The sequence below is a fragment of the Amycolatopsis granulosa genome (assembly GCF_011758745.1).
Taxonomy (GTDB): domain Bacteria; phylum Actinomycetota; class Actinomycetes; order Mycobacteriales; family Pseudonocardiaceae; genus Amycolatopsis_E; species Amycolatopsis_E granulosa.
The window spans coordinates 2,305,815-2,361,781 of sequence record NZ_JAANOV010000001.1; the positions used below are offsets into that span (position 1 = coordinate 2,305,815).

General features: G+C 73.5%; 52 protein-coding genes, 1 other RNA gene and 1 pseudogene (1 of these 54 only partly in view). 18 read left to right on the plus strand and 36 right to left on the minus strand.

Annotated features, from left to right (window positions below; all coding sequences use genetic code 11):
* Positions 1-457: 457 nt before the first annotated feature.
* An RNA gene (gene rnpB, locus FHX45_RS11105) (RNase P RNA component class A) lies at positions 458-843 on the minus strand.
* A 131-nt stretch (positions 844-974) separates the two neighbouring features.
* On the opposite strand from rnpB, the gene sfnG reads away from it, so the two are divergent.
* From sfnG to FHX45_RS11120, 3 genes are all read left to right on the plus strand, one after another.
* Positions 975-2,120, plus strand: a complete 1,146-nt coding sequence (gene sfnG, locus FHX45_RS11110; RefSeq protein WP_167099706.1) for a dimethylsulfone monooxygenase SfnG — start codon at positions 975-977, stop codon at positions 2,118-2,120.
* Positions 2,117-3,304: an acyl-CoA dehydrogenase family protein gene (locus tag FHX45_RS11115; protein WP_167099709.1), complete on the plus strand. Its 1,188-nt coding sequence runs from the start codon at positions 2,117-2,119 to the stop codon at positions 3,302-3,304. Before sfnG ends, FHX45_RS11115 begins: the two co-directional genes overlap by 4 nt.
* A gap of 141 nt (positions 3,305-3,445) precedes the next feature.
* Positions 3,446-4,669, plus strand: a complete 1,224-nt coding sequence (locus FHX45_RS11120) for an SLC13 family permease (protein WP_167099712.1) — start codon at positions 3,446-3,448, stop codon at positions 4,667-4,669.
* On the opposite strand, the gene FHX45_RS11125 is transcribed toward FHX45_RS11120, so the two are convergent.
* From FHX45_RS11125 to FHX45_RS11135, 3 genes are read right to left on the minus strand one after another with little or no spacing between them, the layout of a single operon-like run.
* Positions 4,666-5,745, minus strand: a complete 1,080-nt coding sequence (locus tag FHX45_RS11125) for a histidine phosphatase family protein (RefSeq protein ID WP_167099715.1) — start codon at positions 5,743-5,745, stop codon at positions 4,666-4,668. The two genes, FHX45_RS11120 and FHX45_RS11125, sit on opposite strands and share 4 nt — an antisense overlap.
* Entirely contained in the window at positions 5,742-6,479 is a 738-nt protein-coding gene (locus tag FHX45_RS11130; RefSeq protein ID WP_167099718.1) for a CT398-like coiled coil hairpin domain-containing protein, read from the minus strand. The genes FHX45_RS11125 and FHX45_RS11130 overlap by 4 nt, the downstream gene beginning before the upstream one ends.
* A 15-nt stretch (positions 6,480-6,494) precedes the next feature.
* Positions 6,495-7,301, minus strand: a complete 807-nt coding sequence (locus FHX45_RS11135; RefSeq protein ID WP_167099721.1) for a Nif3-like dinuclear metal center hexameric protein — start codon at positions 7,299-7,301, stop codon at positions 6,495-6,497.
* A gap of 40 nt (positions 7,302-7,341) precedes the next feature.
* On the opposite strand from FHX45_RS11135, the gene FHX45_RS11140 reads away from it, so the two are divergent.
* The 3 genes from FHX45_RS11140 (at position 7,342) to FHX45_RS27780 (ending at position 9,740) form a co-directional block, all read left to right on the plus strand.
* Positions 7,342-7,815 (plus strand): low molecular weight protein-tyrosine-phosphatase, encoded by a 474-nt coding sequence (locus FHX45_RS11140; protein ID WP_341771425.1) that lies wholly within the window; start codon positions 7,342-7,344, stop codon positions 7,813-7,815.
* Between the two features lie 70 nt (positions 7,816-7,885).
* A complete protein-coding gene (locus tag FHX45_RS11145) occupies positions 7,886-8,746 on the plus strand; it encodes a fructosamine kinase family protein (RefSeq protein WP_167099728.1) in 861 nt (286 codons plus the stop codon).
* Positions 8,747-8,867: 121 nt separating this feature from the next.
* Positions 8,868-9,740 (plus strand): SURF1 family cytochrome oxidase biogenesis protein, encoded by an 873-nt coding sequence (locus FHX45_RS27780; RefSeq protein ID WP_341771426.1) that lies wholly within the window; start codon positions 8,868-8,870, stop codon positions 9,738-9,740.
* Here the strand turns inward: FHX45_RS27780 and FHX45_RS11150 are convergent.
* Together FHX45_RS11150 and FHX45_RS11155 are read right to left on the minus strand one after the other, a co-directional pair.
* A pseudogene (locus tag FHX45_RS11150) lies at positions 9,703-10,623 on the minus strand (cobalamin biosynthesis protein CobD/CbiB); the annotation flags it as partial. The gene FHX45_RS27780 and the pseudogene FHX45_RS11150 sit on opposite strands and share 38 nt — an antisense overlap.
* Positions 10,624-10,659: 36 nt before the next feature.
* Positions 10,660-11,328 carry a FadR/GntR family transcriptional regulator gene (locus FHX45_RS11155; RefSeq protein WP_167108744.1) on the minus strand — a complete coding sequence of 223 codons (669 nt, stop codon included), beginning with the start codon at positions 11,326-11,328 and terminating at the stop codon, positions 10,660-10,662.
* Positions 11,329-11,451: 123 nt separating this feature from the next.
* Between FHX45_RS11155 and FHX45_RS11160 the strand changes: the two genes are divergently transcribed.
* Positions 11,452-11,949, plus strand: a complete 498-nt coding sequence (locus tag FHX45_RS11160) for a gluconokinase (protein ID WP_167099734.1) — start codon at positions 11,452-11,454, stop codon at positions 11,947-11,949.
* Positions 11,946-13,319, plus strand: a complete 1,374-nt coding sequence (locus tag FHX45_RS11165; protein ID WP_167099737.1) for a GntT/GntP/DsdX family permease — start codon at positions 11,946-11,948, stop codon at positions 13,317-13,319. The genes FHX45_RS11160 and FHX45_RS11165 overlap by 4 nt, the downstream gene beginning before the upstream one ends.
* A gap of 47 nt (positions 13,320-13,366) precedes the next feature.
* Here the strand turns inward: FHX45_RS11165 and nudC are convergent, their stop codons facing one another.
* From nudC to FHX45_RS11185, 4 genes are all read right to left on the minus strand, one after another.
* Positions 13,367-14,374 (minus strand): NAD(+) diphosphatase, encoded by a 1,008-nt coding sequence (gene nudC, locus FHX45_RS11170; RefSeq protein WP_167099740.1) that lies wholly within the window; start codon positions 14,372-14,374, stop codon positions 13,367-13,369.
* Entirely contained in the window at positions 14,371-15,753 is a 1,383-nt protein-coding gene (locus tag FHX45_RS11175; protein WP_167099743.1) for an insulinase family protein, read from the minus strand. The genes nudC and FHX45_RS11175 overlap by 4 nt, the downstream gene beginning before the upstream one ends.
* Positions 15,750-17,036 carry a M16 family metallopeptidase gene (locus tag FHX45_RS11180; RefSeq protein ID WP_167099746.1) on the minus strand — a complete coding sequence of 429 codons (1,287 nt, stop codon included), beginning with the start codon at positions 17,034-17,036 and terminating at the stop codon, positions 15,750-15,752. The genes FHX45_RS11175 and FHX45_RS11180 overlap by 4 nt, the downstream gene beginning before the upstream one ends.
* A 115-nt stretch (positions 17,037-17,151) precedes the next feature.
* Complete coding sequence (locus FHX45_RS11185; RefSeq protein WP_341771428.1) at positions 17,152-18,024, minus strand: RDD family protein; 873 nt, start codon at positions 18,022-18,024, stop codon at positions 17,152-17,154.
* A gap of 23 nt (positions 18,025-18,047) precedes the next feature.
* Here FHX45_RS11185 and FHX45_RS11190 point away from each other — a divergent pair, with 23 nt between their 5' ends.
* From FHX45_RS11190 to FHX45_RS11200, 3 genes are read left to right on the plus strand one after another with little or no spacing between them, the layout of a single operon-like run.
* Positions 18,048-19,052, plus strand: a complete 1,005-nt coding sequence (locus FHX45_RS11190) for a stage II sporulation protein M (protein WP_167099749.1) — start codon at positions 18,048-18,050, stop codon at positions 19,050-19,052.
* 47 nt (positions 19,053-19,099) lie between these two features.
* Entirely contained in the window at positions 19,100-19,312 is a 213-nt protein-coding gene (locus tag FHX45_RS11195) for a hypothetical protein (protein WP_167099752.1), read from the plus strand.
* On the plus strand, positions 19,287-19,586 hold the full coding sequence (locus FHX45_RS11200) for a hypothetical protein (protein ID WP_341771429.1): 300 nt from the start codon (positions 19,287-19,289) through the stop codon (positions 19,584-19,586). Before FHX45_RS11195 ends, FHX45_RS11200 begins: the two co-directional genes overlap by 26 nt.
* Positions 19,587-19,600: 14 nt before the next feature.
* Here FHX45_RS11200 and FHX45_RS11205 read toward each other — a convergent pair whose 3' ends face one another.
* From FHX45_RS11205 to FHX45_RS11225, 5 genes are read right to left on the minus strand one after another with little or no spacing between them, the layout of a single operon-like run.
* A complete protein-coding gene (locus tag FHX45_RS11205) occupies positions 19,601-20,896 on the minus strand; it encodes a DUF58 domain-containing protein (RefSeq protein WP_167099754.1) in 1,296 nt (431 codons plus the stop codon).
* Position 20,897: 1 nt separating this feature from the next.
* Positions 20,898-21,866 carry an AAA family ATPase gene (locus FHX45_RS11210; protein WP_167099757.1) on the minus strand — a complete coding sequence of 323 codons (969 nt, stop codon included), beginning with the start codon at positions 21,864-21,866 and terminating at the stop codon, positions 20,898-20,900.
* The gene (locus tag FHX45_RS11215; protein WP_167099760.1) at positions 21,863-22,981 is read right to left on the minus strand and encodes a DUF4350 domain-containing protein; all 1,119 of its coding nucleotides are present in this window, start codon (positions 22,979-22,981) and stop codon (positions 21,863-21,865) included. The genes FHX45_RS11210 and FHX45_RS11215 overlap by 4 nt, the downstream gene beginning before the upstream one ends.
* Positions 22,978-23,610 carry a DUF4129 domain-containing protein gene (locus tag FHX45_RS11220; RefSeq protein WP_167099763.1) on the minus strand — a complete coding sequence of 211 codons (633 nt, stop codon included), beginning with the start codon at positions 23,608-23,610 and terminating at the stop codon, positions 22,978-22,980. Before FHX45_RS11220 ends, FHX45_RS11215 begins: the two co-directional genes overlap by 4 nt.
* Positions 23,607-24,605: a hypothetical protein gene (locus FHX45_RS11225; protein ID WP_167099765.1), complete on the minus strand. Its 999-nt coding sequence runs from the start codon at positions 24,603-24,605 to the stop codon at positions 23,607-23,609. Before FHX45_RS11225 ends, FHX45_RS11220 begins: the two co-directional genes overlap by 4 nt.
* Positions 24,606-24,743: 138 nt before the next feature.
* Between FHX45_RS11225 and FHX45_RS11230 the strand changes: the two genes are divergently transcribed.
* Positions 24,744-25,721, plus strand: a complete 978-nt coding sequence (locus FHX45_RS11230; protein ID WP_167099768.1) for a neutral zinc metallopeptidase — start codon at positions 24,744-24,746, stop codon at positions 25,719-25,721.
* On the opposite strand, the gene FHX45_RS11235 is transcribed toward FHX45_RS11230, so the two are convergent.
* From FHX45_RS11235 to FHX45_RS11250, 4 genes are read right to left on the minus strand one after another with little or no spacing between them, the layout of a single operon-like run.
* Positions 25,714-26,172: a hypothetical protein gene (locus FHX45_RS11235; protein WP_167099770.1), complete on the minus strand. Its 459-nt coding sequence runs from the start codon at positions 26,170-26,172 to the stop codon at positions 25,714-25,716. The two genes, FHX45_RS11230 and FHX45_RS11235, sit on opposite strands and share 8 nt — an antisense overlap.
* Positions 26,173-26,224: 52 nt before the next feature.
* Entirely contained in the window at positions 26,225-27,295 is a 1,071-nt protein-coding gene (locus tag FHX45_RS11240; protein ID WP_167099773.1) for a potassium channel family protein, read from the minus strand.
* On the minus strand, positions 27,292-30,549 hold the full coding sequence (locus tag FHX45_RS11245) for an ATP-dependent helicase (RefSeq protein ID WP_167099776.1): 3,258 nt from the start codon (positions 30,547-30,549) through the stop codon (positions 27,292-27,294). Before FHX45_RS11245 ends, FHX45_RS11240 begins: the two co-directional genes overlap by 4 nt.
* Positions 30,550-30,607: 58 nt before the next feature.
* The gene (locus FHX45_RS11250; RefSeq protein ID WP_208405885.1) at positions 30,608-33,823 is read right to left on the minus strand and encodes an ATP-dependent helicase; all 3,216 of its coding nucleotides are present in this window, start codon (positions 33,821-33,823) and stop codon (positions 30,608-30,610) included.
* Between the two features lie 59 nt (positions 33,824-33,882).
* Here FHX45_RS11250 and FHX45_RS11255 point away from each other — a divergent pair, with 59 nt between their 5' ends.
* Complete coding sequence (locus tag FHX45_RS11255) at positions 33,883-34,170, plus strand: MGMT family protein (RefSeq protein ID WP_167099782.1); 288 nt, start codon at positions 33,883-33,885, stop codon at positions 34,168-34,170.
* On the opposite strand, the gene FHX45_RS11260 is transcribed toward FHX45_RS11255, so the two are convergent.
* Together FHX45_RS11260 and FHX45_RS11265 are read right to left on the minus strand one after the other, a co-directional pair.
* On the minus strand, positions 34,167-34,991 hold the full coding sequence (locus FHX45_RS11260; RefSeq protein ID WP_167099785.1) for a uroporphyrinogen-III synthase: 825 nt from the start codon (positions 34,989-34,991) through the stop codon (positions 34,167-34,169). The two genes, FHX45_RS11255 and FHX45_RS11260, sit on opposite strands and share 4 nt — an antisense overlap.
* A complete protein-coding gene (locus FHX45_RS11265) occupies positions 34,984-35,949 on the minus strand; it encodes a helix-turn-helix transcriptional regulator (RefSeq protein ID WP_167099788.1) in 966 nt (321 codons plus the stop codon). Before FHX45_RS11265 ends, FHX45_RS11260 begins: the two co-directional genes overlap by 8 nt.
* A gap of 61 nt (positions 35,950-36,010) precedes the next feature.
* Here FHX45_RS11265 and FHX45_RS11270 point away from each other — a divergent pair, with 61 nt between their 5' ends.
* Both FHX45_RS11270 and FHX45_RS11275 read left to right on the plus strand, forming a co-directional pair.
* Positions 36,011-36,403 (plus strand): DUF3224 domain-containing protein, encoded by a 393-nt coding sequence (locus FHX45_RS11270; RefSeq protein ID WP_167099791.1) that lies wholly within the window; start codon positions 36,011-36,013, stop codon positions 36,401-36,403.
* Entirely contained in the window at positions 36,403-37,524 is a 1,122-nt protein-coding gene (locus FHX45_RS11275; RefSeq protein WP_167099794.1) for a winged helix DNA-binding domain-containing protein, read from the plus strand. The genes FHX45_RS11270 and FHX45_RS11275 overlap by 1 nt, the downstream gene beginning before the upstream one ends.
* Positions 37,525-37,554: 30 nt before the next feature.
* Here the strand turns inward: FHX45_RS11275 and FHX45_RS11280 are convergent, their stop codons facing one another.
* The 13 genes from FHX45_RS11280 to FHX45_RS11340 form a co-directional block, all read right to left on the minus strand.
* Positions 37,555-37,941, minus strand: coding sequence for a VOC family protein (locus FHX45_RS11280; protein ID WP_167099797.1), 387 nt, complete (start codon positions 37,939-37,941; stop codon positions 37,555-37,557).
* Positions 37,938-38,222 (minus strand): ArsR/SmtB family transcription factor, encoded by a 285-nt coding sequence (locus tag FHX45_RS11285; RefSeq protein ID WP_341771651.1) that lies wholly within the window; start codon positions 38,220-38,222, stop codon positions 37,938-37,940. The genes FHX45_RS11280 and FHX45_RS11285 overlap by 4 nt, the downstream gene beginning before the upstream one ends.
* A gap of 29 nt (positions 38,223-38,251) precedes the next feature.
* Entirely contained in the window at positions 38,252-38,944 is a 693-nt protein-coding gene (locus FHX45_RS11290) for a sirohydrochlorin chelatase (RefSeq protein WP_167099803.1), read from the minus strand.
* Positions 38,941-40,053: a uroporphyrinogen-III synthase gene (locus FHX45_RS11295; protein WP_167099806.1), complete on the minus strand. Its 1,113-nt coding sequence runs from the start codon at positions 40,051-40,053 to the stop codon at positions 38,941-38,943. Before FHX45_RS11295 ends, FHX45_RS11290 begins: the two co-directional genes overlap by 4 nt.
* Entirely contained in the window at positions 40,050-40,400 is a 351-nt protein-coding gene (nirD, locus tag FHX45_RS11300) for a nitrite reductase small subunit NirD (RefSeq protein ID WP_167099809.1), read from the minus strand. Before nirD ends, FHX45_RS11295 begins: the two co-directional genes overlap by 4 nt.
* A complete protein-coding gene (gene nirB, locus FHX45_RS11305; protein ID WP_167099812.1) occupies positions 40,397-42,940 on the minus strand; it encodes a nitrite reductase large subunit NirB in 2,544 nt (847 codons plus the stop codon). The genes nirD and nirB overlap by 4 nt, the downstream gene beginning before the upstream one ends.
* A gap of 23 nt (positions 42,941-42,963) precedes the next feature.
* Positions 42,964-44,325 (minus strand): nitrate/nitrite transporter, encoded by a 1,362-nt coding sequence (locus FHX45_RS11310; RefSeq protein WP_167099814.1) that lies wholly within the window; start codon positions 44,323-44,325, stop codon positions 42,964-42,966.
* A gap of 11 nt (positions 44,326-44,336) precedes the next feature.
* On the minus strand, positions 44,337-45,779 hold the full coding sequence (locus FHX45_RS11315; protein ID WP_167099817.1) for an FAD-dependent oxidoreductase: 1,443 nt from the start codon (positions 45,777-45,779) through the stop codon (positions 44,337-44,339).
* Positions 45,776-47,788 carry a molybdopterin oxidoreductase family protein gene (locus FHX45_RS11320; protein ID WP_167108753.1) on the minus strand — a complete coding sequence of 671 codons (2,013 nt, stop codon included), beginning with the start codon at positions 47,786-47,788 and terminating at the stop codon, positions 45,776-45,778. The genes FHX45_RS11315 and FHX45_RS11320 overlap by 4 nt, the downstream gene beginning before the upstream one ends.
* A 189-nt stretch (positions 47,789-47,977) precedes the next feature.
* On the minus strand, positions 47,978-48,784 hold the full coding sequence (locus FHX45_RS11325; protein WP_341771430.1) for a TIGR02569 family protein: 807 nt from the start codon (positions 48,782-48,784) through the stop codon (positions 47,978-47,980).
* A 113-nt stretch (positions 48,785-48,897) separates the two neighbouring features.
* Positions 48,898-50,076, minus strand: coding sequence for an adenylyltransferase/sulfurtransferase MoeZ (moeZ, locus tag FHX45_RS11330; protein ID WP_167099820.1), 1,179 nt, complete (start codon positions 50,074-50,076; stop codon positions 48,898-48,900).
* A 99-nt stretch (positions 50,077-50,175) separates the two neighbouring features.
* Positions 50,176-51,279, minus strand: coding sequence for a DUF3152 domain-containing protein (locus FHX45_RS11335; RefSeq protein WP_167099823.1), 1,104 nt, complete (start codon positions 51,277-51,279; stop codon positions 50,176-50,178).
* Between the two features lie 82 nt (positions 51,280-51,361).
* Positions 51,362-52,372: an alpha/beta fold hydrolase gene (locus FHX45_RS11340; protein ID WP_167099826.1), complete on the minus strand. Its 1,011-nt coding sequence runs from the start codon at positions 52,370-52,372 to the stop codon at positions 51,362-51,364.
* Positions 52,373-52,456: 84 nt separating this feature from the next.
* Here FHX45_RS11340 and FHX45_RS11345 point away from each other — a divergent pair, with 84 nt between their 5' ends.
* Positions 52,457-53,095 carry a TetR/AcrR family transcriptional regulator gene (locus tag FHX45_RS11345; protein WP_167099829.1) on the plus strand — a complete coding sequence of 213 codons (639 nt, stop codon included), beginning with the start codon at positions 52,457-52,459 and terminating at the stop codon, positions 53,093-53,095.
* 1 nt (position 53,096) lies between these two features.
* Here the strand turns inward: FHX45_RS11345 and FHX45_RS11350 are convergent, their stop codons facing one another.
* Together FHX45_RS11350 and FHX45_RS11355 are read right to left on the minus strand one after the other, a co-directional pair.
* Positions 53,097-53,990, minus strand: coding sequence for an alpha/beta fold hydrolase (locus FHX45_RS11350; RefSeq protein WP_167099831.1), 894 nt, complete (start codon positions 53,988-53,990; stop codon positions 53,097-53,099).
* Complete coding sequence (locus FHX45_RS11355; protein WP_167099833.1) at positions 53,987-54,892, minus strand: AurF N-oxygenase family protein; 906 nt, start codon at positions 54,890-54,892, stop codon at positions 53,987-53,989. The genes FHX45_RS11350 and FHX45_RS11355 overlap by 4 nt, the downstream gene beginning before the upstream one ends.
* 52 nt (positions 54,893-54,944) lie before the next feature.
* Here FHX45_RS11355 and FHX45_RS11360 point away from each other — a divergent pair, with 52 nt between their 5' ends.
* Both FHX45_RS11360 and FHX45_RS11365 read left to right on the plus strand, forming a co-directional pair.
* Entirely contained in the window at positions 54,945-55,712 is a 768-nt protein-coding gene (locus FHX45_RS11360; RefSeq protein ID WP_167099835.1) for a TetR/AcrR family transcriptional regulator, read from the plus strand.
* Positions 55,702-55,967: the 5' portion of a DUF4873 domain-containing protein gene (locus tag FHX45_RS11365; protein WP_167099837.1), read on the plus strand. 91 nt of this gene lie beyond the right edge of the window; 266 of the gene's 357 nt are visible here — the first part of the coding sequence; it begins with the start codon at positions 55,702-55,704; its stop codon lies off the right edge, out of view. Before FHX45_RS11360 ends, FHX45_RS11365 begins: the two co-directional genes overlap by 11 nt.

Genomic DNA, 55,967 nt, shown 5'->3' on the forward strand with positions numbered 1-55,967 from the left:
CGATCACGGAGCGCCCCGGTGGCTCGGCCGGGTGATCACGAAGCGTGATCGGTAAGCACTTTCGGCTGAACTCTGGTGTAAGCGCTCGCCCGGTCGGCCCGAGGTGCGCAGCTCGCTCGCGGTGCGGCGCAAACGCTTTCGCGCCGGCGGGCGGGCGCGGTTGCCCCCTCGCCGCACCGCGTGGATCAGGTGCGCCAGGACGCGGACACGCCGCGGCCGGATCTCGGGGACGCGCGACGGCTCCTCGAGCCCACGCGCGGGGGTCGACGTCGCCGGCGGTGGACGAGACCACGTCCGCGCTCACCCGGCCCACGGCGGCGGACCGGCTCGCGAACCGGATTCGTGCGGGCAGCGGCGCCCGCACCCGGCGGCACCGGTCAGTGCAGCCGGGCGCCGGCGCGCACCTCGCCGTGGTCCACGAGCCGAACCGCGGAGCCGGGAACCCCGGGGATCGGGGCGGACGAGTTGGCCTGTAAGCCGGATCCTGTCCCGCGGCCGGAGCCGCGGTGGCGGCCATCCATCTAGGCCCGCCGTCGCCGACGGGCTCGAGCGGCCTACCCGCAGGCATCGGACGGGCCGCCCTCGATCGCCTGCGCAGGCACCTTCCGGCGCCCTCTTGGCCTTGCTCCGGGTGGGGTTTACCGAGCCACCCCGGTCACCCGGGGTGCTGGTGGTCTCTTACACCACCGTTTCACCCTTACCCCGATCCTGCCGGACCGGGGCGGTCTGTTTTCTGTGGCACTGTCCCGCGGGTCGCCCCGGGTTGCGGTTAGCAACCACCCTGCCCTGCGGAGTCCGGACTTTCCTCGAGGGAGTGACCCTCGCGGCCGCCCGGCCAACTCGTCCGCCCATCCAGGGTAACCGTTCCCACGGCGTGGACGTCGGTTGCCCCTCCTGCTGCCCACCGCTTTACTCGGAATCCGATCGCGCGACCGTCGACGCACAATTCCCGACACCATTTTCGTGGAGCATTCATGCCCTCATTTCCCCCGCCCGGTCCGCGTGAACCGCTGAAATTCGCCTATTGGGTACCGAACGTCAGCGGCGGGCTCGTCACGAGCCGGATCGAGCAACGCACCGACTGGAGTTACGACTACAACCGCGAGCTCGCCGTGCTCGCGGAGAACAACGGCTTCGACTACGCGCTCACCCAGGTCCGCTACACGGCCAGCTACGGCGCCGCCTACCAGCACGAGTCCACCGGGTTCAGCCTGGCGCTGCTGCTGGCGACCCAACGGCTGAAGGTGATCGCGGCCGTCCACCCCGGACTGTGGCACCCGGGTGTACTGGCGAAGTTCGTGGCGAGCGCCGACGTGCTGTCCGGCGGCCGCGCCGCGGTCAACGTGGTCAGCGGCTGGTTCAAGGACGAGTTCACCGGCCTCGGTGAACCCTGGCTCGAACACGACGAGCGGTACCGCCGGAGCGAGGAGTTCATCCGCGTCCTCAAGGAACTGTGGACGGCCGACTCGGCCGAGTTCCGCGGTGACTTCTACCGGATCCACGACTTCGACATCAAGCCGAAACCGGTGGCCGGAGCGGACCGCCCGCACCCGGAGGTGTTCCAGGGCGGCAACTCGACCGCGGCCCGCAAGCTGGCCGGGCGCGTGTCGGACTGGTACTTCAGCAACGGCAAGGACTTCGACGGGTTCAGCGAGCAGGTCGCGGAGGTCCGCGGGTACGCGGCGGAGAACGACCACCACGTCCGCTTCGGGCTCAACGGGTTCGTCATCGCCCGTGACACCGAGGCCGAGGCCCGCGAGGTACTGCGGGAGATCGTGGACAAGGCCGACGTGGCGGCCGTGAAGGGCTTCTCCTCGGCGGTCCAGCAGGCCGGAAGGTCCACATCGGACGGCAAGGGCATGTGGGCGGACTCGGAGTTCGCCGATCTGGTCCAGTACAACGACGGCTTCCGCACCGGGCTGATCGGCACGCCCGAGCAGATCGCCCGGCGGGCGATCGAGTACAAGCGGCGCGGGGCGAACCTGCTGCTGCTCGGTTTCCTGCACTACCACGAGGACGTGGAGTACTTCGGCCGTCACGTCCTGCCCATCGTCCGCGAGCTCGAGCAGGAGTTCGACACCACCGCCGCCACCGCCGAGCCCGTGGGGAGCCCCGCATGACCACCATCGGAACCGACTGGCTCGTGCGGGCGCGCGAGGTCGCCGCGCAGCTGGCGGTCGACGCCGTCCAGCGCGACCACGAGGGCCGCACCCCCACCGCCGAGGTCCAGCTGCTCAAGGACAACGGCCTGGTCACCCTGCTCGGCCCGGTCGAGCACGGCGGCGGCGGACAGACCTGGGAGACCGCCTACCGGGTGATCCGTGAGATCGCGAAGGCGGACGGCTCGATCGGCCAGCTGCTCGGCTACCACTACCTGTGGGCCTGGGCGGTGCGGCTGGTCGGCACCGACGCGCAGATCGCCGCCGTCGAGGAGCTGTACACGCGCGGCAACCTGTTCTTCGGCGGCGCGGTCAACCCGCGCGACTCCGACCTGCGGATCAGCGAGGACGGTGACGACCTGGTCTTTCGCGGGCACAAGTCGTTCTCCACCGGCAGCCGGGTGTCGGACCTGACCGTGCTGGAGGGGGTGCTCGACGGCACCGGCGAGCACATCTTCGCGATCGTGCCGTCGAACCAACCGGGAATCGTGTTCCACGACGACTGGGACAACATCGGGCAGCGGCTCACCGAATCGGGCAGCGTGACCATTTCCGGCGTGCGCGTGCCGTGGCCGGACGCCGCCGGATACGTGGACCGGAAATTCCGGCCGCTGGTCTACAACACGCTGAACGTGCCGGCCATCCAGCTGGTGTTCACCAATTTCTACCTCGGCATCGCGCAGGGCGCGCTGGAATCGACGCTGGCCTACACGCGGGAACGGACCCGCGCCTGGCCCTACGGTGGCGACGACAAGGAGTCCGCGACCGACGAGTGGTACGTGCTCGAGGGTTACGGCGACCTGCAGGCCAAGCTGTGGGCGGCGGAGGCCCTGGTGGAACGCGCGGGTGCGGCGATCTCGCCGATCCTGCACGCGCCGCGGGAGGAAGTCACGCCACAGGCGCGCGGCGAGGTCGCGGTGCTGATCGCCGCGGCCAAGCAGCGGATCGTCGAGACCGGCCTGGAGATCGGCACGCGGATCTTCGAGCTCACCGGAGCGCGGGCGAGCGCGTCGAAGTACGGGCTGGACCGGTTCTGGCGGAACCTGCGGACCCACTCCCTGCACGACCCGTTGCCCTACAAGAAACGGGAGGTCGGGGACTACGCCGTGAACGGCCGCCACCCGGAGCCGACCTGGTACACCTAGCCACCGGTTGCCCGCGGGCCACCCTCGCCGCCGGACAGGGCGCGGGGGTGGCCCGCACCGTCCCGCACCGTTCCTGGGCGTCACCGGCCGCCGGTTCGCCGTCCGGGGCGGGCACGCCGGGACGGTCGCTAACGTGGAGACATGGTCGCGGCGGTCGGGAGCCTGGGTGCGCTCGCGGCCGTTCTCGGGTTCGCCATGGCCCGGCCGCGCGGCTGGCCGGAAGCGGTGGCCGCGGTACCGGCCGCACTCGTCGTCCTCGCGCTCGGTCTGGTGCCGCTCCGGGAGGCGGGTGCCCGGATCGCGACCTTGGCGCCGACGCTCGGGTTCCTCGCGGCGATCCTGGTTCTCGCCGACCTGGCCGCCCGCGAGGGTGTCTTCCGCTGGCTCGGCGCCCGGCTGGCCGGCGCCTGCCGCGGCCGATCGCGCCTGCTGCTCGCCCTGACCTTCGCCGCGGCGGCCGGCACCACGGCGATCCTCAGCCTCGACGCCACGGTCGTGCTGCTGACTCCGGTGGTCCTCGCGACCGCGCAGACACTCGGCCTGCCGCCGAAACCGCACCTCTGCGCCTGCGCCCACCTCGCGAACTCGGCGTCCACGCTGCTGCCCGTCTCCAACCTGACGAACCTGCTGGCCTTCGCCGCCTCCGGGCTCACCTTCACCGGGTTCGCCGCGCTGATGGCGCTGCCGTGGCTGGTCACCCTCGCCGTGGAACTGGCGGTCTTCCTGTGGTTCTTCCGGCGCGACCTGACCGGGCACGCCCGCGCCCCGGAGCCCGGCCCGCCGGCGCCGGTGTTCACGCTCGTCGTCCTCGCGCTGACGCTCGCCGGGTTCGGCGCCGGGCCGCTGATCGGACTGGCACCCGGCTGGGTCGCCGCGATCGCCGCCGCCGTCCTGGCCGTGCGCGCGCTGCTGCGGCGCGAAACCGGCCCGCGGCAGCTGGTGGCCGCGGCGAACCCGCCACTCGTGCTGTTCGTGGCCGGGCTCGCGGTCGTGGTGCAGGCCGTGTCCGACCACGTGCTCGGCGGCCCGCTGCGGGCGCTGCTGCCGGCCACCACCGGGCTGCCCGAACTGCTGCTCACCGCGTTCGTCGCGGCAGCGCTGGCGAACCTCGTCAACAACCTGCCCGCCACGCTGATCCTGCTGTCCGCGATCGGGCCGCACCCGGCGCCCGGGGTGCTGCTCGCCGTCCTGCTCGGGGTGAACATCGGCCCGAACGCCACCTACATCGGTTCGCTGGCGACGCTGCTGTGGCGACGGGTCCTCGGCCGGGACGCACCCGGTCTCGGCGAGTTCACCCGGCTCGGCCTGGCGACGGTCCCGGCCGGTCTGACGGCCGCGACCGTCGCGCTGTGGCTCGTGCTCTAGCCCAGGTGGGAGATGTCGTTGACCAGCCGGACCGAGGCGTTGCCGTCCGGGTAGAACTCGACGATCGACAGCGACGCGAGGTCCAGGTGCAGCCGGAACAGCAGCGACGGCCCGGCGTCCAGCCCGAGGCGCAGCAGGGACTTGATCGGCGTGACGTGGCTGACCACCACGATCGTCCGCCCGCCGTGGGTCTCGACCAGCTCGTCCCGCGCGCGGCGCACCCTCCGGTGCACCTCGTCGAAGCTCTCCCCGCCGGGCGCCGGCACGGACGAGTCGCGCAGCCACCGGCCGTGCAGCACGGGGTCGCGCTCGGCGGCCTCGGCGAACGTCAGACCCTCCCACTCGCCGAAGTCGGTCTCCAGCAGACCGGGATCGGTCGCCACGCGCGCGCCGAGCGCGTCGGCGACGGCCTGGGCGGTCTGCCTGGTGCGGGTCAGCGGGGAGGCCACGACGGCGGTGTCCGCGCCGAGATCCGGCATCGCGGCGAGGCGTTTCGCGGCGGCCGCCGCCTGCTGCAGGCCCTGTTCGGTGAGCGGCACGTCGCCACGGCCGGAGTAGCGGCGGTCCACCGACATCGCGGTCTGCCCGTGCCGCAGCAACATCATCCGCGTGGGCGTGCCCTGCGCGCCGGTCCACTTCTGCGGGGTGGTGCGCTCGGTGGCGGTGCTGCTGCCGGCCTGGGTGTCCATGGCCTCGTTCGCGAGCCGGTCGGCGTGTGCGTTCTGGGCGCGCGGGATCCACTCGTAGGTCACGCCCGCGAACCCGGCGGCGAGCTCGCGCGCCTGCCCGGCGAGCTCGCGCAGCGCCTCGTGCTTGATCTTCCAGCGGCCGGACATCTGCTCGACCACCAGCTTGGAGTCCATCCGCACGGCCACCTCGGTGGCACCGAGCCCGGCCGCGGCCCGCAGCCCGGCGATCAGGCCGGAGTACTCGGCGACGTTGTTCGTCGCCACACCCAGGCCCTCCCGCCGCTCGGCCAGCACCTCGCCGGTGGCCGCGTCGCGGACCACTGCGCCGTACCCGGCCGGGCCGGGGTTGCCGCGCGAGCCGCCGTCGGCCTCGACGACGACCTTCACAGGCCCGACTCCACGGTGCGCACCAGGATCGCGCCGCAGTTCTCGCACTGCACGACCTCGTCCTCGGGCGCGGCCTTGATCTCGGCCACCGTGTTGCGGTCGAACTCCATGTTGCACGCCAGGCACCGGCGCTGCCGGACCAGCGCGGCGCCGATGCCCTTGTGCGCGCGGACCCGCTCGTACAGCTTCAGCAGGCCCTCTGGGAACCGCGGCACCAGCTTGGCGCGGTCCTCCTCGCGGCGGGCCTTCGTGGTGTCCAGGTCGGCGAGCGTCTCGTCGCGGCGGCCCCGCACGTCGGCCAGTGCCTGCTCGGTCTTGTCCACCTCGGCGCCGGTGCGCTGCACGTCCAGGGTCAGGGCCTCGCGGCGCTCCATCAGCTCCAGCAGGTCGTCCTCGAGCGCGCTCTGGCGGCGGGCCAGGGTCTCCAGTTCGTGCTGCAGGTCGGTGACCTGCTTGGCGTTGACGGTGCCGCCGTCGATCAGTTTGCGATCGCGGTCCTCGCGGGCGCGCACCGACTCGATCTCCTTCTCCTGGCGCGCGATCTCGCGGTCCAGGTCCGAGGCCGCGGTCTCGTGGCGGATCGCGGTGTCCCGCAGCTCGCGGAGGGTCTTCTCGATGCCCTCGATCTCGGCGGTCTCGGGCATGGTGCGGCGGCGGTGCTCGACCCGGGACAGCTCGGCATCCACTTTCGCGAGCTCGAGCAGCTGACGCTGGACGGCCGGCTCTGCCTTCACTGGTACTCCCTCGGTTCACCCACGGATGGTCCACGGATCGGTTCGGCGCGTGGACACGTGAACGTTGACGTTACCCGCAAACGCCGCGCGCAGGACGGCCGAGGCTTGGCCGCACCACGGCCACTCGCTCGCCCAGTGGGTCAGGCCGACCAGCGCGGGCGCGCCGGGGCCGGTCTCCAGGTGCTCACCGGCCGGGTGGTGACGCAGGTCGGCGGTGACGTAGGCGTCCACGCCGGCTTCGGCAGCGGCGGCGAGGAAACCGTCGCCGGCCCCGCCGGACACCGCCACCGTCCTAATCGGACGATCCGGGTCGCCGGCGCCGAGCACGCCCGGTTCGGTCCGTGGCAGGGCGGCGGCGACCCGGCGCACGAACGCCGCGAAGGGCTCCGCCCCGGGCAGCTCACCGATCCGGCCCAGGCCGGTGGTGCCGTCCGGGTGCGGGTCGAGCGGGCGGAGCACCCGCAGGCCGATCGCCTCGGCGAGCGCGTCGGAGACGCCGGGGTTCGCCGAGTCGGCGTTGGTGTGCGCGCAGTACAGGGCGACACCGGCGCGGATGAGGCGGTGCACCAAGCGGCCCTTCGGCGTGTCGGCGGGCACGCCGTGCACGCCGCGCAGCAGCAGCGGGTGGTGCGCGACGACCAGCTGGACGCCGGTCTCGATCGCCTCGTCGACGGTCGCGGCCACCGGGTCGACGCAGACCAGCACGTCCGTGACCGGCTCGGCCGGGTCTCCGCAGACCAGGCCGACGGCGTCCCAGCTCTCCGCGAGCGCGGGCGGGTAGGCGTCCTCCAGGGCGGCGATCACTTCGGCGAGCACGGGCATGGGGCGATCTTCGCACGCGCGGTGGGGCACACTGCGGGGTGTGACCGAGCCGAGCCTGCACATCTGCTTCGTCTGTTCCGGCAACATCTGCCGCTCCCCGATGGCGGCGATCGTCGTCCGGGAGCACCTCCGGCGGGCCGGGCTGGCCGACCGCGTGCGGGTCACCAGCGCGGGAACCGGGCCGTGGCACGTCGGCGAACCGGCCGACCCGCGCGCCCGGGACACGCTGCGCGCGAACGGCTACTCCGCCAAGCACGTCGCCGCGCAGGTGGACGGTGACCACCTCGCCGCCGACCTCCTGCTCGCCGCCGACCAGGGCCACCTGCGCACGCTGCGGCGGATGGTGGACGACCCGGACCGCGTGCGCCTGCTGCGCTCGTTCGACCCGTCCGCCCCGGACGGGGCGGAGGTCCCGGACCCGTACTACGGCGGCGACGACGGGTTCCCCGAGGTGCTGGTGATGATCGAGCGCACCGTGCCGGGGCTGCTCGACTGGGTGAAGGCCCGGTTGTGACCGTGTCCGTGCGCCGCCCGCCGCACCCGGATACCGTGTCGGACATGCCGACGCGGGTACAGCGACAGCCATGAGCGCGCGGGAAGCCGTGGAACGGCTGCTGGGAGTCGAGGTCACCGGGGTGCGCCGCAGCGGCGGGGCCGTGTGCCTGGTCACCGCCGCGGGACGTGGTGTGCTGGTCGCCAAGGAAGGCGCCGGACCGGGTGCGACCGACGCCGAGGCCGCGGGGCTGCGGTGGCTCGGCGAGTACGGCGACGTCCCGGTCCCCGAGGTCCACGCGCACGACGGCGAATGGATCGTGATGGCCTACGTCCCGCCGACCTACCCGGAGGCCGCGGCGGCGGAGGAGTTCGGGCGCGGCCTGGCGCGGCTGCACCTGCGGGGCGCAGACGCTTACGGGTCGCCGCCGCCGGGCGGGCCCGCCGACGCGTGGATGGGCCTGGCGCCGATGCGCAACGAGCCGGGCGAGGACTGGGCGTCGTTCTACGCCGCGCAGCGGGTGCTGCCCTACGTGCGGATGTGCGTGGACCAGGGCCTGTACGACACCGAGCAGGCCGCGGTGTTCGAGCGGTTGTGCGCGCGGTTGCCGGAGCTGGGCGGGCCGCCGGAGCCGCCGTCCCGCATCCACGGCGACGCGTGGAGCGGAAACGTGCACTGGGCGCAGGGCGCGGTGTGGCTGATCGACCCGGCGGCGCACGGCGGGCACCGCGAGGCGGACCTGGCCATGCTGCAGCTGTTCGGGACGCCCCTGCTGAGTCACATCCTCGGCGCGTACGAGGAGGCGGCGAAGGACCTGGACGCCCCGCTCGCCGAGGGGTGGCGGGAGCGGGTGGAGCTGCACCAGCTGTTCCCGCTGCTGATGCACGCCGCCGTGTTCGGCGCCGGTTACGCCCGGCAGGCCCTGCGCGCGGCGCGGGCGGCCCTCGGCTGACGCGGCACGGCCGTGACCTGCGGCACGCGCGGGAGTCCGGGTCGGGCCGCACCCCCCGGTGCACTCACGCACTGGGCGTACCTCCCACACCCACCCCACCCGCCACGGCTACCGTAGGGGTGTGCGGCTGAAGTTCCTCCTCAGGCCGAGCTGGCTCGCCCTCGTGGTGGGTGTGCTCGCGTTCGCGTTCGCCTGCTTCACGCTGCTCTCGCCGTGGCAGTTCTCCCGCAACGACCAGCGCGAGGCGCAGAACAAGGCCATCGAAGCCTCGCTCACCGCCGAGCCGCGCCCGCTGGACGACGTCCTGCCGCCCGGCGCCACCCCGGACAGCCGCACCGAGTGGACCCGCGTGTCGATCACCGGCACGTACCTGCCCGAGCACGAGGTCGTGGCGCGGTTGCGGACCGTGCAGGGCCAGCCCGCCTTCGAGGTGCTCACCCCCTTCCGCACCGCGGACGGGCAGGTCGTGCTCGTCGACCGGGGCTACCTGCCGCCCGACTCGCGCACCGAGGTGCCGCCGTACGCGGCGCCGCCGGCCGGTCCGGTGACGGTCGTGGCACGGATCCGGCAGGACGAGACCGACCCGAAGAACCGGGACGCCTTCGCCGACGCGTCCACCCGCGGCAAGCTCCAGAGCTACGTCGTGGACAGCCGCGTGGTGGCCCGGGCGAGCGGTCTGGACATTCGCGCGGGCTACTTCCAGCTCGACTCGGACCAGCCCGGCGTGCTCAACCCGCTGCCGCTGCCGCAGACCGACGCCGGGCCGTTCTTCTCCTACGCGCTGCAGTGGATCGCGTTCGGGATCATGGCCATCGCCGGGCTGGTGTACTTCACCGTCCGCGAGATGAAGCCCGGTGGCGTGCTCAACGAGATGGCCGGGAAACGCAAGCGCAAGTCGGTCGCGGAGATCCTGGCCGAGGACGAGGCCGAGCACGCAGCCGCCGCAGACCGGGAAGACGCAGACCGGGAAGAGCAGCCAGCACAGCGGAACTGACCCCGGCCAGCCACCCGGCCACCCGGGACAGCTCGACCGCGCGGGTCACGTGGCCGGCATCGGGGTTCCGGCCGTCGCCCAGCACCGGGAGTTCCTCGACGCCGTGCGGGTAGACCGTGCGGCCGCCGAGGCGGATCTCCAGCGCACCGGCGAACGCGGCCGCCATGCGGCCCGTGGTGGGGCTCGGGTGAGCCGCGGTGTCGCGCCGCCACGCACGCCACGCCCCGGCCGCCGAACCACCCACCACCGGTGCGCCGGCCACCGTCAACGCGGCCGCGAACCGGGCCGGCAGCAGGTTGACCAGGTCGTCCAGACGCCGGGCCGACCGCCCGGCCGGCCGGGTCGGGTCGTTCACCGTGCGCAGCACCGAGGCGGTGCGCGCGGCGAGCAGGCCGGGCATCCCGGCCACCGCACCCCAGAACAGCGGCCCGACGACCGCGTCCGCGGTGTGCTGGGCGACCGACTCCACCGCCGCCCGGGACAGGCCCACGACGTTCAGCCCGTCGGTCTGCCTGCTGTCCAGTTCGGCGAGTTTCTCCCGGGCCGCGTCCAGCCGGCCTTCTTCGAGGTCGCGGGCCAGTTCGGTGCCGTCCGCGGCGAGCCCGGCGCCACCGAGGACCGCCCAGGTCACGACCGCGGTGCCCAGTGCCTGCAGGACCGGGCGGCCCCGCACCGACCGTTCGGCGAGCAGCCCGGCCAGCACGGCCGAACCGGCCAGCCCGCCGGTCAAGGCGATCCCGGCGGAGCGGTGCGGGGGCAGCCGGGTGCCGAGGTCGCGGACGGCGCGGGTGAAGGCGGTGACCGGCCGTCCGCGCTTCGGCTCGCCGATCACCCCGTCCGCCGCCGCCCCCAGCAGCAGGCCGATCGCCCGTGCGGCACTCACGTCGTCGCTCCCCGGAGGTCGAAGTCCGCGGGCAGACTACTGGAACTGCTGGGCGACCTCATCCCGCGCCTGGACCATGATGCCGCGCATCGCCTGTTCGGCCAGCTCCGCGTCGCCCGTGTCGATCGCGTGCGCGACCTCCAGGTGCAGGGCGACGGCCGCGGGCTGCGGTTCCGGCGGCATCAGGCCGTGCTCGGTCCGCCCGGTGAGCACCTCCGCGACCACCGCGGACAGCTGCCCGAACATCGGGTTCCCGGACGCCGCGAGCACCAGGTGGTGGAAGGCGATGTCGTGCCGGAGGAAGGTGGTCAGGTCCCGCGCGTGCGCGGTGGCCTCCAGCCGGGCGCCCAGGGCGCGCAGCCGTCCGCGGTCCTCGGGGCTCGCCCGGAGCGCGGCGAACCGCGCGGCGCTCGGCTCGACCGCCCAGCGCAGCTCCATGAGGTTGCGCAGCGCCACCGCCCGGTGATCGCCGTCCAGTTGCCAGCGGATCAACCGGGGGTCGTAGTGGTTCCAGTCGGCGCAGTCCCGCACGGTGATGCCGACGCGGCGCTTGCTGGTGGTCAGGCGCATCGCCTCCAGCGCGCGCACCACCTCCCGGGCGACGGTGCGGGAAGCTCCGTAGCGCTGCTGCAGCTCCTCCAGCCGCAGTACCGAGCCCGGCGGCAGCTGCCCGCAGGCGATCGCGGTCCCCACCGCGTCGAGCATGCGCTCGTGCATTCCCTCGGCCACGACGGTGACGTTATACCTCTGACTCGATTAAGTATTACTTATGAGCAAATTAAGTAGTACCTTTGCGGTGCAGTGATCAAACGTGGGAAGGTCGGCGAGATGACGGTCATCGTCGTGATGGGGGTAGCCGGGTCGGGCAAGACCACGGTGGGCGCGACGCTGGCCGAGCGCCTGGGCGTCGAGTACGCCGAAGCGGACACGTTCCACCCACCGGCGAACATCGAGAAGATGTCGTCCGGCCATCCGCTCACCGACGACGACCGGTGGCCGTGGTTGCGGGCGATCGCGGCGTGGATCTCCGCGCACCAGCGGTCCGGCGGTGTGGTGTCGTCGTCCGCGCTCAAGCGCTGTTACCGGGACGTGCTGCGGACCGGCGGGGACGTGTGGTTCCTGCACCTGGACGGCCCGCCGGACGTGCTGGCGGAGCGGATGCGCGGACGCCACGGGCACTTCATGCCGGTGTCGCTGCTGGACTCCCAGCTCGCCGACCTCGAACCCCTCGGCACGGACGAGCGCGGGATGGTCGCCGACATCCGGGAATCCCCCGCGGCGATCGTCGACCGGGCGGTCACCGAGATGGCCAAGGAGCAGCCGTGAGCACCCTCGCCGCCGCATGGACGGGGCACGACACCCGCCTGGTCGTCGCGACCCTGATCGGCATCGCCGTGATCGTGGCGCTGATCAGCAAGGCCCGCGTGCACGCCTTCCTGTCCCTGATCGTCGGGTCGGTGGTGGTCGGCCTGCTGGCCGGCCTGCCGGTCGACAAAGTGATCAAGAGCTTTTCCGCCGGAGTCGGCTCGACGGTCGCCTCGGTCGGCCTGCTGATCGCACTCGGCGCCATGCTGGGCAAGCTGCTCGCCGATTCCGGAGGCGCCGAACAGATCGTCGACACGATCCTGTCCCGCACCTCGCCGCGGGCGCTGCCGTGGGCGATGACCCTGGTCGCCGCGCTGATCGGGCTGCCGATGTTCTTCGAGATCGGCCTGGTCATGCTGATCCCGGTGGTGCTGCTGGTCGCCAAGCGCAGCGACCGGCCGCTGATGCTGGTCGGCGTCCCCGCGCTGGCCGGGTTGTCGGTGCTGCACGGTCTGGTCCCACCGCACCCAGGCCCGCTGGCCGCGGCCGCCGCCCTGAACGCCAACGTCGGGATCGTCCTCGGGTTCGGCCTGCTGGTCGCCATCCCGACGGTGATCATCGCCGGACCGCTGTTCGCCAGGCTCGCCGCCCGGTGGGTGCCCGCGGCGACCGCGCCGGAACACCTGGTGCCGGCGCGCGGCGGCAGCGAGGACGAGCAGCGCCGGCCGGGCTTCGGCGCCACCCTGGCGACGGTGCTGCTGCCGGTGGCCCTGATGCTCGCCAAGGCGATCGCGGACATCGTCGCCGGCAGCTCGAACCCGGCGCGCCGGGTGCTCGACTTCGTCGGCGATCCGCTGATCGCGTTGCTCGCGGCCGTGCTGCTGGGCATGGTCACGCTGGGCCGGGCCGCCGGGTTCACCCGCGACCGGCTGGCGTCGACGGTCAGCGGGTCGCTCGGCCCGGTCGCCGGGATCGTCCTGATCGTCGCGGCGGGCGGCGGGTTCAAGCAGATCCTGGTGGATGCGGGGGTCGGCAACGTCGTCACGCAGCTCGCCACCGGGGCGCACATCCCCGCACTGCTGCTCGGCTGGCTGGCCGCGGTGCTGATCCGCCTCGCGACCGGGTCGGCGACGGTGGCGACGGTCTCCGCGGCCGGGCTGGTGTCCGGCCTGGCGGCCACGATGCCGCCCACCGCGGCCGCGCTGCTGGTGCTCGCGATCGGCTCCGGGTCGCTGTTCTTCTCACACGTCAACGACGCCGGGTTCTGGCTGGTGAAGGAGTACTTCGGGCTGTCCGTGGGCCAGACCGTCCGGAGCTGGTCGATCATGGAGACGGTGATCTCCGTGGTCGCGATCGCGATCATCCTGCCGCTGGGCGCGCTGCTGGCGTAGCGGCCGGTGTTCCGGGCCTCCGGCGCGTGCCGGCGGCCCGGAACACGTCAGCCCCGCTCGGCGTACGCCCAGGCTTCCAGCATCACCCGGGCGATCGAGGCGTTGCCCGGCAGGATCAGTTCGCTCGCCCCGTCCAGGACGCGCACCGGACGGCCCCCGGCTTCGAAGGCCGCTCGCACATCGGCGCGCGGCACCCACATCGCGGTCTCGATCTCGCCGTCCGCGGGCACCAGCGGGCGCGCCGGGTCGGCCCTGGCGGTGAACCCGAGCATGATCGACCGCGGGAACGGCCACGGCTGGCTGCCCAGGTACCGCACGTCGTGGACGTCGGCGCCGACCTCCTCGCGGATCTCCCGCGCGCAGCAGTCTTCGAGTGACTCGCCGGCCTCGACGAACCCGGCCAGCACGGAGAACCGCCCGGGCGGCCACACCGGCTGCCGCGCCAGCAGCACGTGCTCGCCGTTGACGCCCTCCTCGTCGTGCACCAGGCAGATGACCGCCGGATCGGTGCGCGGGTACTCCTCGCGACCGCACGACTCGCACTTCGACGCCCAGCCGAACTGCACCAGGTGCGTCGGGCTGCCGTCACGCACGCAGAACCGCGCCTGCCGGTGCCACAAGCGCAGCGCCTGCGCCGTGGTGAACAGCCCCGCCGCGGTGTCGTCGAGCTGATCGCCGTGCGCCCGCAGGGTCACCCACAGCTCGCCGTCGACGCGGGGCACCTCCTCGGGCACGCCCCAGCTGCCCGGCTGCTGCACGATCTCCGGTTCGCCCTCCGGCTCACCGGGCAGCGACCAGTGGTCGACGCCCTGCCATTCGCCGAGGAACACCGCGTCAGCCGGCGGTTCCTCACCGTAGGCCAGTGCTTTGCGGGTGGCCAGGACCCGCTCCCCCTCGCGCACCGGCGTGCGCAACTGCTTGTCCAGCAGCATCACCTGCGCGTCCGCCCAGCGGGTGCGCAGGCGCTCCGGGTTGGTCCGCAACATCTCCTGGCGGTCCACTGTGGACCGCGAGAGCGTCGGGACGCGGCCCAGCGTGAACGGTGCGACGGTCACTGGCCCGGCTCCCCCACGGCGACCCCGCCCAGCGCGGTCAGCTGCGGCGCGAGCGTGTCGGCGTCACCCACCACGACCCCGGTGAACCGGGCCGGGGCGAAGAAGTCGAGCGCGGCCTGCGCGACCTCCTCCACCGTGACCTCGGCGACCCGCCGCGGGTGCTCGGCCAGCCACTCCGCACCCAGGCCCGCCGCGGTCAGCGCGGCGAGCTGGCTCGCCAGCCCGGCCTGCGACGAGGTCGCGGTCAGCAGCGAGCCGATCGCGTACTGGCGCACCGACTCCACCTCCTCGGCCGTCGGCGGCACGACCGCGAGCCGGCCCAGCTCGTAGCGGGTCTCCAGCAGCGCGGCCGCGGTGACCTCGTTCGCCGTGTCCGCGTCCACACCCACCGTCGCGGTGGTGCCGGTGAACTCGAAGCCGGAGTGGGCGCTGTAGGTGTAGCCCTTGTCCTCGCGGATGTTCTCCACCAGCCGGGAGGAGAAGTACCCGCCGTAGGTCAGGTTCGCCAGCTGGAGCGCGGGGTAGCGCGGATCGGTGCGCGGCAGCGACTGCGCGATGAGCCGGATCTGCGACTGCACCGCCCCGGCCCTGGGCACCAGCAGCAGGTCGCCACCGGTCACCTCGGGCAGCCCGGGCATCGCGGCCGCCGGACGGTCCGACGCCCAGCCGGACAAGGCGCGCTCGACGTCCCCGGCGATCCGCTCCGGGTCGACGTCGCCGACGATGACGAGCACGGAACCACGCGGCAGCACGGACGCTGCGTGCAGTGTGCGCACCGCCTCCGGCGTCACCTGCTCGACGTCGGACGCCTGCGGCATCTCGCGGGTCGCCGGGTGGTCGCCGTAGACGTGCCGGAGCAGCGCCTCGCGCGCGATCACCCGCGGCTGGGTGCGGGACACGGCCAGCCGCTCGACCAGCCGGGCCGACTCCCGCGCCACCTCGTCGTCCACATAGGACGCGCTGGTGAGCGCGTCGGCGAGCACGTCCAGCAGCGTCGGCAGGCCGGTCGCCAGTCCGTTGCCGGAAATGGTGAGCCGCTCCGGGTCGACCACGGTGTTCAGCTCGCCGCCGATCAACGCCAGTTCGGTGTCGATCTCGACGCGGTCCCGCCGGGTGGTGCCGGTGAGCATGGTCTCGGCGAGCACTTCGGCGGTGGCCGCGTGCAGCGGCTCGGCACCGCCGAACGGGATCCGCAGGCGCAGCTCGACCAGCGGCACGGTCGGCTTGCGCACCGCGAGCAGGCGCAAACCGCTGGCCAGCACGGTGTCCACGTGCGCGAGGTCGGCGGCGGCGATCTGCGCGCCGAGTTCCGGGACCGGGCGCGGGCCGCCGGCCGTGCGGCCGATCTCCTCGGCGCTGCGGTGTCCGACGGTCGTCACTTCGCTCCCCCTTCGGGCTCGACGAGCAGGACGGCGCGCGAGTCGGGCCGCAGCGCCTTCGCCGCGGCGGCCACGTCCGCACCGGTGACCGCGGCGATCCGGTCCGGCAGCTGGTGCACCAGGGACGGGTCGCCGTAGAGCAGTTCGAACGCGCCGAGCGACAACGTCCGGGACATCAGCCGGTCGTGCTCGGCGTGCAGGCTCGCGCTCCACCGCGCGGTCACCTTGGCCAGTTCCCGCGCGTCCGGCGGCGTGGCCGCCAGCTTCTCCAGTTCCTCGTCGATCGCGGTCAGCACCCGCTCGGCCGTCACGTCCGGCGAGTGGATCGCGGTGATCGAGAACGTGTCCGGGTCGCGCGCCTCGAACGGCCCGAACAGGCCGGCGCCCGCGCCGATGTCGGTGACCAGCGGCTCCCGGTGCACCAGCCGCTGCTGGAGGCGGGAGCCGTCGCCGTCGGTCAGCACACCGGCCAGGACCAGGTTGGCGAGGTAGGCGTCCAGCTCGCCGACGGGGTCCGGCATCCGGTAGCCGACGGCCAGCGCGGGCAGCGGCGCGTGCGGATCGGTGTGGTGCCCGCGGACCTCGCCGGACGGCGGCGGCTCGGCGAACGAGCGCTTGGGCGGCACCGGGCGGTGCGGCACGTCGCCGAAGTGCTTGCCGATCAGCTCGCGCGCCCGGTCCGGGTCGAAGTCGCCGGCGACGGTGAGCACGGCGTTGACCGGCGAGTAGTAGGTGTCGAAGAACGCGGCGCAGTCGTCCAGGCTCGCCTGCTCCAGGTCGGTGAAGTCGCCGTAGCCGTTGTGCGCGTTGGGGAACGTCCGGTACAGCACCGGGGGCAGGAGGATCCACGGGAACCCGCCGTAGGGCCGGTTCAGCACGTTGAGGCGGATCTCCTCCTTGACCACGTCGATCTGGTTGGCCAGGTTCTCCCGCGTCAGCTTGGGCGCGCGCATGCGGTCGGCCTCGAGGAACAGCGCGCGCTCCAGCGCCGCCGAGGGCAGGACCTCGTAGTAGTCGGTGTAGTCCGGGTGGGTCGACCCGTTGAAGGTGCCGCCGCTGGACTGCACGATCTTGAAGTGCGCGAGCTTCTCCAGGCTCTCGCTGCCCTGGAACATCAGGTGCTCGAACAGGTGGGCGAACCCGGTGCGCCCTTCCGGCTCGGAGCGGAAGCCGACGTCGTAGTGCACGGCGACGCCGACCACCGGAGCGGTCGGATCCGGCGCGAGCACCACGCGCAAGCCGTTGTCCAGGGTGAACCGGGAGGTCCGGGAAGTCTCCGCCATGCGACCCACCTTACGGCCATCGCGCGGGCCGGCCCGGCGGCGGTCCCGGGCGGCGACGTGGTGTTCACCGAGCGCGAACGCCACCCCGGGCGCGCGAGACAGCCGGTGCCGGACGTCAGCCGGGCGGGGCGAAGCCGCGCGGCGGCCCGGCCTCATCCGCCTCACCCGCCTCGGCCGGTGGCACGGCGACCGGCGCCGGGGCGAGCGGCGCTTGCGGCGGGGCGGGCGACCAGCCCACCCCGGCCTGGTCGCCCGTGCGGCGGCGCCGTTCCGCGAGCACCGCCTGCAGATAGGCCCACGGCGGCACGCCCCAGGGCAGTGGCGCGCCGATGCGGGTCGCGACGTCGTGCACCAGCTCGTGCCCCAGGGGTTCCCGGGCCCGGTCGCTCAGCTCGCCGTACCGCGAAAGGTACTGGCGGGCCGCCAGCGCCAGGTCGTCGGTGAGCGCGGTCAGGTCCAGCTGGGCGGCCCACCCGGCCAGCGCGGGCGGCATCTCGATGGCCGGCGCCACCGGCTGCGCGGCGCGCTGCCGGATGACGACCGTCCCCGCCAGGTAGTCGCCCACCCGCTTGGACCGCGGCGAGGACAGCGACACGAACAACGCCACCGCGCTCCACAGCAGCACCGGTCCGAAGTCGACGATCACACCGGCCAGGGCACGGGTCAGGGCGTGGCGGAAGCGGACCGGGCCGCCGTCGTCCCGCACCACGCGCAGCCCCATCGCCATCTTGCCGAGGGTGCGGCCGCGGGTGAGCGTTTCGAACAGCACCGGGTACCCGATCCGCACCAGCACGAAGAACCCCAGCGCCAGCGCGCCCAGCAACGCCTCGTCGTGCGTCCCCGCCAGCAGGAGGACAACGGCGAAGATCAGGAGCGCGGCGGCCTGGATCGCCACATCGAGCGCGAACGCCGCGGCCCTGCTGGCGAGCTGCGCGACCGGCAGCTCCAGCACGACGGCCTCGCCGGTCACCAAGCCGGGTTCTGTCACCCGGTCACTGTAATCTGCCCCCCATGGACGTGGACCTGTTCGTCGCGGCCCACCGCGCCGAATGGGCCCGGCTGGACCGGCTGCTCGCCGCGCGCAGGCTGAGCGGCCCGGAGGCCGACGAGCTGGTCACGCTCTACCAGCGGGCGGCGACCCACCTGTCGGTGGTGCGCTCCGCCGCCCCGGACCCGGCGCTGCTGTCGTGGCTGTCGGCACTGGTCGCGCGCGCCCGCTCGGCCGTCACCGGCGCGCACACGCCGGCCTGGCGCGAGGCCGGGCTGTTCTTCGCGCAGCGGTTCCCCGCCGCCGTCTACACGAGCGTCCGGTGGTGGTTGCCGGCCGCGGTGGTGTCGATCCTGCTGGGCGGCCTGATCGGCGCGTGGATCGCGGGCGACCCGCAGGTGCGGGCGAGCCTCGCGACGCCGGAGGACATCCGCGCGCTCACCGAGCCGGGCGGGCAGTTCGAGAGCTACTACTCGGCCAACCCGGCCGCCTCGTTCGCCGCGCGGGTGTGGACGAACAACGCGTGGGTCGCGGCCATGTGCCTGTTCTTCGGGGTGCTGCTGGGCGTCCCGGTGCTGATCGCGTTGTGGCAGAACGTGGTCAACGTCGGCGTGTCCGCCGGGTTCATGGCCGCCGCCGGGCGGCTGGACGTGTTCTTCGGGCTGATCACCCCGCACGGGCTGCTGGAACTGACCGCGGTGTTCGTCGCCGCCGGCACGGGCCTCCGTCTCGGGTGGACGGTCCTCGCCCCGGGGACGCGATCCCGTGCGGCGGCGCTGGCGCAGGAAGGCCGGGCAGCCGCGGGCATGGCGCTCGGGCTGGCGTGCGTGCTGCTCGTGTCCGGTGTCATCGAGGCGTTCGTGACGCCGTCCGGCCTGCCGACGTGGGCCCGGATCGTGATCGGGCTGGCCGCGGAGGTGCTGTTCCTGCTGTACGTGTTCGTGCTGGGGCGGCGGGCCGTGCGGGCCGGGGTCACCGGGGACGTGGCGTCCCGGCACGCCGGTGACCTGCTGCCCGAGGCCGGCTGACACGCCGTTGCCCGGAATCGCCGGCGCCACGACTTAGGGTGGAGGGCATGCGGCTGGAGCTTTCCGATGACACGTACGCGCTGGTGACCGCCCTGGCCGAGCAGGCGGACCAGTCCGTGGGCGACTGGGTGCGGGCCGCCGTCGGGCGGGAGGCCTACCGGCAACTGTGCGAGCAGCAGGCGCGGTGGAACGCCGAGCACCCCGAACAGGTGCGGGCCGCCGCGGACGACTGGCGTGCCCGTGGCTCCTCGGCCGCGTAGGGGCGAGATCTGGGCCGTCTCCCCCGGATCGCGGCGGGTGCTGGTCTTCTCCGGCAACATGCTCAACGACATCGACGACGAGCACGTCGTGACCATGGAGGTCATCGAGCACCCGGTGCCGCTCAGCGTGGCCACCGGCGGTGGTGGATGGGTGCGCTACACGTGGCTGGACCACGTGCCCAAGGAGTCGCTGACGCGTCAGCTCGGCGAGGTGCCGGAGGAGCTGATGCAGCGCCTGAGCACCCGGTTGTTCATGGTGATCGCGACGGACTGACCGCGGCCCGTGCGCTACAGGCGGCCGGCGGCCTTCAGGGCCAGGTAGGTGTCGGCCAGCGCGGGCGCCAGCCGGTCCGGCACCGCGTCCACCACCGTGACCCCGCGCTGCGCGAGCAGGCTCGTGACGCGCCGGCGCTCGGCCAGCGTCCGTTCGGCGGCGGCCGCGTCGTAGACGGCTTCCGCGTCTCCGCGGGAGCGGGCCATCGCGGTGACGCCGGGGTCCGCCACGCCGGCCACCACCAGCTGGTGCCGGGCCACCACGGATGGCAGCACCGGCAACAGGCCCTCCTCCAGCGGTGCCGCGTCCAGCCCGGTCAGCAACACCACCAGCGACCGGCGGCGGGCGCGGCGGAGCACCTCGGCCACCATGCCCCGCGCGTCGGTCTCCACCAGGCTCGCCTCGAGCGGCGCCATCGCGGTCACCAGCCCCGGCAGCAGCTCACCGGCCGCGAGCCCGCGGACGTCCGCCCGCACCCGGCGGTCGTAGGCCAGGAAGTCGACCCGATCGCCCGCCCGGGACGCGAGCACCGCCAGCAGCAGTGCGGCGTCCATTGACGCGTCCAGCCGCGGCACGTCGCCCACCCGGCCCGCCGCCGTCCGGCCGGTGTCCAGCACCACCAGCACCCGGCGGTCCCGCTCCGGCCGCCACGTCCGCACCATCACGTCCGCGGCGCGCGCCGTGGCGCGCCAGTCGATGGAGCGCACGTCGTCGCCGATCACGTACTCGCGCAGCGAGTCGAACTCGGTGCCCTCGCCACGCACCAGCGCCGCCTGCCGCCCGTCCAGCTGTTGCAGCCGGGTCAGCCGCGACGGCAGGTGCTTGCGGCTGGTGAACGGCGGCAGCACCCGCAGGGTCCCCGGCACGCGGTGCGACCCCTGCCGGCCGGCCAGCCCGAGCGGTCCGAGCGCCCGCACCGTCACCCGGTGCGCCGTCCGGTCCCCGCGGCGCACCGGCCGCAGCCGGACCACCACCGGCCGCCGGTCCCCCGGCGGTACCGCGATGCGGAACCGGTCCCCTTCCGTCCCGGCGCTCGGCGGCCACGCGTCCCGCAGCACCCCGCGCAGCGGCCGCTTTCCCGGGTTGGTCACCCACAACGTCACTTCGGCCGTCTCACCGAGGCGGACGACCGCCGGCCCGGACCGCGCGAAGGTCAGCCCCCGCACCGGGGCCGCGAGCAGCACGTCCACCGCGACCGCGACGGCGAGCACACCGAGCACCAGGAGCACGCCCGTCCACGACGGCAGCCCCATCGCCACCGGGACGACGCCGACGAGCGCCAGGAGCCCGACCTTGCCGGTGATCGCCATGTCAGCGCGGGACGGGGACGGTGGCGAGCACGCGCTCGATCACGCCGTCCGCGGTCGCGCCCTCCAGCTCGGCCTCCGGGCGCAGGTCCAGCCGGTGCCGCAAGGCGGGTCGCGCAAGCGCTTTCACGTCGTCCGGTGTGGCGAACCCGCGCCCGGACAACCAGGCCCACGCCCGCGTCGCCGCCAGCAACGCCGTCGCGCCGCGCGGGGACACCCCGATCCGCACGGACGGCATCGCCCGCGTCGCGCGGCACAGATCGACGATGTAGCCGAGCAACTCCGGAGCGACCGTCACCCCGGCCACCGCGGCCCGCGCGGCGGCGAGCTGCTCCGCCCCCGCGACCGGCCGCACCCCGGCGGCGGCCAGGTCACGCGGGTCGAAGCCCTGCGCGTGCCGGGTCAGCACGCCGATCTCGTCGTCCCGGGCCGGCAGCGGCACGGTGAGCTTGAGCAGGAACCGGTCCAGCTGCGCCTCGGGCAGCGGGTAGGTGCCCTCGTACTCGACCGGGTTCTGGGTGGCGATCACGATGAACGGATCGGGCAGCGGCCGCGGCCGGCCGTCGACGGAGACCTGCCGCTCCTCCATCGCCTCCAGCAACGCGCTCTGCGTCTTCGGCGGGGTGCGGTTGATCTCGTCGGCGAGCAGCAGGTTCGTGAACACCGGGCCCGCGCGGAAGGAGAACTCGCCGGCGCGCGAGTCGTAGACGATCGAACCGGTGACGTCACCGGGCATCAGGTCCGGGGTGAACTGGATGCGCGTGGTGTCCAGGTCGAGCGCGGTCGCCAGTGCCCGCACCAGCAGCGTCTTCGCCACGCCGGGCACACCCTCGACGAGGACGTGCCCGCGGCACAGCAGCGCGATGATGAGCCCGGTGACCGCGGCGTCGTTGCCGACCACCGCCTTGCCGACTTCGGCGCGCAACGCCACCAACGCGTTGCGGGCGCCGGTGCTGGTGTCCGTGCTGGTCAACTGATCTCCCTCTCGATGCGGTCCAGCTCGTCGGCGAGGCGGACCAGTCCGGCCTCGTCACCCGGCGCCGGGCCGTACAGCAGCTCCTCGACCGCCACGCCGGGCCGTCCGGTGCGGGCCGCGACCGCGGCGACCACCGCCCCCGCTTCCGCCGCCGGGCCGAGCCCGAGCAGCGGCCGCATCCGGCCCAGGGCCGCCTGCCGCAGCGTATCCGCGGCGTGGCCGGCGGCACCCGCGCGCCGGTAGAGCCGGGCGCGGCCTTCGGTGGTTTCGGCGGCGCGGACGACGACCGGAAGCGGTTCGGTCACCACCGGCCCGAGCCGGCGGGCCCGCCACAGCGCGAACAGCACCACGGCGGCACCGAGCTGGATCGTGCCGAACACCCAGGGCCGCGGGACGAGGTCGGTGAACGAGCGGGCACCGATCCCGCTCCCGGTGTCCGACGGCGACGGCAGGTACCAGACGAGCGTCGCGCTGCGGCCGAGCAGGCGCAGGGTGAGCGCCGCGTCACCCTCGTCGGCCAGGCGGTCGTTGGTCATCGGGGTGCCGTCACCGAGGATCGTGGTCGTGCCGCGGTCACCGGGCAGCTGGAGCAGCGTCCCGTCGTAACAGCCGCGGGCGCGGCCGTGCGCGGCGTAGGCGCGGCCACCGAGGACCACGTTCCCGGCGGCGACGGCGGCGGCGACGGTGCACGCGGGTTCCCGTACCGCCGGGCCGGGCTCGCCGGTGCCGGCCACCCCGGGCGCCAGGACGCTCAGCACGCGATCACCGGGGCCGATCAGCACCGCGTCCGCCGCGCGCGCCCGAAGCGCCGCGAGCTTCGCAGGGTCGACCAGGTCGGGACCGGTCACCAGCAGCGTGGCGTCGTCGCGCAACGCGGCTTCCGCGTCGGCGTAGGTGCGGGCGGTGACGATTCGCACGCCCGCGCGGTCGAGCAGCCGCGCCAGCGCCCGCGAGCCCCCCGGGTCGGCCGAACCGGGGTCGAGCGCCCCGTGCTGCTGCCCCGCGGAGCCGAGCAACACCACGAGTGCACCGAGGACCACGATCACCGCGATCACCGCCGGCGCCCGCGCGGCCCGCCAGATGCGGCGCGCGTCCGGGGACACGCTGGTCACGCCGGCACCTCAGGACGCGCCCGGCGGACCTGGTCGTCGAGGTCGGCGAGGTCGCGGTACTCCCCGGGCGTGGCCGGCCGGCCGCCGTAGTGCACGGCGTCGAACAGCTCCGCGCCCTGCCGCAGCGCGTCCCGCGCGGACGGCATCCGGTCACCGGCTGCCCGCGCGGCCTCGTCCGCGGTGCGCCCGGGCCGCTCGTCCAGCACGCCGCGTTCCTCGAGCACCCGGACCACCGCGCGGAACCGGTCGCGCACGGCGGCGCCGAGGTCCCCGGCGGCGAACGCCCGCTCCGCCGCGTCCCGGTAGTCCTGTGCCGTGCGTGCGGACTCCGCGAACACCGCACCGGGCCGGCGGGCCGGGCGGGCGAGCGGACCGACCCGCAGCCGCACCACGACGACCACCAGCACCACGACGGCGAGCAGGACGAGCACGCCGAACCCGCCGCCGGGCACGCTTCCCAGCGCGCCGAACAGGTCCGCGATGCGGTGCACGAGCCAGCCGATCGCCCGGTCGAACCAGTTCGGCTGTGCCTGCGCGTAGACCGGGTCGGACAGCTCGGCCCGCGCGGCGCGGCGTGCGTCGTCGGCGTCGATGACGACCGGGACGTCGGCGAGCCACGCGGCGATCAAGCCGTGCCCGCCGCCCGCGCCAGCTGGAGGTCCATGCCCTCCTTGCGCATCCGCTGGTCGATGTAGAGCAGGGCGGTCGTGTTCGCCGCGAACGGCTGCACGATCGTCAGCGCGATCACCTGTCCCAGCGCGACGACCAGCAGGCCGCCCCAGCCGGCCGGGACCTCACCGGTGATCGTGCCGCCCGCCAGCAGCCGGAACGGGATGTCGATCAGGTACTGGAGCACCGTCGCGATCAGGCCGGCCAGCAGCAGGATGCCGAAGCACCGCCACCACGAACCGGACACCAGCTGCCGGGAGCGGCTCAGCGACTCGCCGACCCGCCCACGCTCCAGCACGAGCGCGGGCGTGGTCAGGCCGAGCAGCGTGAACAGCCAGATACCGGGAATCAGGCACAGCACCGACCCGAAGCCGACCGCCAGCGAGTACACGATCGTCGCGCCGAGCAGCGGGAGGAACCGCGGACGCGCCTCGGCCATCGCCTCGGCGAAGGTCACCGGCCTGCCCAGCACGGCCTTGCCGATCACCACGGTCAGGAACCCGGACAGGAAGGTCTGCGTGAGCACCGTGATGATCAACGCGATCCCGGTCACCAGCCCGGTGTCGCCGAGCGCCTTGAGCGCCGCGTTCTGGACCTGCTGGTCGGTGGCCGCGGGGCCGAGGTTCTGCAACGCCGACACGTCCGGCAACAGGTACCGGCTGGCCAGCAGCTGCAGCACCGCGGCGACGACCGCGACGACAGCCGAGGAGCCGAACACCAGCCCCGGGTGGCGGCGCATGGTGGCGATCGCACCGTCCAGGATCTCGCTGACCGACAACGGGCGCAGCGGGATCACCCCCGGCTTGCCGTAGCCGGGCGGCGGACCCCAGCCGTACTGCTGGTAGGGCGCTCCCGGCGGCGGCGGGGCGGGCGGGATCGGGCCTCCGGCGGGAGGCGTGGCGTCGTCGGGCCGGTCCTTCGGATCGGGTCCGGCCCAGCCGCCGGTGTCGCTCATCGGGTCTTCTCCACTCACTGCGGATCGGTTCGCCGCCCACTCTCGCAGAGCGGTCCGGTACCGGCCACGGGTGGCACGCGGCCGCCGCCGAGTCGTGATCTCCCGGACCGGTCCGGGCGCTGACTATGCTGGCGCGCGATGACGCCTCCGCCGCAGCGCCCCCGGGAACCGTTGCCGCCGCCCTCCTCGGCGCCGCGGCACCGGGCACGTCGGCGTTCCACACGGCCGGTCACCGCCTTCGCGCTGAGCGCCGTGGCGGTGCTGCTCGCGGGCCTGGTGGTCTTCGTCGCGGTCCGCGCCGGGTCGGGCCCGTCCCCCACCACCACCGCCGCGCCGCCGGCCACCGCGGTCAGCGGCGGCAACGCGGCGGGCGCGGCCACCAGTGCCCCGGAGGGCGAGAAGATCCTCGCGCTGGCGGACCACCCGATCCTGCAGAACCCGGACGACGGGCTCCGGAACCTGGCGTGTGAGCTGCCCGGCTGGCGCAGCGACCAGTCCTCGGCCGAAGCCTTCTTCACCGCGGCCGACGAGTGCCTCAACGAGGCGTGGGGCGACTTCCTCCGGCAGCACCACCTGCCGTTCACCCCGCCCGCCCTGCACTTCCCCACCGGCACCCACTTCACCACCGCGTGCGGCACGATCGCGGTCAGCGTGGCGACCGCGGCCTACTACTGCGACGACAACCTCTACGTCCCCTTCCGCGGCCTGCAAACCGATCAGTACGGCGACAACCCGGGCGTGTACCTGGCGCTGTTCGCGCACGAGTACGGCCACCACGTGCAGGAGGTGGCCGGGATCATGGACGCGGTGTGGCAGCAGATCTACGCCGTCGGGCAGAACACGCCGGCCGGGCTGGAGCTGTCCCGGCGCAAGGAGCTGCAGGCCCAATGCTTCTCCGGGATGTTCCTCGGCGCCGTCGTCGGCCAAGGTGGTGCGGTGACCCGGGACGTGTACGCGAAGGCGTGGCGGGACCAGGACAGCCGCGGCGACAACACCTCGGGCAGCAACGACCACGGCACCAACGCGCACTACGCGCAGTGGTGGCGCACCGGCGCCCAGTTCAACCGCATCGCGAAGTGCAACACCTTCGCCGCGCCCGCCTCCGCGGTCAGCTGACGCTGGCCACCGCGTCCCGGCGCGGGCCGCGGCGCACCAGGAACGCGTAGGTTCCCCCGCCGAGGCAGCTCAGCGCGAGCAGCGCGAGCCCGACCGGGCGGCGCCCGCCGTCGTGACCGGTCACGACGTCGGCCAGGTGGACCTGGATGTCGTGGGTGTCACCGTCCCCGGCGGAGGCCGGCACGGTGACGTCGACGCGGTCGTTCGGGTCGTGTCCGCACGCGTCCAGCGTCCCGGTGCGGTTCCGGCCGTCCAGGGTGATCTCCACCGTCTCCTTCGGGTCCGCGGCCGAGCACTCGGCACCCGTCGTGACGGTGGCCTGCGCGACCGTGCCCTGCGCCGCGGACGCGGTGCCCAGCACGCCCGGGCCCGCCCACCACACAGCGGTCACGATGGCGATGCCGACGAGCACGGGGACGGCGACGGTGTTCCAGCGCAGCACGGCTCCCATGCTCCCAGACGGCCGGTGGGATGCCCACCCGCCCGCGGGTGCGCCGAATCTCTCACTCGACCTGTTCTGCAGGGGTCACTTTCCGCACATACAGCAGCCGGTCGCCCGGCTCGATGGCGTCCACCGCGGGCGAGTCCACCCGGTGGAGCTGCCCGCCGCGCACCACGCCGAGCACGATGTCCGGCAGGTGCCGGGGCGAGCCGCCCTCCTCGGACTTCTCCGCGGGCCGCTCGGCGATCGCCAGCCCGGACTCCGGGGTCAGCAGGTCCTCGAACATGTCGACGACCACCGGCGTGGACGTGGCCATGCCGAGCAGCCGTCCCGCGGTCTCGCTGGAGACCACCACCTGGTTGGCGCCGGACTGCTTGAGCAGGTGGACGTTCTCCGCTTCGCGCACCGACACCACGATGTGCGCGTCCGGCGCCAGCTCACGCGCGGTGAGCGTGGCCAGCACCGCGGAATCGTCGCGATCGGCGGCGACGACGACCGCGCGTGCCCGCTGCACCGCCGCCACCCGCAGCACGTCCGAGCGGGTGGCCGAGCCGTGCACCGTGACCAGGCCCATCGCGGCGGCCGCGTCCAGCGCCTGCTGGTCGGTGTCCACCACGACGATCTTGTTCGGCTCGACGGCCTCGTCGCCGAGCAGCGTCTTGACAGCGGACCGGCCCTTCGTCCCGAACCCGACGACCACCACGTGGTCCCGCACCCTGGACCTCCACTTCTGAATCCGGAACGCCTGCCGTGACCGTTCGGTCAGCACCTCGAGCGTGGTGCCGACCAGGACGATGAGGAACAGCACCCGCAGCGGCGTGATCACCAGGACGTTGATCAGCCGGGCGGTGCTGGTCACCGGCGTGATGTCGCCGTAGCCGGTGGTCGAGAGCGAGACGGTCGCGTAGTAGAAGCAGTCCAGCAGCGACAGCCCGTCGTCGTTGACGTCGCGGTACCCGTCCCGGCCCAGGTACACCAGGAACACGGCGGCCACCAGCGCGATCAGCGCCCACAGAACCCGCCTGCCGATGGATCGGATGGGGCTGACCGCCGGCTCGGGCATCCGGACGACGCCGACGGGCGACGGGTCCGGTTCGTCCGCGACACGCACCCGCGGATCGTAAACGATCATCGTTCCCCCCGCCAGGGCTCCGGCACGCCGCGGAGCAGGTCCCGCAGGCCGTCGCCGTCCAGCAGGTCCACCGGGCGCACGGTGCGGTTGTCGCGCACGTAGTGGAAGGCGGCCCGCACCTTCTCCAGCGGGGTGCCGGACAACGACGCCCACGCCAGCCGGTAGGCCGCGAGCTGCACGGCGAGCGCCGCCATGCGGCTCTCCTCCGGTACCGCGCCGGTCTTCCAGTCCACCACGGTCCACCCGCCGTCCGGATCGGCGAACACCGCGTCCATCCGCCCGCGCACGGTCACCCCGTCCACCTCGGTCGAGAACGGCACCTCGACCTCGTGCGGGGTGCGCAGGGCCCAGTCGCCGCGGTCGAAGGCGTCCCGCAGCGCGTCCAGCTCGTCGTCGCCTGCCTCGTCCGGGTCGGCGGCGCCGGGCAGCTCGTCGAGGTCGAACAGCCGGTCGCCGGCGAACCGGCGTTCCAGCCAGCCGTGGAACGCGGTGCCGCGGCGGGCGAAGGTGTTCGGCGGAACCGGCAGCGGCCGGCGCAGGCGGCGGGCCAGCGCGGCCGGGTCGGCGGCGAGCTCGACGAGCTGGCTCACCGACAGGTGGTCGGGCAGCGTGACCTGCTCCGGGGTACCGGCGCGGCTGGCGTACTCGGCGAGCAGCACGTCGGTGTCGGCGATCCAGCCGTCCGGGTCGTCGCTGTCGTCACTGTCATCACTGTCGTCGCTGTCGTCGGTCTCCTCGCCCTCGGCCAGTGCGGTGCGGACCAGGTCGGCGCCCTCGGCCACCGCGTCGCGCCGGCCGGTCAGCGGATCGGACGGCCACTGCGCCGACCGGCCCTGGCTGACCAGCGGGTTCTCCTCGTCCGCCGGCGGTTCCGCGGCCCACGTGGCGATCTTGCCGATCCCCTCGCGGGTGAGCTCGCCGACCTCCAGCAGGAAGTCCGAGGGCCCCTTGGGACGGGTGCTCGTCTCGTTCCACCAGTGCCCGGAGACGAGGAGGGTGCGCTCGGACCGGGTGAGCGCGACGTAGCAGAGCCGCCGTTCCTCGTCCGCCTCCCGCTCGGCGAAGTCCTGCTCGTGGATCTCGAACGCCTCGGTGATCTCCTTGCGGTCCATGCCGTCGGACACGCGCAGCTTCGGCAGGTCGGCCGAGTCACCGCGCAGCGCCGCGGGCAGCGACGTGACCGTGCGCAGCCAGGACGAGGACCGGCGCTTGTTGGGGAACACCTCGCGAGCCAGGTGCGGCACCGCGACGACCTCCCACTCCAGCCCCTTGGCCGAGTGGACCGTGAGCACCTGCACCCGGTCCGGCAAGACCTCGACCTCACCGGGGGTGAGGCCGTCCTCCGCGTGCGCGGCCGTGGCCAGGTAGTCCACAAAGGACATCAAGGTGGCGTTCGGTGACGTCTCGGCGAAATCGGTGACCACGTCGGCGAAGGCGTCCAGGTGGGCACGGCGGGCGCTGCCGGGGCGGGCCTGGGCCTCGACGTCGAGCAGCAGCGTGCGCTCGACGTCGGCGACCAGCTCCGGCAGCGACTGGTCGAGGCGGCGGCGCAACGCGGCCAGCTCGTGGCCCAGCTCGCGGATCCGGCGGTAGCCCTCCGGCGAGTAACGCCGCGGGTCGCCCGGGTCGTCGATGGCGTCGATCAGGCCGGTCTGCTCGGCGCGCTCGGCGAACAGATCGTCCATTCCGGACTCTTCGGTGGGTGGCGGTGCGGAGATCTCGTTGGCGCGCCGCCACAACGCGGCGAGGTCGGCGGCCGCCAGGCGCCAGCGGGCGCCGGTGAGCAGACGTGCCGCGGCGGTGCCGGCCAGCGGGTCGGCGAGCACGCGGAGGGTGGCGACGAGGTCGGCCACCTCGGGTTCGTCCAGCAGCCCGCCGAGGCCGACGACCTCCACCGGCAGGCCGCGGGCCCGCAGCTCGGCGGCGATCGGGGCCATGTCGGCGCGCCGCCGGACGAGGACCGCCGCGGTGGGCGGGGCGCCGTGTTCGGCCTGGTGGCCGAACCAGCGCTGGGCGAGCGCGCCGGCGACCCACTCGCGTTCGCTGCGGATGTCCGGCAGCAGGGCGACCTCGATGTCGGCCGCGGGCGCGTCGTCCCGGGCCCGCAACCGTTCCACGCCGAGGCCACGGGCACGCAGCGGTTCGGCGATGCCGTTGGCGAGCACCAGGACCTCGGCGGGGTTGCGGAAGCTGGTGAGCAGGCCGTACTCGTGGGCGGGCCGGAGACCGGCACGCGGGAAGTCGGTGGTGAAGCGGGGCAGGTTGGCCGCGCTGGCACCACGCCAGCCGTAGATGGCCTGCGCGGGGTCGCCGACCGCGGTGACCGGCATCGGCTCGTTCCCGGTGCCGCCGAACAGCGAGCGCAGCAGGATGCGCTGGGCGTGGCCGGTATCCTGGTACTCGTCGAGCAGGACGGCGCCGTAGCGGGCGCGTTCGCCCTCGGCGACCTGCGGGTGACCGTCGGCCAGCGTCGCGGCGAGCGACATCTGGTCGGCGAAGTCGAGCGCGCCCTCCGCGCGTTTGCGGCGCTGGTACTCCTCGATGAGCGGGATGAGGGAGAGGCGGAAGGTCTGCGCCGCGATGATGTCGGTCAGACTCTTCGGCATCGCCGCGCGCTGGCCCTTGGCGCGCGGGGCGCGTTCGATGAGGTCGCACAACCAGCGCGTGTAGCCCGCGAGCTGCTCCTCGGTGACCAGGTGCTCGCCGAGTTCGCCAGCGAGGGCCAGCAGCTGGGCCGTGACCGAGGCCGGTACGCGGTCGGTGTCCAGGTCTTCGTCCCAGGTGGACACCACCCGGTGGGCGAGCTGCCAGGAACTGGTCTCGGACAGCAGGCGGACGCCGGGCTGCACGGGGAGGCGGAGGCCGTGTTCGGCCAGCAGGCGGCCGGCGTAGGCGTGGTAGGTGAGCACGGTCGGCTCCCCAGCGAGCACCGCGGCCCGGCGCGCGCCACCGGGGTCGAGGCGGTCGAGCAGACCGGACCCGGCGAGGCGGCGCAGGCGGGCGCGGACCCGGTCGGCGAGCTGGCGGGCGGCCTTGCGGGTGAACGTGAGGCCCAGGACGCGGTCCGGGGTGACGAACCCGTTGGCCACGAGCCACACCACCCGCGCGGCCATGGTTTCGGTCTTGCCGGCGCCCGCCCCGGCCACGACGAGCGCGGGCTCGATCGGCGCCGCGATGACCGCCGCCTGTTCCGGGGTCGGCGGGTGCAGGCCCAGCGCGTGCGCGACTTCGGCCGGGCTGGCGAGCTGCGTCATCGGGTTTCTCCCCCGGCCCGTGCCGCGGGTGGCACGCTCCCGGCGGCGGCGGTGCCCGTCACGGCCCCGTCACCTGCCTGCCCTCCGGCCGCAACGGGCAGGTACCCTTCGCCGGGCACCGGTCGCAGTCCGGGTTTTCCGTGGCGTCGTACTCCGGCCCGGTGGCGGACGCCGCGACCTTCCGCACGAGCTCGAGCCACTCGCGGCCGCTCTCCTCGTCCAGCGCGGGCTGTTCCCGCACCGCCGCGCCCGTTCTGTTGTGGGACTTCGCCAGGTAGACGAGCTTCGCGCCACCGGGGCGCCGCGCGTCGCCGAAGGCCCCCAGCAGCACCGACAACTGGTAGGCCGCCAGCTGCGGGTTGAGCTCCGCGTCCGCGGCGCTGACCACGGTCTTCCCGGTCTTCAGGTCGACGATCACCGGGCGGCCGTCGCGGTCGTGCTCGAGCCGGTCGACGCGGCCACGCAGCTTGACCAGCAGTCCGTCCGACCCCACCGGCAGCTCGACCTCGATGTCCTGCTCGATGCCCATCTGCCGCAACTCGTGCCGGGACGTCGCCAGCCACGCCAGGAAGTTCCGCACCATCTGCTCGACCCGGTTCCGTTCCCGCCGCGAGAACCACGGCGCGCCCGCGTCGACCCTCGCCCACGCCTCGTCCAGCGCCCGGCGCAGCCCCTCCTCATCCATGCCGCCCGCCGCGGCCTGCGCCAGCTCGTGCACGAGCGTGCCGGTGATCGCCGCGAGCTGGGCCGGGTCGCTGCCACCGTGCCGCTCGATCAGCCAGCGCAGCGGGCACTTCTTCAGAGTGTCCACAGTGGACGGAGAAATGCGCACCACGTCGCCGGTGGCGTAGAGCGGCGCGTCCGTCGACGGCTCGACCGTGCCGTACCACGAATCCGGGTGCGCGCCCGGTACCCCGGCCCGCGCCAGCCGCGCCAGCTGCCGCGCCGCCCTGGCCCGGCGCTCCGGCTCCACCGCCGGATCGCACACCGCCCGCCGCAGGTCACCGACCAGTTCGGCCAGCACCAGCGACCGCCCCGGCGGCTTGACCCGGGAGTCCAGCCCGGACTCGTCGGCGGAATTGGCCTCCAGGTCGTCGACGAACCGGGACGGCTGCTCGTCCTCCCCGATCACCGCGCTGACCAGCAACGTCCGCTTCGCCCGGGCGGCGGCGAGGTAGAACAGCCGCCGCTCCTCGGCCAGGATCGGCGCGGTGGCCGAGACGGTCTCCTCCTCCAGGCCGGACAGCAGGTCCACCAGCCGCTCGACCCCGAGCAGCGACCCGCGCAGCCGCAGGTCCGGCCAGCTGCCCTCCTGCACGTTCGCGACGGCCACCACCGTCCACTCGCGACCGGCGGCCCCGTGCGCGCTCAGCAGCGACACACCCGCACCACGCATCGCCACCGGCGCCAGGCTGTCACCAGCGATGTTCTGCGCGGACAGGTAGTCCGCGAAGGCCGCCACGCTCGCCTTCGGCAGCCGGTCGACGTAGGTGCCCGCGGCGTGGAACAGGGCCACCACCGCGTCCAGATCACGGTCGGCCTGCGCACCGAGCGTGCCCCCGCGCGCGGACAGCCGGACCCACCGCTTCTGCAGCCCGCTGTCCCGCCACACGTCCCACAGCACCTGCTCGACACCGGCGCCCCGCTCGATGGCCGCGCGGGCCGTGGCGATCAGCCCGCCCACCCGGCGGATCGGTGCCGCCTCGGCCTCCGCGAGACCGCCGAGCTTGTCGTTGTCCCGCAACACTTCCACGAGCAGCTCGTCACTGGGCCGCTCGCCACCGCCGGCCAGTTCCAGCCGCCGCAGACCGCGGCGCATCCGCCGCAGCGCCAGCGGGTCCGCGCCGCCGAGCGGGGACGCCAGCAGCATCTCGGCGGTGTCGGCGTCGAGGAGGTCCGGATCACCGGCCACCCGCAGCACCGCGAGCAGCGGCCGGACAGCAGGCTGGCGGGCCAGCGGCAGCTCCTCCGCGGCGGACGCGACCGGCACGCCGGCGGCGCGCATCGCGCGCTGCAACACGGGCAGCGACCGGCCCGGCGAGCGCACCAGCACGGCCATGTCCGACCACGGCACCCCGTCGATCAGGTGCGCGCGGCGCAGCTGATCGGCGACCCAGCTCGCCTCCGCGGACGGCGTCGGCAGCAGCCGTACCTTGACCTCTCCCGGCTCGGACCCGGGATCGACGGTGATCGCGCGGTGCCGGCCGGCGCCCGGCAGGGTGGCGCCGAGCTTCCGCACCGCCTCGTGCACGGCCAGGCTCATCCGGTGCGTGCGGGTCAGTGTCACGGTGCGCCCGCCGTCGGCGTCGGCGCGGGTCAGCAGGTTGGGATCGGCGCCGCGGAAGGAAAAAATCGCCTGATCCGGGTCGCCGGCCACGACGAAGTCCTCGGCCGCCGTGCCGAGCAGCCGCAGCAGCCGGAACTGCAGGTGATCCAGGTGCTGGGCGTCGTCGACGAACACGTGCCGGATCCGCGCCTGCTCCCGCGCCAGCAGATCCGGATCGCCTTCCAGCTCGACGAGCGCGCTCGCGACCAGCTCGGCGGCGTCCAGGGCCGGTGAACCGGGCGCGCCCAGCGCGTTGCCGCCCGCGCCCTGCAACACGGTGACCTCTTCGTACTGGCGCCAGAAGAGGCCGGCGGCGACCCACTCCGGACGGTCCTTGCGGCGGCCGAGCTTGACCAGGTCCTCCGGGCCCAGGCCGCGCTCGGCGGCACGCAGCAGCAGGTCCCGCAGCTCCTCGGCGAAACCCGGTACGGCCAGCGCGGGACGCAGCTGCTCGGGCCAGTTATCCGCGCCGTGCGCGAGGTCGCCGGCCAGCAGATCGCGGACCACCACGTCCTGCTCCGGGCTGGACAACAGCCGCGGCGCCGGCACGTCCTGCAACCCGGCCTGCAGGCGCAGCAGCGAGAACGCGTACGAGTGGACCGTCCGCACGATCGGCTCGCGGATCGTGCGCGGCACCCCACCGCTCTCGCGGGCCGTGACGCGCCGCGTGATCTCGGCGCGCAGGGCGTTGGCGGCGCGGCGGGACGCGGTGAGCACCAGCAGGCTCTCCGGATCGGCGCCACCCTGGATGCGGGCCGCGGCCGCGCTGGTGATCAGGGTGGTCTTGCCGGTGCCCGGGCCGCCGAGGACCCGGACAAACCCGCGCGGCGCCGCCAGCACCGCCCGCGCCTCGCCGTCCCAGAGCTCGGGGCGCGGCTCGGTGACGGGCGGCCGAACCAGCCGCGCGCCCACCCGGGACCGGGTGCCCTCTCCGCTCACGTCTGGCATGGAATCACGACGGACCGACAGAACCACGCACCGGCACACCCTGGCGGTAGTTTGGTCACGTGGACGAGGAGCTGCACGAGCGGGTGCGCGAGGTGATCGCCACCGTGCCGCCGGGGAAGGTCGCCACCTACGGCGACATCGCGGCCGTCGCCGGAGCCCCGTCGCCGCGGATGATCGGCCGCGTCCTGTCCGAGGACGGCGCCGACCTGCCGTGGCACCGGATCCTGCGCGCCAACGGCACGCCCGCGCCACACCTGGTGCACCGGCAGCTGGAGCTGCTGCGGGCCGAGGGCGTGCTGGCGGACGGGCAGAAGGTGGACCTGCGCACCTACCGCTGGCGCCCCTAGCCCGCCCCGCCGGCCGACGAGCCCAGTTCCGCCACCAGCAGCTTGACCAGCGCACCGAGCCGCTGCCGTTCGGGTTGCCGCGTCGGGATGCCCGCCTCGGTGAACGGTGCCGCGGTCACCGGGCCGACGCACGCGCACACCACGTCCCCGCGCAGCGCGCGCACCAGCTCGTCGTAGCTGCCGCGCTCGCGGGCCAGCCGCAGCAGGTTCGCGCCGGCCGGGGCGCTGGTGAACGCCACTGCCCGCACCTCGCCGCCGAGCACGCCGTCCAGCAGTTCGTGCGCCGGGCGCAGGTCGGCGGGCCACTCCCACCGGTACGGCTGCACCTCGGTCACCCGCGCCCCGGCGCCGCGCAGCGGCTCGGTGTGTTCCGGCAGCGGCGAGCCGTGCAGCTGGACCGCCAGCCGCGCACCGGTCACCCCGGCGGCCAGGATGTGCCGGAACAGCTCGCGGTTGCTCTCGCCCGGCGCGGCCCACTCCTCGGTCAGGCCCATCCCGCGCACCGCACCCGCGCCTTTCGGTCCGCGGACGAAGATCCGGGCCCGGCCCAGCGACGCGAGCAGCTCCTCGCGCAGCCCCCAGCCCTCGGCCGCCTCGATCCAGCCGCGGAACCCGGCGCCGGTGGTCACCGCGAGGAGGTCCAGTGGCTCGGCGAGGACCTCCTGGGTGGCCGCGCGCAGCCGGTCATCGCCGGACAGCGGCACGATGTGGATCAACGGCGCGTGCCGCACGGCCGCTCCGTGCCGTTCCAGCGCCGCGATGAACTCCCCGGCCCGCCGCTCCGCGGTCACCCCGATCGTGACGCCACTGAGCTCACCCATAGATCGCACCCATCCTGCCGACGGCCGCCGCCACCTGGTCGCGCAGGTCCGCCGGCTCGAGCACCTGCAGCTCGGGTCCGAACCGCAGCAGCTCGCCGAGCGCGGGCGCGCCCGGTTCGACCGGCAACTCCACGCGCAACCACCCGTCCTCGTCCGGGGTTCCGCGGCACTCGCGCAGGGCGCGGGCGCCGACCGCCCCGAGGTAGAACGGTACGAGGTCCCGGCCCAGCGGGGACAGCCGCACCACGGCGACGCGCGGGTACATCCGCCGCTCGAACTGCTCGGACCACTCCCGCCAGTACCCGGTGAGGTCGAAGTCCGCCGGGCGCTCGAACACCGCTCCGGGTTCCACCGAGAGGATGCGGGACACCCGGTAGGTACGGGTCACCCCCGCGCAGCGGGCGGCGAGGTACCAGTTCCCGGCCTTCAGGATCAGCCCGAGCGGCTCCAGCACGCGGTTCGTCTCGCTGTGGTCCCACCGCTGGTAGCGCACGGACACCCGCCGCGAATCCCACACCGCCTGCGCCACCCCGGCCAGCAGCGGCAGGCTTTCGATGCCGCGGAACCAGCCGGGCACGTCGAGCACGAACCGCTCGGCGACCTTCCCCGCGCGGCTGCGCAGTTCCTCCGGCAGCGCGGCGTACAGCTTGAGCTGCGCCGCGGTCAGCACCGTGCCCAGGCCCAGCTCCGCGGCCGCGTCCGGCAGCCCGGCCAGCGGGAGCGACTGGGCCTCCTCCCCGGTCAGGCCGGTCAGGCGGGTGCGGTAGCCGTCGAGCAGCCGGTAGCCGCCGGCCCGGCCGCGCTCGGCGTAGACCGGCACACCGGCGGCCGACAGCGACTCGATGTCCCGGTACACGGTCCGCACCGACACCTCGAGCTCCGCGGCCAGCTCCTCGGCGGTCATCCGGCCGCGGCTCTGCAACAGCAGCAGCACCGACAGCAACCTGCTCGCACGCATGGGTCCAGTATTCCGCGGAAACCTGACAGGAGATGTCAGGTCGAGGTCGCACACTGGGGACATGACGAACACTTTCACCATGCGCAGCTGGGACGAGAAGGTCGTGAGCGGCCCGGAGGACGGCCCGCGGTACGCCCACGCGCACGCCACCTTCGCCTATTCGGGTGTCATCGAGGGCGAGTCGGCGTGCGACTACCTGCTGTACTACCCGGGCGAGGGCTACACCGGCAGCACGCAGACCGCGCCGGGGTTCGAACGGATCGAGGGCACCGTGGACGGCCGGAAGGGCAGCTTCGTGATCCGGCACGAGGTGGCCTACGGCGCCGAGGGCATCCGGGGCACGTTCACCGTGGTCGAGGGCTCGGGCACCGGCGAGCTGGCCGGGATCACCGGCGGCGGCACGATCGGCGGGGCGAGCGAAACCGTGTCCTACACCTTCGACCACCGGTTGTGATGCTCGAGGTCGATCGCGAGCAGGTGCTCGCCCACCGGATCGCGGCGCAGGGACTGCACCGCGAGGTGGCGGACGCGGCCGCGCTGGCCGTGTTCGACCTCGGCCTGCAGAGCACGCAGCGCGACACCGCGGCGATCTCCCTCGCGGCGCGCCTGCCCGGCCCGGTCACCGAGGAGTCCTTCGCGGAGGATCCGCGGTTCGTGCTGGCCTGGACCCACCGCGGGGCGCCGCACTTCCACCGCGCGACCGAGATCGGGCAGGTCACCGCCGCGCTGGTCCCCCTCGGCGAGGACGACGCGATGGCGCGGATGGGCTGGCAGCGCAAGCAGGTCGAGGCGGCCGGGACGAGCGCCACCGACGCCCTGTTCACCGCGGCGAAGGCGATCCGCAAGGTCGTCACGCGCACGATGACCAAGGGCGCGGTGAGCGAGGCGGTCACCAGGATCATCCCGGACGGGTTGTCCTACTGGTGCCGCGGCTGCCAGGCCACCCACATCCTGGAGCAGCTCATGCGGCTCGCCGCGATCCACGGCGGCGTACGGCTGGAGGCCGGCGCCCAGCCCGCGACGCTGGCGCCGCTGACCGGCCGTCCGCGGATGCGCACCACCCCGGATCCGGCGGCCGCGACCGCGGTCGTGCGCGACTACCTGCGGTTGCACGGCCCGGCCACGCCGTCCGAGGCCGCCGACTTCGTCGGCACGAAGGTGACGGTGGCACGGCGGATGTGGCCGGACGACCTGGTCGAGGTGCGCGTGGCGGGCCGCACCGCGTACCTCCCGGAGTCCGATGTGGACGCGCTGGCCGATCCGCCGGAGCCGGACCTGGTGCGGTTGCTGCCACCGTGGGACCCGTTCCTCCAGTCGCGGGACCGGGCCCTGCTGGTGCCGGACCGGGCGCGGCAGAAGGAGGTCTGGCGGATCCTCGGCAACCCGGGTGCGCTGCTCGTCGGTGGCGAGGTGGCCGGCGTGTGGCGGAGCAAGGGCAGCGGCCGGAAGCGGCTGGACTTCACGATCACCGCGTTCGATCCGCTGCCGCCCGCGGCCCGCGCGGCGGCGGAAGCCGAAGCCGAACGCGTCGCGGCGACCCGTGGCTTCGCCGATCTGCGGGTCACCTGGTCCTAGCCTGGGTTCTCAGCCACCGTCGAAACCCGCCTAGCTCGGGTCGGCGATCTGGATGAGGTTGCCGCAGGTGTCGTCGAAGACGGCGGTGGTCACCGGGCCCATCTGGGTGGGCTCCTGGGTGAACCGGACACCCAGCGCGCGCAGCCGCTCGTACTCGGCGCGCACGTCGGGCACGGCGAACATGGTGAACGGGATGCCGTCGGCGACGAGCGCGTCCCGGAACGGCTTCACCGCCGGGTGGCCGCTCGGTTCGAGCAGCAGTTCGGTGCCGTCCGGATCGTCGGGGGACACCACGGTGAGCCAGCGGGCCCCGCCCGCGGGCAGGTCGTGCTTCGGCACGAAACCCAGCACCTCGGTGTAGAACCGCAGGGCCTTCTCCTGGTCGTCGACGAACACGCTCATCACGGTGATCCTCATGTCTGTCCCCTCGCCCGGAGCCACCGCTCGACGATCGGTTCGAGCGGCGCCGTGTTGATGTAGTGGAACTTGTACCGGCCCTCGCGCCTGATCTCCACCAGTCCGGCGGCCTCCAGCACGTCGAGGTGCTGCGAGACCGCCTGCCGCGACGACGTGAGCCCGTGGTTGGTCGCCAGCCGGCTGCAGATCTCGAAGAGCGTCTGTCCATCCCGGACGGTCAGTTCGTCGAGGATCGTCCGCCGCGTGGGATCGGCCAGGGCCTTGAAGACGTCACCCACCACGTCACGGTAGGCAAGTCGCCACTTGCCTGTCAACCCGGCGCTTCTCCGGCGGCGAGCGTGAGCTGACGCTGCGCCTGCCGGTAGCGGGCCAGCACCAGCTCCACCACGTCCGGGTGCACGCCCAGCGGATTCGCCACCACGTCGGCGCCGGCCTCGGCCACCCTGCGCTGGAACAGGCCCGGCGCCAGCAGCCACGACGCGATCGCCACCCGACGCCCGCGTGCCCGCGCGACGGCGTCGGTGATCGCCGGCCGCGCGGTGGCCGCGTAACCGACCCGCACGGAGGTGCCCAGCAGCGCGCCCAGCCGGTCCGCCGCGACCCTGACTTCCGCGAGCGCACGCACGTCGCTGGACCCGGCCGCGGCCAGCACGACCGCGTCACCGGCGCGGTAGCCCGCCCGCTCCAGCCGCTCCCGCAGCACGCCGATCAGTTCCGGTGCCGGGCCGAACGGTTCGGCCGCGACGGCGTTGCGGTGCCGGCTCGCCGCGATCTGCGCCGGGATGTCCGTGCGCACGTGGTAGCCGGACGCGAGGAACACCGGGACGACGACCGCCTGGTAGCCGCGCACGGTGCCGAGGACGGTGGCGAGGCCGGGTTGCCGGACGTCGGCGTAGGCCACGCGCACCGGCACCGGCGTCGCGGCCCGCACCCGGTCCGCCAGTTGCTCGATCACCCGCGCTCCCCGCGGGTCGCGGGTGCCGTGGGCCGCCAGCACGATCATCGTTCCACCGCCAGCCGGTAACCGCGTTTCACCACGGTCTGCACGAGCCTCGCTTCCCCGAGCGACGTGCGCAGCCGCCCGACCGCGGTCTCCACCGCGTGTTCCGCACCGCCGCCGGGGAGCGCCGAGGCCAGCTCCCGGCGCGACACCACCCGGCCGGGTTCGCGGGCCAGCGCCCGCAGCACCGCCATCGGCGCGGGCGCCACCTCGCACAGCTGACCGTCCACAATGGCCGCCTGCCCGCGCAGCTCGATGCACCGGCCGGCGGCGCGCAGTTTCGGCGACCGCCCGGCCAGCGCCTGGGCCACCACCCTCACCAGCGCCCCGAGCCGCGCCCGCTCCGGCTGGACCGCCGGGATCCCGGCCGCGGCCAGCGGGGCGGCCGTGACCGGGCCGACGCACGCCACCAGCACCCGGTGCGTCAGCGCGTCCACCAGCCCGGCCAGCCGCCCGGTGCGCCTGGCCATCGCCAGCGTGCTCGCCGCCGCCGGTGCGCTGGTGAACGGCAGCGCATCGACCGAACCGTCCAGCACCGCGTCGATCAACCGGTCCAGCGGCCCCGGATCAGCCGGCCCGACCCAGCGGTAGACCGGCACCTGGATGACCTCGGCACCGGCCTGCCGCAGGGACTCGGCGAAGTACGGCAGCGGCTCGCCGTGCAGCTGAACCGCGATCCGCCGGCCCGCCACGCCGGACTCCAGCAGGTGCTGGAGCAGCTCGGCGCTGCTCTCCGACGCCGGCGCGTAGCTCTCCGACAGGCCGGCCGCCCGGATCGCGCCCCGGGCCTTCGGGCCGCGGGCCAGCAATGCCGCCGTGCCGAGCCGGCGGACGAGCTCCTCGGCCAGCCCCCATCCTTCGGCCGCCTCGACCCAGCCGCGGAAGCCGATCCCGGTGGTCGCCACGACCACGTCCACCGGTTCCGCCAGCAGCCGTTCGGTCGCGGCGCGCAGCTCGGTGTCGTCGGCGAGCGGCACGATCCGGATGGCCGGTCCGTACCGCACCGTCGCGCCCTTGCGCACCAGCAGCGCGCCGAGCTCGTCCGCGCGGCGGGCGGCGGTGATGCCGACCGCGAACCCGGTGAGCGGAAGGGTTCCGGAAGCCTCGATCATGCTTGGAGGTACACCACGCCCTCGGTCACCCGCACCGGGTAGGTGCGCACGGCCACCGTCTCGTCGTCCAGGCAGTGCCCGGTGGCCAGCTCGAACCGGTGCTTCAGCATGGGCGACGCGACGTGCGGCACGCCCCGGACGTCACCGATGATCCCCCGCGACAGCACGGCGGCCCGGGTGAACGGGTCTACATTGGACAGGGCGTGCACCTCGCCGGTCGCCGTGCGGAAGATCGCCACCTGCCTGCCGTCGGGCAGCAGGGCGGCCACGCCGCGGCCGGGAACGAGCCGGTCGACCGGGCAGATCTTCAGGGCGCTCGTCGTGTGCTTCTGCGCCAGCGCGGTCATCGCGGCACCACCTCCGGGACACCCAGCAGGACGGGCACTTTCTGCTCGCGTTCCGCGCGGAACGAGATCGTCGGGTCGGGCACGCCCGGCGCGTTGACGAACGAGGCGAACCGGGCGAGCATCTCCGGGTCCTCCAGCACCCCGCGCCACTCGTCGGCGTAGTTCGCCACGTGCTTGGCCATCGCGGCCTCCAGCTCGGCGCAGATCCCGAGCGCATCGTCGACGACCACCGCCCGCAGGTGGTCCAGCCCCCCGTCCATCTCCTCGATCCACGGTGCCGTGCGCTGCAGCCGGTCGGCGGTGCGGACGTAGAACATCAGGAACCGGTCGAGGTACCTGATCAGCGTGCCCCGGTCCAGGTCGGACGCCAGCAGCCCGGCGTGCCGCGGCAGCGCGCCGCCGTTGCCGCCGACGTAGAGGTTCCACCCCTTCTCGGTGGCGATCACGCCGAAGTCCTTGCCGCGGGCCTCGGCGCACTCCCGGGCGCAGCCCGAGACGCCGGCCTTGAGCTTGTGCGGTGAGCGCAGGCCCCGGTAACGCAGCTCCAGTTCGACCGCCAGGCCGACGCTGTCCTGCACGCCATAGCGGCACCAGGTGGACCCGACACACGATTTCACGGTGCGCAGCGACTTGCCGTAGGCGTGCCCGGACTCCATCCCGGCGTCCACCAGCCGCTTCCAGATGAGCGGCAGCTGGTCCACCGTCGCGCCGAACAGGTCGATGCGCTGCCCGCCGGTGATCTTGGTGTAGAGCCCGAAGTCCTCGGCGACCTCGGCGATCACCTTCAGCTTCGCCGGCGTGATCTCCCCGCCGGGTATCCGCGGCACGACCGAATAGGTGCCGTTGCGCTGCAGGTTCGCCAGGAAGTGGTCGTTGGTGTCCTGCAGCGCGGCCTGCTCGCCGGCCAGCACGTGGCCGCCGGTGCGGTCGGTCGTGTCGAGCGTGGCGAGGATCGAGGCGACGGCCGGTTTGCAGATCTCGCAGCCGGTGCCGGTGCCGTGCCGGGCGATCAGCTCGCCGAACGTGGTGAGCCGGGTGGCACGGATGATCTGGAACAGCTCCTGCCGGGAGTGGGTGAAGTGCTCGCACAGCGCCGTCGACTGCTCGACCCCGCAGGCCTCCAGCACCTTCGCCAGCATCGGCACGCACGACCCGCAGGTGGTGCCGGCCTTGGTGCAGCCCTTGATCTTCGCGACGCTGTCGCAATCCCCGTGCACGATCGCCTCGGTGATCGCGCCCTTGCTGACCGCGTTGCACGAGCAGACCTGCGCGTCCCCCGGCAGCGCCTCCACACCCACCGCGCCCGAGGTGCCCTCGGGGGCGAGCATCGCCGCCGGGTCCGCCGGCAGCGGGCTGCCGACCAGCGGGCGGAGCAGGGCGTAGGCGCTCGCGTCACCGACCAGGACACCGCCCAGCAGGAGCCGCCGGCCGTGCTCGTCCGATTCGGACACCACGAGCTTCTTGTAGTACCCGCCCACGGCGTCGGACAGCACGACCTCGGCCGAGCCCTCGGCCGTGGCGTGCGCATCACCGAAGCTGGCGACGTCCACACCCATCAGCTTGAGCTTGGTGGACAGGTCCGCGCCGGGGAACTGACCGGACCGGCCGAGCAGCCGCGCGGCGACGATCTCGGCCATCGTGTAGCCGGGGGCGACGAGCCCGTAGCACCGGCCCTCGACCGCGGCGCACTCGCCGACCGCCCAGATGTCCGGATCGCTGGTGCGGCACGAGGAGTCGGTGACGATCCCGCCGCGCTCGCCGACCTCCAGGCCGGACGAGCGGGCCAGCTCGTCGCGGGGCCGGACACCGGCGGAGAACACGACCAGGTCGAGGTCCAGCTCGGTGCCGTTGGTGAGGGTGGTGACGAGCCGGTCGCCGTCCGGCTCGATCCGCTCCGCCGATGTTCCGGTGTGGACGGTCAGGTCGAGGTCGGTGACCAGCTTGCGCAGCAGCCGTCCGCCGCCGTCGTCGACCTGGATCGGCATCAGCCGCGGCGCCATCTCGACCACGTGCGGGGACAGGCCCATGTCCCGCAGCGCCTTGGCCGCCTCCAGCCCGAGCAAGCCACCGCCGACGACCATCGCGGCCGCGCGGCCGCGCCGGGTCGCCTTCGCCCGCTCCACCGCGGCGCGGATCGCGTCCAGGTCCTCGATCGTGCGGTAGACGAAGCAGCCCGGCAGGTCGTGCCCGGCCACCGGCGGCACGAACGGACGCGACCCGGTGGCCAGCACCAGCGCGTCGTAGGGCTGCACGTGCCCGGCCGCCGTGGTGACCTGCTTCGCGGCGCGGTCCACCGCGGTCACCGGGTCACCGAGCCGCAGCTCGACCAGGTCGTCGCCCGCGTAGTCCGAGCCGGGCAGGGTGATCGCCTGAGCGTCCCACCCGTCCACGTACGAGGTCAGGGCGACCCGGTCGTAGGCCGGGCGCGGCTCCTCGGCGAGCACGACCACCCGCCAGGTGCCCGCGCTGTCCTCGTCCCGCAGTGCCGCCACCAGGCGGTGGCTCACCATGCCGTTGCCGACGACGACGAGTGTGCGCATCACCGAAACCTCCTGCTCGCTCGTCAGACCCGCGCGCCGGCCAGCGCCAGCCCGCGCTCGCTCACCGGGGCGTCCGACTTGCGGAGGTAGACCGCCCAGGTGAGCAGGAAGCAGATCCCGTAGAAGACGAGGAACCCGGCGAACGCCGGCACCCCGCTCCCGGTGTCCAGGAACGACTGGCGGAACGCCAGGTTGATGAACAAGCCGCCGAGCGCGCCGATCGCACCGGCCAGGCCGATCAACGCACCGGAGCGCTTGCGGGCCGTGCGCATCTCGGCGGCCTCGTCGGCACCGGCCGCGATGGCCGCCTCGGCCTTGGTGCGGAAGATCGCCGGGATGCTCTTGTAGGTCGAACCGTTGCCGACCCCGGCCAGCACGAACAACACGATGAACGCGGTGGTGAACAGCGCCAGTGACCCGGTGTTCGACGCGACGATGAGGATCACGGTCAGCACCGCCATACCGGCGAACGTGGCGAAGGTGACCCGCATGCCGCCCACCCGGTCCGCCAGCCGGCCGCCCGCCGGGCGGGCGACCGACCCGAGCAGCGGGCCGAGGAAGGTCACCGCGGCGGCCTGCAGCGGGGTGCGGCCGAACTGGTTCTGCAGCACCAGGCCGAACGCGAAGCTGTAGCCGATGAACGAGCCGAACGTGCCGATGTAGAGGACCGACATCACCCAGGTGTGGGCGTCGCCGATGATCTCGCGCATCGCCTTCGTGTCACCGCGGACCGCGGCGATGTTGTCCATGAACAGGGCCGCGCACAACGCGGCCAGCACGATCAGCGGGACGTAGACGGCGAGGACGATCCGCGGCGCACCGGTGCCGGTGGTGGCGATGACCAGCAGTCCGAGCAGCTGGATCACGGCCACACCCAGGTTGCCACCACCGGCGTTCAGGCCCAGCGCCATGCCCTTGGCCCGCTCCGGGAAGAAGGCGTTGATGTTGGTCATCGAGGACGCGAAGTTGCCGCCGCCGACCCCGCCGAGGGCCGCGACGAGCAGGAACGCCCACAGCGGGGTGCCCGGCTCCATCACGATCGCCGCACCGATGCTCGGGATCAGCAGCAACAGCGCGCTCACGATCGTCCAGTTGCGACCGCCGAGCCACGCCACCGCCCAGCTGTAGGGCAGCCGCGCGAGTGCGCCGACCAGGGTCGGGGTGGAGGTCAGCAGGAACTTGTCGGCCGCGGAGAACCCGTAGCGCGGGTCCATGAACAGGACCATGACCGACCACAGTGTCCAGATGGAGAAGCCGATGTGCTCGGCGAAGACCGAGAACCACAGGTTGCGGTGGGCGATCCGCTTGCCGGTGGCCGCCCAGAACGCCGCGTTCTCCGGCTCCCAGTGGTCGATCCAGTGCTTGCGCGGCTTGGTTGTCGTCATGTGCACACTCCCTAGGCGGTGGTGGCCAGCCAGTCCGCGATGCCGCGGACGGCGTCGCGGCAGCTGCCGCATCCGGTGGTCGCTCTGGTGACGGAGGCGAGTTCGCCGACGTCGGTGGCTCCGGCGCGGAACGCCTCGACCAGGCGGCCCTTGGTCACCGAGTTGCACCGGCAGACGACGGTGGCCGCCGGGAGGTCGGCGGGGCTCGACGCGACGGTCGCCCCGCCCGGCAGCGCACGTCCGAGCAGGACGGCGAGCCGGTCTTCGGGAACCGGGACACCCCGGTCGAACAGGCGCGTGATGGTCGCGGCCGCGTCCGGCGCGCCCAGCAGGATCGCCCCGGCGACGCGTTCCGCGCGCACGACCAGCTTCGCGTACCGGCCGCGGACGGGATCGGTGAGGCACACGACCTCGGCGTCCGGGTCGGCCGCGTCGGTGTGCACGTCGCCGAGGGCGGTGAGATCGATGCCGCGGGCCTTGAGCTTGGTGACGACCCGGGTGCCGCGGTAGCGCGCCGCGACGTCGGTGCCGGTGAGCAGGCCGGCCAGTACCTTCGCCTGCTGCCAGGCCGGTTCGACCAGGCCGGGCACCGCACCCGCGTGCTGCGCGCAGTCGCCGATCGCGTGGATGCGGCCGTCACTGGTGCGCAACGCGTCGTCGACCACCACGCCCCGGTCGACCAGCAGGCCAGCTGCGGCGGCCAGTCCGGTCTCGGGTCGCACCCCGGTGCTGACCACGACCAGATCGGCGGGCACCTGGGTGCCGTCGTCGAGCTTGAGCCCGTCGCCGGGCAGGTACCGGGCCGCACCCGCGCCGATCCGGAAGCCGATGCCCAGCTCGCCCAGCGCGCGGGCGAGCACCCGTCCGGCGCCGGCGTCCAGCTGGCGTTCCATCACGTGCGCCGCCGGGTGCACGACGGTGACCAGGTTGCCGCGCCCGGCCAGGCCGCGGGCGGCCTCCAGGCCGAGCAGGCCGCCGCCGAGCACCGCGACCGGCGCGCCGGCCCGGGCCGCGGCCAGGATGCGGTCGCAGTCGTCCAGTGTGCGGAAGGTGGCCACGCCCGGCGCGGGCGTGCCGTCGTCGAGGGTCAGGCCCTCGACCGGCGGCAGCCAGGGCCTGCTGCCGGTGGCGAGCACCAGCGCGTCGTAGTCCACACCGGACCCGTCGCTGAGCCGGATCCGGCGGGCGGCGCGGTCGAGGTGCTCGGCCGTGACCCCGGTGCGCAGATCGATGTCGTGCTGGGCGGCCCAGTCCCCGTCGTGCAGGCGGACCAGCTCCGGTCGCATCGTGCCGGCGACCACGGCCGAGAGCAGGACGCGGTTGTACGCCGCGTGCGGCTCCGCGCCGACCACGGTCAGCGCGACGCGGGTGCATTCCGGGTCGCGGGCCCGGATCTCGTCGGCGAGCCGGGCCCCGGCCATGCCGTAGCCCAGCACCACCACCTTGCGGGTCATGCCGCACCGTCCTTCGGCGCCAGGCGGACCGCGCACACCTTGAACTCGGGCATGCGGCTCGCCGGGTCCAGGGCTGGGTTCGTCAGCAGGTTCGCCCGCTGCGCGCCGGGGAAGTGGAACGGCAGGAACACCGTGTCCGGCCGCATCGAGGCGACGCAGCGCACCCGCGCGGCGGTCTCACCACGGCGGGAGATCACGCGGGCCCGGTCACCGTCGGCCAGTCCGTGCCGGGCCGCGGTGTCCGGGTGCACCTCCACGTAGACCTCCGGCACGACCTCGCTCAGCTCCGCGATCCGCCGCGTCTGGGCGCCGGACTGGTAGTGCTGCAGGACCCGTCCGGTGGTCGCGATCAGCGGGAACTCGTCGTCGACGGGCTCGGCCGGGCCGCGGTGCTCGACCGCGGCGAACCGGGCGCGGCCGTCCGGGTGGGCGAAGGAGTCCAGGAACATCCGCGGCGTGCCGGGGTGATCGGTGCCCGGCACCGGCCAGTGCAGGGCCTCGCCGTCGCGCAGGCGGTCGTAGGTGACGCCGGAGTAGTCCGCGAGCCCGCCCCGCGACGCCTCGCGCAGCTCGGCGAACACGGCTTCGGCCCGGGCCGGGAACCGCTGCGCGGGCTGGCCGAGTCGCCGCGCCAGTCCACTGAGGACTTCCAGGTCGGTGCGCACCCCGTCCGGCGGCTCGATCGCCTTCTGCCGCAGCAGGACGCGGCCCTCCAGGTTGGTCATCGTGCCGCTCTCCTCGGCCCACTGGGTGACCGGCAGCACGACGTCGGCCATCGCGGCGGTCTCGGACAGCACGAAATCGGCGACGACGAGGAGGTCCAGGCTGCGCAGCCGCTGCCCGACGTGCGCCGACCGCGGGGCCGAGACCACGACGTTGCTGCCGAAGACGAGCAGCGCCTTCGGGCCGCTTGCGGTGCCCAGCGCGTCGAGGAGTTCGTAGGCCGAACGCCCCGGTCCGGGCAGCGACGCGGGATCGACACCCCACACCCGCGCCACGTGCTCGCGGGCCGCCGGGTCGTCGATCCTGCGGTACCCGGGCAGCTGGTCGGCCTTCTGACCGTGCTCGCGCCCGCCCTGGCCGTTGCCCTGGCCGGTGAGGCAGCCGTAACCGGAGCCGTCCCGGCCGGGCAGTCCGAGCGCCAGCGCCAGGTTGATCCACGCGCTGACGGTGTCGGAACCGCTGGCGTGCTGCTCGGTGCCGCGGGCGGTGAGGACGTAGGCCTTGCGGGCGCTGGCCAGCAGGGCGGCGACGCGACGCTGGTCGGCGGCGGCGACACCGGTGATCCGTTCGACGCGCTCGGGCCACCAGCGGGCCGCGACCCGCCACACCGCGTCGAAACCGCGGGTGCGCCGCGCGACGTAATCCCGGTCGGCGCGGCCCTCGGCGACGAGCGCGTGCAGGATGCCCAGCGCCAGGGCGAGATCGGTGCCCGGTGCGGGTGCCAGGTGCAGGCTCGCCCGCTCCGCGGTCGGCGTGCGGCGCGGGTCGACGACGACCAGCCCGCCGGCGTCGACCGCCCGGCGCAGGTGCTGCATGAACGGCGGCATCGTCTCGGCCGGGTTCGCGCCGACCAGCAGCACCGCGTCCGCCTCGGCCACGTCGGTCAGCGGGAACGGCAGACCGCGATCCAGGCCGAACGCCCTGGTGCCGGCGGTCGCCGCGGACGACATGCAGAACCGGCCGTTGTAGTCGATCTGTGCGGTGCCGAGCGCGACCCGCGCGAACTTGCCCAGCAGGTAGCTCTTCTCGTTGGTCAGCCCACCGCCACCGAACACCGCGATCCCGTCGCGGCCGTGCCCGGCCTGGATGTCGGTGATCCGGCGCGCCACGAGGTCGAGCGCCTCGTCCCAGGTCGCGGGCACCAACTCCCCGCCGGTCCGCACCAGCGGCGTGGTCAGCCGCTGGGAGGTGGTGAGCAGGCTGCCCGCGGTCCAGCCCTTCTGGCACAGGCCGCCGCCGTTGGTGGGGAACTCGCGTGGCGCGACGGTGTCGCCGGACAGGCTCATCCCGCACTGCAGGGCGCAGTAGGGGCAGTGGGTGGGGACCCGGTGTTCCGCGGTGAGCGTCACGCGCACCTCCTTCCGCCGTTCGGGACAGACGGTAGGAAGGCCGTGTTACCTGCGAACGCCGGAATGTTTCCGGCGGTTGACATTGCTGCCGGAGTTCACGGGACGCCCGGTGAGAAGAGGCGCCCGCTACAGGATTTCGCTGACCGCGGCCGCGGCGGCGCGCAGACCGTCCAGGGAGGCAGCGGTGGCGCGCGGGCTGAGCGCGTTGCCGGCCAGGCGGAACAGCACGGCGCGCAACAGGAGCTGGGGCCATTCCGGCAGGTGCGACCAGCGCTCGAGGAAGCCGGGCGCCGCGCCGCCCCAGGCGACCGCGTCCACGGCGACCACCGCGGCCCCCCACTCCGCGGGCCGGTGGAACGGGTCGAAGTCGACGATGCCCGGCGGGGCGTCTTCGTCGAAGAGGACGGCGCCGAACAGGTCGCCCGGCACGACCTGGTCCGGCAGCCGCACGGGTCTTCGCGCCACCGCGAGCACCTCGAACCAGCGGCCACCCTTGGCCTCGTCGACCGGCACGGCGGCCTCGCCCCAGGCGATGCGGTCGGCCAGCGCGTCCGGGTCGGTCCTGGCCGCGAGGTGTTTCGGGCGGGGCAGGCCGTGCAGGGCGTGGGCGAGCTTGAGCGCGGCGAGCATGGTCTCGTCGTGCCGGTGCTCCGGCGTGCCGGGCAGGTAGCGCCGGGCCGACCACCCGGCGACGATCCAGCGCCCGTCCCGGGAGCGCAGCGGGCGGGCGATGCGCAGGTCCGGCACGTCCAGGTGGTGCAGGGTGTCCGCCAGCCAGGCCGTCCCCGGCCGGTCCCGCACCAGGGTCAGCACCGCGTCGCCGCAGCGGTACGCCCGGCCGCCCGGCAACGGCTGCGGGGCGGTGTGCTGGAGCCCGAACGCCAGGAGCACAGCCGCCGGCGGCGCCTGTGCTGCTCTCGGACCGGCACGCACCGCCCGAGATTACCGCGCCGCACCGACATTTCCGGGCTCCCGGCGCGGCCCGTCAGGGGGACGGAAAAGGGCCCGCCGCGGCGAAACCGCGACGGGCCCTTCCGGCAGGAGCGTCAGTACGTCGGCAGGCTCTTGTCGATCTGCGCGGCCCAGGCCAGCACGCCGCCACCGAGGTGGGTGGCGTCCTTGAACCCGGCCCGGTGCAGGGCGGCCAGCGCCTCCGCCGACCGGGCGCCGGACTTGCAGTGCAGCACGATCGGCTTGTCCTGCGGCAGCTCGGCCAGCGCCTCACCGGACAGGATGCGGTCCTTCGGGATCAGCTTGGCGCCCTTGATGTTCACGATCTCGTACTCGTGCGGCTCGCGGACGTCGATCAGCTCGAAGTCCTCGCCCGCGTCGAACTTGGCCTTCAGCTCGGCCGGGGTGATGGTGCTCCCCGACGCCGCCTGCTGCGCCTCGTCCGACACGACACCGCAGAACGCCTCGTAGTCGATCAGCTCGGTGATCTTCGGCGTCTCCGGGTCCTTGCGGATCTTGACCTCGCGGTAGCGCATCTCCAGCGCGTCGTAGCTGATCAGGCGGCCGAGCAGCGGCTCACCGATACCGGTGATCAGCTTGATCGCCTCGGTCACCATGATCGAGCCGATCGAGGCGCACAGCACGCCCAGCACGCCACCTTCGGCGCACGACGGGACCATGCCCGGGGGCGGCGGCTCCGGGTAGAGGTCGCGGTAGTTGAGGCCCTGGCCGTTGGGCGCGTCCTCCCAGAACACGCTGACCTGGCCCTCGAACCGGAAGATCGAGCCCCACACGTACGGCTTGCCCAGCAGCACCGCGGCGTCGTTGACCAGGTAGCGCGTCGCGAAGTTGTCCGTGCCGTCCAGGATCAGGTCGTACCCGCGGAAGACGTCCAGTGCGTTCGCCGTGGTCAGCTGCTCGGTGTGCAGGATGACGTCGACGAACGGGTTGATCTCGGCGATCGACTCCTTGGCCGAGACGGCCTTGGGCTTGCCGATGTCGGACTGGCCGTGGATGACCTGGCGCTGCAGGTTGGACTCGTCGACGACGTCGAAGTCGATGACCCCGAGCGTGCCGACACCGGCGGCGGCGAGGTAGAGCAGCGCCGGGCTGCCGAGACCGCCCGCGCCGATCACCAGGACCTTCGCGTTCTTCAGCCGCTTCTGCCCGTCCATCCCGACATCCGGGATGATCAGGTGCCGACTGTAGCGGGCCACCTCTTCCTTGGTGAGTTCGGCCGCCGGCTCCACGAGCGGCGGCAGCGTCCCTGCCATCGGTCCTCCAAATCGCGCGGCTGTCGTTGTCGCTTCCCCCAGTATCCACAACACGCGGACCGACCGGACCCTTCCCGCCTCCCACCCTGCGGGACGGGCCTAGCCCGCGGGGGCGGTGTCGCCGAACTGGAGGACGGGCCAGGCGTTGGGCACGCAGGTTTTGCCGTCGGCCGGCACGGCCTTGGAGTTGTACTGGTCGACCGCGTTCAGCTGGGCCACGTAGTTGTTCGACACGCCGAAGGTCTGCTGCATCATCACCGGTGCCAGCGCGCCGTTCTCCTGGCAGCCCACGTGCGATTTGCCCAGCGCGTGGCCGACCTCGTGGTTGATCGCGTACTGCCGGTACAGGCCGAGGTCGGCGAACGCGAGCCCGCCGCGGACCCACCGGGCGAGGTTGATCACCACCCGGTGGTTGAACGTGCGGGAGTAGCACGAGGTCGGGAACGGGATGCTGAACCCGCACACATCCGGCCGCTTCGCTGTCTCGGGAGTGGTGAGGCTCACGCGGAAGTCGATGTCCCCGTAGTCCGCGCCGACCCGTTGCAGCCTGACCTTGCCGGTGCCGATCCAGCTGCGCACGTCGGACAGCGTCCGCTCGACCGCGCTGGCGAACGCGTCGTCACCCGCGTAGCTGGACGGGTCGATGCCGTTTTCCACCTCGATCGTGTAGTGGTAGATCTTCCCGCCGCTGCCCGCCTCCTTGCCGCTGACGCCGTCGTTCGGGACCGGGACGACGTGGTAGGCCATGGCGGCGCTCCGCGTGAACTCACCGCCGGTGGGGAGCTCGGCGGTGGGGATGTTCAGGTCCCGCGGCGCGGCCGGTTGTTCCGCGAGTGCACCGTCACCACCCTGGCCGGCGCCACCGTTCTGCGACGCGCCCGTCTCGGTCGGGGCGGGTGCGGTGGCGGTGTTGAACGCCACGAGGACGGTGATCACGACGAGAACCGGGAGCGCGTAGACCCGCCAGCCGTAGGCGCCGACGAGACGGCCGACCCGGCCCTGGCGGCGCCGCGCCTTGCGAGCTTCCTCCGGGTCCTGTTCGAGCTGTGCCTGGGGCGGCCGCCACTGCGCCGCGAGCGGCTCGGCCTGCACCCGGCGGGCCCGCGGCCGGTACCGGTCCTCACTCAGGCGAACCGACGATCGATCCGACCGGGGCGCGTACTGCGTTCGCCGTTCATCGCCACGCTCGCTCGCCCGGTTCACGGCACCCAGATTGCCACATGCGCAGAGTTACGCAACGCGCGACCAAGTCGTCACGCAGCGGGCTCGGCTTAACCCGAATGGGCTACCACGAACCGGCGGCGACGGCTTCCCACATACCCAGAACAGCCTTCGCTACGACAACCGGGCGTTCCATTTGTGCCACGTGACCGGTCCGCGGCAGCACGAGCAGCCGGGCCCGCGGGATCACCTTCGCGGTCCGGGCGGCGCGGCGCACCGAGATCACCTTGTCCTCCGTGCCCCACACCACCAGCGTCGGCACGCGCACGTTCGGCGCGACCCGCCACAGCGACGCCGCACCACGCGCGAACCAGGTCCGGAAGATACCGAACGTGCTGCGCGACATCGCGACGTTCGCCCACGCCTGCTCGGCCCGCGCGGTGTGCTCCTCGACCAGCTCGGCCATCCGGTGCTCCGGGAACCCGTCCGGGTCGGCGAAGCACAGCTTGATGACCATCTTCGCCCGCTCGTACGCCGTGTAGGCGGCGAGCCTGCGGCGCGCTCTGCGGCCCACCAGCGGCAGGTAGGCCAGCGCCATCAGCGGATCGGACAGCCGGCGCGGATCCGGCCGCCGGTCCGGCATGGCCGGCGAGACCAGGGTGAGCGTCCGCACCAGGTCCGGGTGCCGGGCCGCCATCAGCAGCGCCACCGCGCCGCCCATCGAGTTGCCCAGCAGGTGCACCGGCCCCGTGCCCAGGCCCCGCACGAACCTGGCGAGCACCTCGGCGTGCGCGTCGAGGCTGAAGTCGAAGGCGCGTTCCGGCTCGGAGAACCCGAACCCGGGCAGGTCGATCGCCACTCCCCCGGCCACCGGCGCGAGCAGCGCGGCCAGGTCGGTCCAGTTCGTCGACGACCCGCCGAGCCCGTGCACGTAGACGGCGGTCTCGTCCTGTGCGCCGGGTGTGCGGCGCACGTGCAGGGAAACCCCGTCGACCTGCTCGGTGACGCCCGGCCACGGCGGCAGCCGCGGGTCCAGTTCGGGCAGCTCCCGAGTGGACAGCGGTACCCGGGTGAGTGGCTCGCGGCCCGCTCCGGAGTCCGGGGCGGGCCGGGAGGCCGGGACGGTGCCGGTCATGTGTCCAGGATGCCTAGCCACCCGTCGCTTGGCGAGCCGGCGATACCGGCGAGTAATCTCGAATGGGCTCTTTGGGAGGGAAGCATGACGGAGACCGCGGCGGCGCAACCACGGGGAGTACGACTGCCCCGTACGGAACGGCGGGCGCAGCTTCTGGCTGCGGCGCAACGGGTCTTCGCGGCCAACGGCTACCACGCGGCGGCCATGGACGAGATCGCCGAGCAGGCCGGCGTCAGCAAGCCCGTGCTGTACCAGCACTTCCCCGGCAAGCTCGACCTCTACACCGCGCTGCTGGAGAACCACGTCGACGAGCTGGTCGCGCGTGTGGGCGCGGCGCTCGCCTCGACCACCGACAACAAGCTGCGCGTGCAGGCCGCCGTCGGCGCGTTCTTCGACTTCGTCGCCAACGAGACCGGCGCCTTCCGGATGATCTTCGAATCCGACCTGCGGGGTGAGCCGGTCGTGCAGGAGGCGGTCGACCGCGCCACCACCGAGTGCATCAACGCGATCACCGACACCATCACGGCCGACGCCGGCCTGGACGAGGGCCGGGCACGTCTGCTGGCGGTCGGCCTGGTCGGGCTGAGCCAGGTCAGCGCCCGGTTCTGGCTGGCGCACCACAGCACCATGAGCCGCGAGGAGGCGGTGTCGCTGACCGCGACGCTCGCCTGGCGCGGCATCGGCGGTGGCTTCCCCCTCCAGCACGCACCGGGTGAGGCGTGAGCTAGGGCCCGAGCAGGCGGTTCAGGCGCGCGGCGACCTCGCGGGTCCGCTCGTAGGTCAGCTCGTGGCCGGCGCCGGGGAGCAGCACGAACTCCGCTTCGGGCAGCTCCTCGGCGATGACCCGCGCGTGGTGCACCGGCGTGATCCGGTCCCGGTCGCCGACCATCACCACGGTCGGGGTGCCGCGCAGGTTCTTCAGTGCGACGCGCCGGTCGTGGTCGGACATCGAGTCGCGGAACCCGCCCACGCTGCGCGGATGCGCCCGCAGGAACTGGTCCGTCATCGCCCGCACGTCCGCGCGGCGGGCCTTCTTGCCGAACGCCAGCCACTTCACCGACGGCCGGGCCAGCGGCGCCGGGATCGGCAGGTGGTCCTTGCCGTACCTGGTCAGCATCCGGCCGAAGGACTTGTCGGCCCGCATCGCGATCCGGCCCGCGGCGCCGTTCAGGCCCAGGGTGAGGCGGTCCATGTCGCAGCACGAGGTCGCAATGAACGCGACGCCGCCGGCCCGCGCGGCGACCAGGTCCGGGTGCCGTTCGGCCAGTGCCATCACGGTCATCCCGCCCATCGAGTGCCCGGCCAGGACGAGCCTGCCCGCCGGCACCAGCTCGCCGATCAGCTCGGCGAGGTCGTCGGCCAGCTGCGCCACGGTCGCCGTTCCGGGCCGCGCCGGCTCGCTCAGCCCGTGCCCGCGGTGGTCGTAGCGCAGCACCTGGACGCCGGAGGGCAGCAGCGGCAGCACCGGATCCCATTCGCGGTGGTCCTGCGTCCAGGCGTGCACCAGGACCAGGGTGGCCGCGGCGTCGCGCGGCCCGGACAGCTCGACGTGGAGTGCGGTGCCGTCGCTGGTGGTGAAGCGACGGTCCGTCCCCCGTCGCCGGACCGTCGCCGTCATCGGGCCCCCAGCAGGAAGGACTTGCGCCACCAGTAGGTCCCCGGCTGACCGACCAGCCCGGCGTCGTCCAGGAACGCCATGATGCGCTCACCGGACCAGCGCAGCGTCTCGTGCCAGTGCGGGTTGGCCATCGCGGTCTGCCACGCCTCGCGCGCGTCGAGCCCGATGGCGCGGTAGACGCGCGGGTTGATCAGGCTGCGGGTGATCGCGAAGCTGACCACGGCGATGAGCCAGCGCTGGTAGAACAGCTCGGCCTTGCCGAGGCCGGCCATCCCGCGGGTGACCTCCTCGCGGGCGAACGTGACGTGCCGCGCCTCTTCCAGCACGTGGATGCGGTTGACCATGCGCACCAGCGGCTGGATGTTCTCGTCCGCCATGCTCTCCCGCTGGATGCGGTCCAGGATCTCCTCGGCGACCAGGATCGAGCCGTACAGCGCGGGGCCGTAGCCGATGAACGGCAGCAGCTTGCCCAGCCGGTGCACGATCTTCACCGGCCCGTAGGCGGGCGCACCGACGGTTTCCACCGAGCGCGCGAACATCGTGGAGTGGCGGCACTCGTCGGCGATCTCGGTGAGCGCGTACTGCACGTGCTTGCGGGTGGGGTCGGAGTTGTAGACCTCCTTGAGCAGCAGCTGCATCAGCAGCACCTCGAAGAAGATGCCGTTGCTGGCGATGCTGGCGAGCTCGTGCCTGCCCAGCTCGAGCCGCTGCTCGTCGCTGAGCCGGTCCCACAGGTGGGTGCCGTAGAGCGAGCTGCGGTGTTCCAGCTGGAAGGGCTTGCCCTCCGCGAGCGGGGCGGACCAGTCGATGTCCACCTCGGGGTCGTAGAACTTGCCGGCGGAGGACTTGAGCAGTCGGTCGGCGGTCTTCTCACGGCCGTGGTCGTCCAGCGTGCGCGTCATCGCGTGCTCCCCACTGATTCTGTAACCCGTGGTAACAGTTACCTCTGGTAGCATGAGGCGCGTGGCGGATCATGTCAAGCGCGGCGGCAAGCACCCGACGGCCGGCGAACCGGCGACCGGTGACGCACGGCGGGACCGGTGGCGCAAGCACCGGGTGGAGCGGCGCGCCGAGTTCGTCGAGGCCGCGCTGAGGGCGCTGGCCGAGCACGGGCCGGACCTGGCGATGGACGACGTCGCCGTCGCGGCCGGCGTGACCAAACCGGTGCTGTACCGGCACTTCGCGGACAAGGCCGACCTGTACGACGCGCTCGGGCAGCGCGGCACCGAGCTGCTGTTCTCGCGCCTGGTGCCGGCGATCAACGCCGAGCTGGCGCCGGTGCCGCGGATCCGCATGGCGCTGGATGCCTTCTTCACCGTCATCGAGGAGCACCCGAACCTGTACCGGCTGCTGGTGCGCGGGTCGTTCGCCGGCAAGCCGGCCGACGCCGACGTGGTGGCCGAGGACAAGGAACTGATCGCCACCGCGCTGACCGCCCTGCTCGGCGACTACATGCGGATGTTCAACATGGACTCCGGCGCCGCCGAGCCGTGGGCCTACGGCATCGTCGGGATGGTGCAGAACACCGGCGAGTGGTGGCTGGACCGCCGGTCGATGAGCCGGGACAGCGTCGTGGAGTACCTGACGCAGATCATCTGGGCCGCCATCGACGGGCTCGCCCGTCAGCACGGGGTCACGATCGACCCGAACAAGCCGCTGGAGGAGAACAAGATCGTCCAGCTCGGACGGGCGCACCCGAAGGAGGACACGGATGTCGGCTGACAGCGCTGACAGTGCTGACAACGCTGACCACACGGACGACGCTGAGGGCTACACCGGCCCGGCGACCGTGGTGATCGACGGCAGGGAGATCGCCGTCGAGGTGGAGTTGCGCGGCCACTTCCAGCCGATCGACGGCTACTACCGCTGGTACGGCCGGATCGCGCCGAACGCCTCGCTGGACGCGGCGTGCGGCGGCCGGAAGAAGAAGGGCGAGATCCGCACCCCGGACGGCGCCGCGGCCGGCGAGCTGTCGGA

Coding starts and splice junctions, on each gene's coding strand:
- moeZ (WP_167099820.1), bottom strand. CDS start 50,076: ATGGCAGGGACGCTGCCGCCGCTCGTGGAGCCGGCGGCCGAACTCACC.
- nirD (WP_167099809.1), bottom strand. CDS start 40,400: ATGACCGCGCTGGCGCAGAAGCACACGACGAGCGCCCTGAAGATCTGC.
- FHX45_RS11265 (WP_167099788.1), bottom strand. CDS start 35,949: ATGCGTGCGAGCAGGTTGCTGTCGGTGCTGCTGCTGTTGCAGAGCCGC.
- FHX45_RS11260 (WP_167099785.1), bottom strand. CDS start 34,991: ATGGGTGAGCTCAGTGGCGTCACGATCGGGGTGACCGCGGAGCGGCGG.
- FHX45_RS11145 (WP_167099728.1), top strand. CDS start 7,886: ATGAGCGCGCGGGAAGCCGTGGAACGGCTGCTGGGAGTCGAGGTCACC.
- FHX45_RS11270 (WP_167099791.1), top strand. CDS start 36,011: ATGACGAACACTTTCACCATGCGCAGCTGGGACGAGAAGGTCGTGAGC.
- FHX45_RS11160 (WP_167099734.1), top strand. CDS start 11,452: ATGACGGTCATCGTCGTGATGGGGGTAGCCGGGTCGGGCAAGACCACG.
- FHX45_RS11180 (WP_167099746.1), bottom strand. CDS start 17,036: ATGGCGGAGACTTCCCGGACCTCCCGGTTCACCCTGGACAACGGCTTG.
- FHX45_RS11355 (WP_167099833.1), bottom strand. CDS start 54,892: ATGACGCGCACGCTGGACGACCACGGCCGTGAGAAGACCGCCGACCGA.
- FHX45_RS11320 (WP_167108753.1), bottom strand. CDS start 47,788: ATGAGCCTGTCCGGCGACACCGTCGCGCCACGCGAGTTCCCCACCAAC.
- FHX45_RS11235 (WP_167099770.1), bottom strand. CDS start 26,172: ATGGGAGCCGTGCTGCGCTGGAACACCGTCGCCGTCCCCGTGCTCGTC.
- FHX45_RS11310 (WP_167099814.1), bottom strand. CDS start 44,325: ATGACGACAACCAAGCCGCGCAAGCACTGGATCGACCACTGGGAGCCG.
- FHX45_RS11245 (WP_167099776.1), bottom strand. CDS start 30,549: ATGACGCAGCTCGCCAGCCCGGCCGAAGTCGCGCACGCGCTGGGCCTG.
- sfnG (WP_167099706.1), top strand. CDS start 975: ATGCCCTCATTTCCCCCGCCCGGTCCGCGTGAACCGCTGAAATTCGCC.
- FHX45_RS11155 (WP_167108744.1), bottom strand. CDS start 11,328: ATGCTCGACGCGGTGGGGACCGCGATCGCCTGCGGGCAGCTGCCGCCG.
- FHX45_RS11315 (WP_167099817.1), bottom strand. CDS start 45,779: ATGACCCGCAAGGTGGTGGTGCTGGGCTACGGCATGGCCGGGGCCCGG.
- FHX45_RS11345 (WP_167099829.1), top strand. CDS start 52,457: ATGACGGAGACCGCGGCGGCGCAACCACGGGGAGTACGACTGCCCCGT.
- FHX45_RS11195 (WP_167099752.1), top strand. CDS start 19,100: ATGCGGCTGGAGCTTTCCGATGACACGTACGCGCTGGTGACCGCCCTG.
- nirB (WP_167099812.1), bottom strand. CDS start 42,940: ATGCGCACACTCGTCGTCGTCGGCAACGGCATGGTGAGCCACCGCCTG.
- FHX45_RS11340 (WP_167099826.1), bottom strand. CDS start 52,372: ATGACCGGCACCGTCCCGGCCTCCCGGCCCGCCCCGGACTCCGGAGCG.
- FHX45_RS11350 (WP_167099831.1), bottom strand. CDS start 53,990: ATGACGGCGACGGTCCGGCGACGGGGGACGGACCGTCGCTTCACCACC.
- FHX45_RS11275 (WP_167099794.1), top strand. CDS start 36,403: ATGCTCGAGGTCGATCGCGAGCAGGTGCTCGCCCACCGGATCGCGGCG.
- FHX45_RS11205 (WP_167099754.1), bottom strand. CDS start 20,896: ATGGCGATCACCGGCAAGGTCGGGCTCCTGGCGCTCGTCGGCGTCGTC.
- FHX45_RS11115 (WP_167099709.1), top strand. CDS start 2,117: ATGACCACCATCGGAACCGACTGGCTCGTGCGGGCGCGCGAGGTCGCC.
- FHX45_RS11190 (WP_167099749.1), top strand. CDS start 18,048: ATGGACGTGGACCTGTTCGTCGCGGCCCACCGCGCCGAATGGGCCCGG.
- FHX45_RS11240 (WP_167099773.1), bottom strand. CDS start 27,295: ATGATCGTTTACGATCCGCGGGTGCGTGTCGCGGACGAACCGGACCCG.
- FHX45_RS11280 (WP_167099797.1), bottom strand. CDS start 37,941: ATGAGGATCACCGTGATGAGCGTGTTCGTCGACGACCAGGAGAAGGCC.
- FHX45_RS11120 (WP_167099712.1), top strand. CDS start 3,446: ATGGTCGCGGCGGTCGGGAGCCTGGGTGCGCTCGCGGCCGTTCTCGGG.
- FHX45_RS11230 (WP_167099768.1), top strand. CDS start 24,744: ATGACGCCTCCGCCGCAGCGCCCCCGGGAACCGTTGCCGCCGCCCTCC.
- FHX45_RS11295 (WP_167099806.1), bottom strand. CDS start 40,053: ATGATCGAGGCTTCCGGAACCCTTCCGCTCACCGGGTTCGCGGTCGGC.
- FHX45_RS11360 (WP_167099835.1), top strand. CDS start 54,945: ATGAGGCGCGTGGCGGATCATGTCAAGCGCGGCGGCAAGCACCCGACG.
- FHX45_RS11290 (WP_167099803.1), bottom strand. CDS start 38,944: ATGATCGTGCTGGCGGCCCACGGCACCCGCGACCCGCGGGGAGCGCGG.
- FHX45_RS11225 (WP_167099765.1), bottom strand. CDS start 24,605: ATGAGCGACACCGGCGGCTGGGCCGGACCCGATCCGAAGGACCGGCCC.
- FHX45_RS11135 (WP_167099721.1), bottom strand. CDS start 7,301: ATGCCCGTGCTCGCCGAAGTGATCGCCGCCCTGGAGGACGCCTACCCG.
- FHX45_RS11250 (WP_208405885.1), bottom strand. CDS start 33,823: ATGCCAGACGTGAGCGGAGAGGGCACCCGGTCCCGGGTGGGCGCGCGG.